We start from the raw sequence: 45,730 nt of genomic DNA, 5'->3' as shown, positions 1-45,730 counted from the left end.
GATATATCTAAACCAATTGTTGTAATCTTCATATTCGGACCCGCCCTTTGTTGATAAAGTGTACAAACTTATCATGGCTCACTATGAAGCCGATTAGAAGGGTGGGTCCATCTCATTATTCCGGCAACGCTGTTGAGCCGGAATCCAGGTGTTGGTTTTAAATATCCAAGATGAAAGTCAAAAGAAACACCTGGATCCCTGATACGAGCACTCAGGGATGACGTACGAGTGGAGCAGCCAGAACAGCCACTATTATATCGTTTGCTCATTCTTATTCAGTTGACGCCCACCACTCCGTCGTTTGCTCATTTGAATACGAAATGACGCCAGCTACGTCGTTCCGGCAATGCTGTTGAGCCGGAATCCAGGTATTAGCTTTTACGCACTTACACAAGCGGTAAAGTCAAAAGAAACACCTGGATCCCTGATACAAGATCTCAGGGATGACGAATAAAAAGATGACGGCTAAAGGCCAAAAGAAACACCACCTACTCCGTCGTTCCGGCAATGCTGTTGAGCCGGAATCCAGGTGTTAGCTTTTACGCACTTACACAAGGTCAAAAGCAACACCTGGATCCCTGATACGAGCGCTCAGGGATGACGTACGAGTGGGGCCAAGCTTACCTAGAACCTAGAAGGACGAAGTCCGCGCTTGGCGAGCTTGCGAGCTCCTAGAACCTTAAATCTAAGAAACACCTGGATCCCTGATACAAGCACTCAGGGATGACGGGCGAGTGGGGCCAAGCTTAACCTAGAACCTAGAGCGCTTGACGAGCTTGCGAGCTCCTGGAACCTTAAATCTAAGAAACACCTGGATCCCTGATACGAGCATTCCGGCAACGCTGTTGAGCCGGAATCCAGGTGTTGGTTTTAAATATCCAAGATGAAAGTCAAAAGAAACACCTGGATCCCTGATACGAGCACTCAGGGATGACGTACGAGTGGAGCAGCCAGAACAGCCACTATTATATCGTTTGCTCATTCTTATTCAGTTGACGCCCACCACTCCGTCGTTTGCTCATTTGAATACGAAATGACGCCAGCTACGTCGTTCCGGCAATGCTGTTGAGCCGGAATCCAGGTATTAGCTTTTACGCACTTACACAAGCGGTAAAGTCAAAAGAAACACCTGGATCCCTGATACAAGATCTCAGGGATGACGAATAAAAAGATGACGGCTAAAGGCCAAAAGAAACACCACCTACTCCGTCGTTCCGGCAATGCTGTTGAGCCGGAATCCAGGTGTTAGCTTTTACGCACTTACACAAGGTCAAAAGCAACACCTGGATCCCTGATACGAGCGCTCAGGGATGACGTACGAGTGGGGCCAAGCTTACCTAGAACCTAGAAGGACGAAGTCCGCGCTTGGCGAGCTTGCGAGCTCCTAGAACCTTAAATCTAAGAAACACCTGGATCCCTGATACAAGCACTCAGGGATGACGGGCGAGTGGGGCCAAGCTTAACCTAGAACCTAGAGCGCTTGACGAGCTTGCGAGCTCCTGGAACCTTAAATCTAAGAAACACCTGGATCCCTGATACGAGCACTCAGGGATGACGTACGGGTGGCGCCAAGCTTTACCTAGAAGGACGAAGTCCGCGCTTGGCGAGCTTGCGAGCTCCTAGAATCTTAAATCTAAGAAACACCTGGATCCCTGATACAAGCACTCAGGGATGACGGGCGGGTGGAGAAACACTGGATCCCCGATACAAGCACTAGAGGATGACATAAGCACTTATTTTAAATAAAAAAAACGGCGCAGATAACTGCGCCGTTTAATCAATTGAACCTCAACACGTTAATGGCTAACGAAAACCTTTAAGTAAGTTTGCCGCTTCTGCTTGTTGGCGATCGTTGCCGTCTATTTGGACTTCTTTCAACAATGCTTTGGCGCTGTCTTGATCTTCAATTTCGATATAAGCCCGGGCTAGGTCTAATTTTGCATTAACCGAGTTTTCTTCATCATCAACATCAATCATATCGGCATTACCAATTAACGAGTTAACTTCGCCCATATCAACATCAACGTCTTTGTATTGATCGGTTTTATCGTCGTCTTCGTCAGCATCGTTTAATAGTTTATCGATATCGATATAACCATTCTCGCGCTCAAAACTCATTAGGTCATCATCACTGACACTAAACTGAGGTGTTCTACTGCGCTCTTTTTCATCAAGTGCAGCCAATGCCTCATCAACCGTTAAATTATCGTCGCTCAGAATATATTCATCTTCTGAGGTGTAATCGTCACCGTCGTCATCGTTTAATGACTGTGAAAATGCAGCCAGTAAGTCATCATCACTCACATTCGGTTCAGCTTCTTGCTCATCCACAGCGGTTTCTGCCGCTTTAAGCAAGTCGCTTTCCCAATCGAGCATGGCAGGCTTTGGCTTATTGGCTTTTAAATCATTAAAAAAGCCAGAGTCTTTGTTTGCTTTTGCTGCGCCTTGAGTGTGTTCTTCTTTAAGCTGGTCACTGGCATTTTTTACATCATCGTTTGTGCTGAGTGCATCGATAGATACATCATCATCGCCCATTGTTGCGAGAGGCGCATTCAATTCATCTTCTGATGTGTCATCGTTTTCATCATCAGAGTTGTCTGAATCGTCATCGAGGGTAAACGTTAATCCGTCATCGTCATTGTTGCTTTCAAGGTCAGACCCAAGCTCAGTTTCAACATTACGTTCAATAGCATCGATGGTCTCTTCGCGACTGTCATCGTCGTCACTCTGCGCCAATAACGCATCAAGCTCTGCATCAAAAAACGCCTTGTCGCTATCGTCAACTAACGCGGCAGGCTTACTGTTGTCAGTGCCGTTGTCTGTGCTGTCATCGATTGTGTTTTCTGCTCTGTTTAAATCGAGATCATTTAAGTATTCATCAAGCTCATTAAACAAATCTTCGTCGTCAATATCGGCAGAGTCTTCGGCATCAAGTTGCACATCAGGGTCATTTACTGGCGTGGCATATTCATCTTCAATGTCTTGCTCAAAACTGGCGAGCAACGCATCAGTATCATCGTCAAGCGGCGGCGTGCTCTCTAATGAACGGTCTAACGCTTCATCAGTTTCTTCTCGTTCTGGCTCTTCTAACTCTAGCTCAGTCTCTTCTAGTTCAGCCTCTTCTAGTTCTAGATCTGGTTCTTCAAGCTCTGGTTCAGGTGCAACACCTTGAGCATTCTCAAGGCTGTTAGCATCAAAAACGGACTCTTCTTCACTAAGCGGCTCGAGCGGTGATGCCATTTCTGGCTCATTAAAGCTCGCTAACAAAGCGTCAATATCATCGTCGCTGCTGTTCATCAGGTTTGCGGCGGTGTTACTTTCATCATCTTCTAGTTCTGCGGCTAATTGCGCTGCAACGTCATCTTCGTCGCTGTCTGTATCATTGTCAGAATCGGTCTCAGTATCAGTATCAGTATCGGTCTCAGAATCGAGGCTCGTTAACTTATCGGTATGTTCAACAACCGGCTCATTTAAGCTGGCCAAAAGCGCATCAATGTCGTCATCAGTCTCAACGTCATTGCTGTGGTTATTTGAACCGTCTTCTGAATCATCTTCAAGCTCTGCTGCTATTTGCGCGGCTAAATCTTGCTCTTCAGACAAAGCAGAATCATCTGCTTCAGGGTTAATATCCGCAACAGTGGATTCAATAACAGGCTCATTTAAACTCGCCAATAATGCATCAATATCCTCGTCAGACTCAGCTTGTTGCGTGTCTTCATCACCCTGTTCATCTTGAAGCTCTGCGGCGATTAATGCAGCCAAATCATCGTCAGCATTAACAGTTTCGCTATTTAGCGGCGATATAGGGGCATCTTCATCGCTATCATTAGTTGCCGTAACGGCTAAACCGGCTAATAACGCATCAATGTCTTCATCGCTTGACGGCTGATCATCGTTATTTTCTAGCTCAAGCTCAGCTAATAATTCATCGGCATCCGATGTTAAAGTTTCATCGTTTTCAGCAATATCATCAACCGACGCTACCGCATCTAACGCTTCTGACTCAGTGCTGTCAGATTCTGTTTCTGCTGGTATATCAAATTCAGCGAGTAGAGAATCAATATCATCGTCGTTTGAGACGCTTTCTTCAGATTCGACGGCTTCAGGCTCAGCGATTTCTGACTTAGGCTCTGCTGGCATATCAAATTCAGCTAATAGCGAATCAATGTCATCGTCATTTGATACGCTTTCTTCAGGTTCGACGGTTTCAGGCTCAGTAATTTCAGACTTAGGCTCTGCAGGCATATCAAATTCAGCTAATAGCGAATCGATATCATCGTCGCTTGATACGCTTTCTTCAGGCTCAACTGTTTCAGACTTAGGCTCTGCTGGCATATCAAATTCAGCGAGTAGCGAATCAATGTCATCGTCATTTGATACACTTTCTTGAGCTTTTGCTTCAGGTTCGACGGTTTCAGGCTCAGTGATTTCAGACTTAGGCTCTGCTGGCATATCAAATTCAGCGAGTAGCGAATCAATATCATCGTCGTTTGATACCGTTTCTTGAGCTTCAGGTTCGACGATTTCAGGCTCAGCAATTTCAGGCTTAGGCTCTGCTGGCATATCAAATTCAGCCAACAACGAATCGATATCATCGTCGTTTGATATCGACTCTTGAGTTTCAGGTTCGACGGCTTCTGGCTCAGTAATTTCAGACTTAGGTTCTGCTGGCATATCAAATTCAGCCAACAGCGAATCGATATCATTTTCAGCGGAGGCATCAAGTAGATCATTATCTGTGCTGTCGCTATCAAAGTCGGCGAGTAAACTGTCTAAATCATCTTCCGGTGCAGGAGAGGTAATCGTTGCAGCAGGTGCTGCATCTAAGCCCGCTAATAAACTGTCGAGATCGTCATCATCTTCAAGAGGTTCAAGTTCAGAATCTTGATCTTCCATCGCCTCAGCCCAAAGATCATCAAGAGATGAGCCTTCGTCATCTTCTGCTTCATCATCTTCACCAATAAACATGTCTGATGCCATGTCCATTTCGCCATCATTGTCCAGTGACACTTCAGGTTGTAAATCAACGCTGTCTAAATCTAATAAATCATCAATTGATTCATCGTCATCTGAGTCGAGGTGAATAACCATCTCGTCAGCATTATCGTCTTCATCGACCACTGGAGCACTAGATTGCTTAGCAACGGTTTCGGTTTGTGGCGTGTCTTCTGCAGTAGCTTGTTTATTATTTTTACGGCGAGTCAATAACCAAAATAATAAGCCAAATAACAATAACAAAGGCACAGATGCAGCCACTATCAGCATTAATGTGTTGTCCATTAAGCTGCGCCAAAAGTCTGCTGGCTCTTCAACCACAGGTTCAACATTACCCACTTGCTGCAATAGCTTTTCGTATTCTATGGTGAGTTTGTCGTGTTTTTCGTTTAACAGTTGTAAATCTTCTTCAAGCGATGAAATATTTAACGACATCTGGCCGATTTTATTCTTCAGCACTTGATTGTCATTGTTACTGATCATCAAATCGTCTTGAGCGCGTGCAAGCTCATCGGTCAGCATTAGCGCTTTGGCATTGGCTTTATCAAGTACCGAATTTAGATCGTTTACTTCAGTGGCATTGGCTGGCTTTATTGCTTGAGTTGGTGCTTCAACGGTAGGTGTTTGTTGTACTATTTGCAGCGGTTTATCAGCATTAGGCTTTTTAACCACTTCAATAATTGCTGGCGGCTTGGTCACAACGGGTTTAGGTGTCACAACTCTAGGCGGTGGGGTTTGGCGAGTCACGCGGCGATCATCTTGCTCTGCACGGCGGCGAGCGACATTATCAGGAATGGCGGCCATAACATCGGCAGACGGGATTAATAAAATCATCCCACGTTCTAAGGTATTGTAATTATTACCACTAAAGGCATGTGGGTTGGCGTCAAACAATGCTGCCATGACCTGATAAACACTCACACGGTCATTAGGACGAACTTTTTGGGCAATACTCCAGAAAGTGTCTCTAGAGGTAGTAGGACCGTATTGACGTTTAGCTTGCTGTTTAACCTCGCCATTAGGGCCGGTTATTTTTAGTGTTTCTGCCTGAGCAGAATCAATAAGCTGTAAACTGGTTAAGCCAACGGTCGTACAGGCAATTAAACCCAAAATATAAGAAGTACGCAAAGTCATCCAATCCTTCCCTTTAAGCGCTATTGAGTTACCATCATGGCAACAGGCTGTAGGCAATTTTTATCATTAATTATGGTGTTTACTATATCAAATCACATCGGTTTGGCGCTAACTTTTGCACTTAAAAAAGCAGTATAGATGTTAAAAATGATACGTTTACGACTATAAACTAGATCCGCCACCCCTGCTACTACTGGCGCAAGTAAAACGAAAAAAGCCTGCTAGCTGCAGGCTTTTTAAACTAAATCACTTAATGATTAATAGATTAGCATTGAGCAACGCTCAATTAATAGTAATCTCTAATCAAAATTTCAGCGATTTGAACACTGTTTAATGCCGCACCCTTACGAATGTTATCGGCAGTAACCCATAAATTTATACCATGAGAATGAGAAATATCTTTACGGATACGCCCTACGTACACAGGATCATTGCCGGCAGCTTCAGTAACCGCTGTTGGGTACTCGTCATCGCTTTCAAATAATTCAACACCTGGAGCATCACGTAAAACTGCTTTAACATCTTCTGCATCAACAGGTTGGCGTGTTTCAATATGGATTGCTTCAGAGTGGCCATAAAAAACAGGTACGCGAACGGCTGTTGGATTAACCACGATTTCGTCGTCACCAAAAATCTTCTGCGTTTCCCACACCATTTTCATTTCTTCTTTGGTGTAGCCATTTTCCATAAACATATCGATTTGCGGTAATACGTTAAACGCAATTTGTTTTGGATAAACAGTCGGTTCAATAGGCAAACCTTGAAGTAACTTAGCGCATTGACCCGCTAATTCTTCAATGGCTTTTTTACCCGTGCCAGACACAGACTGATACGTTGCCACGTTAATACGTGAAATGCCAAACGCATCATAAATGGGTTTGAGTGCGACCAACATCTGAATCGTTGAACAATTTGGGTTAGCAATAATATTGCGATTACGGAAATCAGCAATGGCTTCTGGATTCACTTCTGGGATCACTAAAGGCACATCGATGTCGTAACGAAAATGTGAAGTGTTATCGATAACAACACAACCCGCTTCACCCGCAATTGGCGCCCATTTAGCAGACACATCGCCACCAGCTGAAAAGAAACCAATTTGAGCCTGGCTCCAATCAAACGTTTCTACGTCAAGAATTTCAACTTGTTTACCGTGAAAACTGACCGTTTCGCCAGCACTGCGACTGCTCGCTAATGGAAACAACTTAGCAACCGGAAAATTACGCTGCTCGAGGATCTCAATCATAGTTTGACCCACTGCGCCCGATGCACCTAAAACGACTACATTAAATTCCTGAGACATAATTAACGCTCGACTCCTATTATCCAGTTTGAACAATCAATCTACCCTAGTTTAGTGATGCTTTGCTAGGGTTAATGTATTAAAAAGACCTGCTTTGTAGTGATTTTTTCTCAACTGGGTAAATATCGTTACTTTTAAGCCTTAAATGGCTATTTACAGGCGTATTCACTCATAAAATTAGTCTTGGCTAAATCAATTAAAGCCTAACGCAGTCAGCATAGTTTGATTAATAGCGCCACGTTGCTCAGCTAATTGCATTTGAATTAATGAAATCGCACTGTATTCACGACGATAAGTATGTTGTTTACGCATTAAATCAAAGCCAGATGGGGTGTTAAAACAACCACGAAATTTTCGGTCATCGTCACGTAAGTCATACACCAAACGCGACAAAGACAATAACTGTGCTTCACTCAACGCTGTTTGAATGGCTATTTGGTTAAACTGAAAAGTCGGCAACAAACTGGTTAACGATTTAGTCGCTTCAATGCCCAGCACAGCGCATAGTTTTTGATACAACATAAAGGTGCCGCGCGCCTTTCCTTCTAAACTGTAGCCAGCAATGTGCGGTGTAGCAAATTCCGCTAACGCCACTAACTCAGGCATTGGATTTGGCTCATCTTCCCACACATCTAATACCAGTTTTACATCGTCGCGTTGTTGTTTAAACTTAATCAATGCACGATTATCAATGACTTCACCGCGACAACAGTTAAGTAACCAGGTATTGGGTTTTAATTGGTTTAAGCGTGCTTCATCAAATAAGTACCAGGTTTTATGCTCGCCGTCTTTAGTGATAGGTACATGAAGGCTAATGATGTCTGACTGGGAAATTAGCGTATCAAGCGAGACAAATTCTCGGCTATCGCCTTGCTCAGCTTTTACAGGATCGCAAAGCAACACTTTAAGTCCATACGCTTGCAAGCACTTAGCCGCCGCAGTACCGGTATTGCCCGCACCAACAATCCCCACAACTTTACCTTGTAAAGATTCACCAAAGCGTTGCGCAAGTTCTAACATGGCAATGAACGCGTACTCACCCACAGCAGTGGCATTACAGCCCGGTGCGTTGGTAAATGGAATACCGCGCTGAGCAAGATAATCTACCGCCACATGATCGGTACCAATCGTCGCACTACCGACAAACTTAAGCTTGTGAGCATTTGTGAGTAATGCCGCATTCACTTTAGTCACCGAGCGCACTAACAACACATCAGCATCACGAACTTGCTCAGGCGTTAATGTGCGGCCATTAACATATTCAATCTCACCTAAGTCGCCAAACAAGGCATCGACATAAGGCATGTTTTCATCAGCAATTATTTTCATCGGGTATCTTATTGTCAGCGAATTTAACGACTTCACATCGCATTTTTATGGCCAACATCTTATACCAAAGCCATAAATTGGACGAGAAAAAACGTCAGGCTTGAACGCTTCGCTTAAAGGCTAGAGGGATTAGGTATTAGGAACGAGGTTCTAGGAGCTCGCAAGCTCGCCAAGCGCGGACTTCGTCCTTCTAGGTTCTAGGTAAAGCTTGGCCTCACCCGCACGTCATCCCTGAGTATTGTATCAGGGATCCTGGTGTTGCTGTTGACCTTGTGTAGAAGCGTAAAAGCAACACCTGGATTCCGGCTAAACAGCATTGCCGGAACGACGTAGGAAAAACCAATGCTTTACCCTCTTAGCCCGTCATTTTTTCGCCCGCCATCCCTGAGTGCTTGTATCAGAGATCCAGGTGTTTCTTAGATTTAAGGTTCTAGGAGCTCGCAAGCTCGCCAAGTGCGGACGTCGTCCTTCTAGGTTCTAGGTAAAGCTTGGCCTCACCCGTTCGTCATCCCTGAGATCTCTTATCAGGGATCCAGGTGTTGCTGTTGACCTTGTGTAGAAGCGTAAAAGCAACACCTGGATTCCCGCTAAACAGCGTTGCCGGAACGACGTAGTAGTGGACATCATCTGAATACGAATGAGCAAATGACGTAGTAGTGGCCGCTATTTGAATGCACAACCCGCTCGTCATCCATGAGTGCTTGTATCAGGCAGGTGTTTCTGTTGACCTTGTGTAGAAGCGTAAAACCAACACCTGGATTCCGGCTTAAAATCGTTGCCGGAACGACGTCGTAGTAGACGTCGTAGTAGACGTCAACTGGAGACGAATGAGTAAATGACATAGTAGTGGATATTAAAGGAACGACGTAAACAAAAACAAAACCAAAACCAAAACCAAAAACAAAAAAGCCAGCGTTGTTTCCAATGCTGGCTTTCTTAAATGCTTAGCAGGCGAGGCTGCTAGTGCATATTATGCTTTGTACTTACGCATCACTAATGTTGCGTTAGTGCCACCAAAACCGAAGCTGTTGCTCATGATGGTGTTTAACTCTGCCTTACGCATTTCTTGTACCACTGGCATGCCGGCGGCTTTTTCATCAAGGTTATCGATGTTAATGCTTGGGGCAATAAAGCTGTCTTCCATCATGATCATGCTATAAATCGCTTCATGAACACCAGCTGCACCTAAGGCGTGACCGGTTAATGACTTGGTAGACGCAATAGCAGGCATGTTGTCGCCAAACACTTCACGTAATGCTTCAAGCTCACGCATGTCACCCACAGGCGTTGAGGTACCATGAGTGTTAATATAATCAATTGGCGCATCAACATCGGCAAGTGCCATTTGCATACAACGTACAGCACCTTCGCCAGACGGAGCAACCATGTCGTAACCATCAGATGTCGCACCGTAACCTATGATTTCTGCATAAATTTTCGCACCACGTGCAAGTGCATGCTCTAATTCTTCGACAACAACGATTCCGCCGCCACCCGAAATAACAAAACCATCACGGTCTGCATCATAGGTACGAGACGCTTTTTCTGGTGTGTCATTGTACTTAGTCGACAACGCACCCATTGCATCAAAGCCCATGGTTAACGTCCAATCAACTTCTTCAGCACCGCCAGCAAAAACCATATCTTGCTTACCCATTTGGATAAGTTCAACAGCGTGGCCAATACAATGTGCTGATGTTGCACAAGCTGAACTAATTGAATAGTTCACGCCTTTAATTTTGAATGGTGTAGCCAAACAAGCACTCGCAGTACTGGCCATAATACGTGGCACTATATACGGCCCAACACGTTTAACGCCTTTTTCACGTAACGTATCAGCTGCTTGAACCTGGTTTTTAGACGATGCACCACCCGTACCGGCAACTAAGCCAACACGGAAATTAGAATATTGTTCTTCAGTCAAATTAGCATCAGCAATCGCTTCTTGCATGGCAATATAAGCATAAGCAGCTGCATCGCCCATAAAGCGCAATGCTTTACGATCAATATGGTCAGCAGGGTTCATTTTAATATCACCCCAAACTGTGCTGCGTAGTTGCATTTCTTCAAACTGTGCAGAGTGGGTAATACCGCTACGACCTGCTTTAAGTGACTCGGTCACTTCTTGCTTGTTATTACCGATACTTGAAACAACACCCATTCCGGTGATCACGACTCTTTTCATTTTTTTGCTATCCATTTGGTACATGTCGGTACTTAATTGCGGCAATCATAGCTGCTTTGAAGCAATTAAGTGGTCAGCTTTCCATAAACGCAGGTAAAATAATGCCAAGTTATGTGGCCTGAGTAAAATATTTTGAGTAAAAGCACTTTTTTATCTGCATCTGACACCCAACAACCTCAGCATAAAAGCCCATTGTTGGGTAATAATAGCGACGCTGATAATCAATATTATCAATCTGTACAGCAGTATATCGATACAGTATTGCAAACCAGTGACGCTCAACACAGTGCAAATAAACACACTCATTTACTCACCCTCGGACAATTTGGCTTTGCCGATGGCCATGAAATCCTCTTGCTACAAGCTGCAATCGAGCATAAAAATCAGTACCAGCAAAACAATACCACAAATCGAGTGCATCTTATTGTATTTGCACAACAACCTATCAATCGTCAGCAGCTTGAACAAATATGGTCACAGCAAGGGTTACTCAGCCCAGGCAATCCATTAGCGGTTCATGCTCAGGCACTGCTAAATACACAACTTGCAGCGATTAATGGTTGCCAGCGTTTCACACTTAATCATACACGCCTTACTGTCGATGTATATTATGGCGACCCACTCAAGCAATTAAAAACCATTGCAACGCCAGAGTCACAAAAAATTCAGCATTGGTTTGCGCTACCCGATACGAGTCAAACTTACCTTAAGGATCACTATTTCAACTCAGCCGTTTTATGGCAATGTGGTCGCCTAAGTCATGATGATGCGAGTTTTTATGTTGCGGAAAATGTTGCGCCAAAAACGCCACTCACAGACACAGCGATACAAGCGATAAGCAAACAACTCAGCCAATGTGGATTTAATACTCGTTCAGCTCATGCGCAAATAGCACAAAACTCGATTGATGACATCGCCATTGCAGAGCGCCAGGCATTAAGCCACCAACTTAATCAACAATTTGCCTATAACCCAACACCCAAGCACTTTAACGACAACCACCCTATTGCCATCATCGGCGGTGGTATAGCCGCCGCCAGCCTTGCTTTGTCACTCGCACAGCGCGGTAAAAACAGTATTATTTACTGTAAAGACGACGAATTGGGTCAAGGCGCATCGGGAAATAAGCAAGGCGCGATTTACCCATTACTCACACCCGAGAATGGGCCATTAAGTCAGTTTTTCCAACAAGCGTTTTTATTCAGTCGCCGCCAAATTGAGTCGTTAGTGAGTGACGGATTTACTATTGGCCATCAATGGTGCGGTGTATTACACACAGGTTTTGATGAACGCAGTGAAGCCAGATTAACCAAAATCATCAACGGTCAAGACTGGCCAGCCGAAATCGCGTTCGCGGTCGATAGCAAACACGCGAGCAAGCTTGCCAATCTCGATATCGACAAATCAGGCTTTTATTATCCACTTGGCGGTTGGGCGTGCCCGTTTGAATTTGCACAAGCAGCAATCGCCAAAGCGCAAACATTAGCTAACGTAACGGTTGTCTATAATAGACATATAAAGAAGATTGCAACGGGCCCGCAAGGTTGGCAACTGTTTACCGATGACGCCGAATTACCCATCGCCACACATCAACAATTAGTCGTCGCTTCTGGTGCACAACTTACCGATTACCCACAAACCAAACAGCTTCAAATCAGCGGATTTAGAGGCCAGGTGAGCCATGTGCCCGCAAAAGGAGAATTGGCACAACTCTCTACCGTCATTTGTGCCAATGGATACTTAACCCCGCAACATCATCAATTACACTGTGTCGGCGCCAGTTATGTTAAAGACCCTAAACACTTAACATTTTGCCCACAAGAACAGCACGAAAATAGCTTGAAGATGAAGCAAAGCTTCCCCAATTCAAACTGGCCTAACGATATTGATGTTTCAAACAATAATGCCAGAGTCGGCGTAAGGATGGTCAGTCGCGACCACTTCCCAGTAATGGGATGCGCAACTGATGTTGAAGAGTTATTTAAACTATATGCTCTGCAGCAGCAATCAAAAGACAAACCAAGCCAATGGCAACGTTACTGGCAAACCACACCAGCACCTATTTATGACGGCTTATATGTTTTAGGCGGCCTAGGCTCACGCGGCCTAAGCTCAGGCCCACTGGTAGCAGAATGCCTCGCCGCAAATCTCTGCGGCGAACTGTCACCACTCAACCTGGAATTACAAGCATTGCTCAGCCCCAATAGAATGTGGCTGCGAAAATTGCTTAAAGGCAAAGCATTGATGTGAGTTTTAGGACAGAGATTCTAGGAACTCGCAAGCTCGCCTGAGAGCGGACTACGTCCTTCTAGTGACTAGATAACGGTATACAGAACGCTGCGCTTACGGTTTTTCGTACGTCGTTCCGGCAATGCTGTTCAGCCGAAACGCAGGTGTACAGTCCGTCATTCCGGCAATGCTGTTAAGCCGGAATCCAGGTGTTGGCTTTTAGTGTTTTAGGTCCTAGGCCCTAGGTTCTAGGAACTCGCAAACTCGCCAGAGAGCGGACTTCGTCCTTCTAGAATCTAAGAAACACCTGGGTCCTCAATAAAGGCTCTCGAGGATGACGGCATAGAGCAACATCAAACACCGTCAACGACTCCGTCATTTGCTTGTTCGTACTCAGATGACGCCCACTATTACGTCGTTCCGGCAATGCTTTTAAGCCGGAATCCAGGTGTTGGCTCTTACTCTGTTACGTAAGGTCACAAGCAACACCTGGATCCCTGATAACAGATCTCAGGGATGACGAGCGGGTTGAGGCCAAGCTACATCATTTACTCATTTGTATTCACGAGACGCCCACTAATCTGTAATTTCTCATTCGTACTCACATGACGCTCACTACCCCGTCGTTCCGGCAATGCTTTTTAGCCTGAATCCAGGTGTTGGCTTTTACTCTGTTACGTAAGGTCACAAGCAACACCTGGATCCCTGATACAAGCACTCAGGGATGACGTGCGGGTTGAGGCCAAGCTACATCATTTACTCATTCATATTCAAATGACGCCAACTAATCCGTAATTTCTCATTCGTATTCAGATGACGCTCACTACCCCGTCGTTCCGGCAATGCTTTTGAGCCGGAATCCAGGTGTTAGCTTTTACGCACTTACACAAAGTCAAAAGAAACACCTGGATCCCTGATAACAGATCTCAGGGATGACGCGCGGGTTGAGGCCAAGCTACATCATTTACTCATTCATATTCAGACGACGTTCACTACTCCGTAATTGCTCATTCGTATTAACATGACGTCCACTACCCCGTCGTTCCGGCAATGTTGTTGAGCCGGAACCCAGGTGTTAGATCTTACTCTGTGACATAAGGTCACAAGCAACACCTGGATCCCTGATAAAAGATCTCAGGGATGACGTGCTGATGAACCAGAACCTAGAACTCTCAGGCGAGATTACGAGCTCCTAGAACCTAGAACCTTAAATCTAAGAAACACCTGTTTCACTGATAACTGATCTCAAGGGTGACGGGCGGGTGAGGCCAAGCTACCTCATTTGCTCATTCATATTCAGTGCAGGTGGGACCAAATCTAGGGCCTCGAACCTAAGAAATATTGAGTAGGAATGACGATAAAGACAAAATCAAAGCTCGTGATTTCAAATTTATGAGCCTCTGACTGAGAAAAACAACAATAAATGTACAAAAAAACGGCTGTTGAGAACAGTTTTAACCATACTAAAATCACTAATAAGTATTACTATAATTCATACAAAAACCGCAAAGTATGATCATACTTTATTGAAAAAATATAGATTACGCCATACTTCACTCAACAATCGTGATGAGAAAAAAAATATACGAATAGGCTAATTATTTACAAAAAAGACAAACCTAAAACACTAAAGCATTGATTACAAGACGTTTACATCAATATCACTAAATCTAAATCACTTTTAACATAACTTAACCACATTATAAAAAAGCCTACGACTTCCTATCATTAATAATGCACTATCAAACCAAGCTATATTCACAACAATTTTAGGGGAAAATCCTTTATCAAACCAGCCAGCTTTAAAATTCATACCTGAAATCAACCTTTTTAATAAAAATTTTAAATTAATCTCTTCCCTGTCGAAAGTTATTCACAGTTAAAACTCAGTGATAAGTCACAAAAAAACAAAACTAAAATAACACTTGAGTCATGGAGGATAGAATGTGGCAATTTTTTAAGCTCAAATTGTCCTCAACATTTATATATATAACACTCGGCCTGATATTAAGCGTTCAAGCAAACGACTCGCTGACACTTTATTTAACTGGGGAAATAAAAGACAAATGTATTATAGAAGCCCTAGCAGCGACATCATTTGACTTTAGTCATGTAAAAACACATTCAGCAAATTTACAAGTCGATTGTAACCAAAAGATGTCTTTAGCAATTAGGTCAGACTCTGGTGGGTTAAAGTTAAAAGAGCATCGAGATAGTAGCATATTAGTCGATTACAGTATTGAAATAGCATTCCAATCACTCAACTTTGTAATTAACAAAAATGCATCAGAAATGATTACAGAGCAAAGATTCAATACAAGTAACAACATTCCTTTTAATACAGTAGGAACATTAACCTTAAGCTTAAAAGATACTTTTACATATTCAGGAGAATACAGAGATACATTACATATCGATGTATATCCAAATTTCGTGAATAACGAAAATTAAGAATTCTTGTTTTACAAGAAGAAAACCACCGTTAATTAATAACAATGAACCGGTGTCATTATGCAGTAATAATCTAGAATAAAATGGAGTTTTATCATGAAAAAATTTACTTTAGCAGCAATGTCTATCGCAACACTATTTGTTGGTTCAGCTAGCGCTGTGGATATCGACCTTAGCGGTAATGTCGCAACTGTTTGCTCTATAAGCTCTTCGACAACAGCAATCAATTCATTAGCAGGGGGCGCTAGTGGAAATATTAGCGGTATTAATCTTAGCTGTAATGACTTCGATGGTGCAACAGTTACAATGATCAGTAGCGAAGGTGGTTTACAAGGTATTGACTCAGAAGATTTAGTCATTCCGTATATAGCAACCTTAACCCCTGGAGGTCTGGCACCACTTGTGCTCGATTTATCAAACAATCACCAAAATGGTAATAACGATGCTAGAGTATCACAAGATTATTCAGGCACTGCTTTACTTAATGGCACAACAGCAACATTAAATGTAACAACAAGTACAGCAACACAGTCAGGTGCCTGGGCTGGTGGATATTATGACAAACTAACTATTCAAATTTCTGCACTATAATTTGAAATAAAATGCGAGGGCACTCTCCCCCTCGCATTTTATCTAAGGAAAATCGGACTTATGGATAAGTTAATGTTAAACATCATAATCAAAATAAGACAATTGGTTGCTTTAGGTATATTATTTTTAAGTTTTACAATTCAGGCTTACCAGGTTGAGCCAATGTCTGCAGAAATTGAGCCTACAGGAAAGAACTCACAATATGCATTGAGAGTTGAAAACACAGATTCATTTCCTCTTACCTTAGAGTTTTTACCAAAAAAGGTATCACAAGATAAATTTGGTAATAATACACTCACTCCTGCTGATGATGACTTATTAGTCATTCCCATGACCGCTGTTATACAACCAGGTAAAACGCAAACTATTATGGTTCGCTATTTAGGTGAGCCACAGCTTACCCAGTCTCAAATTTATTCGATTGAAGTCAATCAAGTATCAGTAGAGTTAGCAGACCAAAGTAATTCTGAAGTCTCACTCGCGTTTAACTTCAACACATTACTCAATGTTGTCCCCTTAAATGCTCAGGCTAAATTACAAACAACAACATTGCAAAAACAGGGTGATGAATGGACATTAGAAGTCATCAACAGTGGTAACCGATTTGCTAAAGTCACAGAAACAGAATGGCTCCTATCAGATGGGGTAAACTCGACTAGACTAAATCGTAAAAATATTAGTCAATTTGTTGATGGAAAACTAATCTTACCCAATGCATCCAGGGTATTTAAGATAAAACAAATTGAGGGACTGGATATGAGCAAAACCAAAGTAGAAATACAATGGAATAAAAGATAAATACGATTAATTTGGAAAGGTTATGGACAACATAAGCATTGAAGGCGGCATAAATAAAGTCAATACATTAGCTGCTTTTTCAGTTGCTAAATCAGTGACTATTATAGTCACGATAATAGTCACTTTTTGTGTTTTTTCCGTCAGCTTTATTGCATCTGCATTAGAAATATCACCGTTAACCGTTGAATTAAAAACAGACGCCAAACCGAGCTATCAACAGATATTAGTCAGAAACACATCGAACACTCGTGTCCCTGTAGAAATAAGTATTAATGAACTTATATTTAACCCCAAAAATAGTAAACCACTTTTTAGCTTAACGCCTATAGAAAATGATAGGGACTTATTGGTTTTTCCACCAGCATTGATGCTAGAGGCCGGAGAAGCCAAAGCAATCAGAGTGCAATGGAATGGTGATAAAAAAATTTCATTATCTAAAAGTTATTTTATTCGTTTCAGCCAGCCACACATTACGCAACCATTAGAATCGTTCTCTGATGAAAGCGGCGTTAAAATTTTTGTGCATTTTAATGCTGTGGTGCACGTCAGCTCTGTTGAATTAAAAGCAAACTTATCCATTTTACCCGACACACTAACAAAAAATCAGCAACAGAATACAATAAGCGTTGATGTTAAAAACAATGGCAATAGCTATCATTATTTAAAGCCAAATCAAATAGTAAAAATAAACGAGTCTAAGAATATTCTTTCTAAACTACCTGATTCAACATACAGCAGTATGAGCGACACCTTTCTCCCACCACACTCAATACGAAAAATCACTATACCAATGGGCAGTGATTGGCATGAGGGAGACTCATTCATTATTAACGCCGAGAAAAAGTAATGAAAGAAAAGCTGGTTTTCTTTTTTTTCATTATATCCATGGTTATCGGCAATACCGTGCAATGCGAAGAATTAATAAATCCCTATGGTAGAGATTTTACTATTATGAGTTTGTTAAGGCTCAACGATAGCATTATCGGTGATGTAGAAATAACAATCACTAAAGAACAGACAATTAAGATGTCAGCAGAACCCACGATAGAGTTGTTAAAAAACACGTTAAGTGATGATATTTTAGCCAGATTAACGGCACTAAAAAAAGACGGATTCATAAGTGACACTGATTTTGCTCAACTCGGTGTCACATTAACATTCGACATGGCGAGCCTAGAACTGGTACTCACACCAGATAAAAACAGCTTAAAAATGGGCACAATTGATTTTGATAGAGAAAAAAACAATCGAACTTATATAGAGCCAAATAAAGTTAATGGATACATGAATTTATCAGGGGCAGTATCAAGAAGTGAGAGCAATTCACCACAAAATGATATTTTTTATGATAAAAACTATACGTTAAATTCAGCACTTAATTATAACAATATTGTTTTCGAATATGAATCCATCTATAGCGACAATCAAAATCAAGCAAATTTTTATGCTCGCCAGGGTTCACGAGTTAACATCGATCTGCCAGAGCAAGGAACACGTATTACCTTAGGTGACTATTATTATAATGGCGCGACCTTTCAAGATGGTGGAGATATTTTAGGATTACAAATTAGCAGAGATTTCGCCGTTATCCCAACTAAAAATGTAAGGCCTACGGCTTCAAGACAATTTACATTACAGCGGTCTTCAACGGTAGATGTCATGGTTGATGGCGTTGTGGTCCAAAGACTCACACTAGGCGCTGGATCATATGATTTACAAGATATCCCTTTGTCTGACGGTCTAAGTGATCTTGAGCTAATTATTACCGATTCTAATGGACAAGAAGAACGAGTAAATTTTTCAATAGCCACAGGTATGGATTTACTAAAAGAAAATGAATTTGAGTATAATATTAATGGTGGATTTAAAAGTAATGTAACAGATAATGAGCCTGAATATGATTTTGATGAATATGTTGTCAACGCAAAATTTGAGTACGGCATAAATACTTCTTATACTCTAGGTGTTAACTTTCAGTTTAGTCAATCAAGTTATCAAGTTGGTTTACGAAACTTATTTGCCACTGGCATAGGGTTATTTGATGTTAAATCCAACTACAGTAATAGCAATATCCTAGGTAAAGGAACCGCTTTTAGTCTTGGCTACGACTTAATGGGATTAGTTGAAAAAAATAGCCCATTGGAATTCAATGTTTATTACGATTATTATTCTCGGTTTTTTATTGGCGCAAGAAATGACACACTCATTACTATGAATGAACCAATTAATGTCAATCAACATTTTATCTCTACACGATTAAGTTATAACTTTGATTCCAACTTCAGAGCATCACTAAGTACAAGTTATGTACATAGTTATGATTACGATAAGCGTTATTGGATCGTCAGTCCTTCTGTATCAGGCCAACTTTTCGACACCAAGGCTAATTGGAGTTTTAGATTAGGACATAAACAATTTTTGAATAATAAATCAGACTTATCAGGTCTATTCACGTTAAGTTGGCCACTTGGCTTAGACTCTAGAGTGATATCAAGTTACCAAAGCGATAAAAAAGCAATAAGCTCTGAATACAATTATAGAAAAAATATAGGCAACAGCGGGGGAATATCTATGTTTGCAGGCGCAAGCCATGCAGAAGATTCAGATATGGATATTGATGCTGGTATAGATTACGACGCCAATCGCTTTGTATTAAATGCTCAACATACAACTAGGTATACAGATTTTTCAAATGACACTAATAATCATTATAGTCAGATAAGGGCATCATCAGGTATTGCTTTTTCTGGTAATAGTTTTGCAATAGGAAGACCCATTAGAGAAAGCTTCGCTATTATTAAACAGCATGCCAGTATTAATGATAACTATGCTGAAATATCACCGACTATTTCTAGTGCCAGAGTTTATAGTGACAATCTTGGTCCAATGCTCATTCCAGATTTGGCAGCCTATAACGAACAAGTATTAAACTACGAAGTTGATAATCTTCCCATTGGCTATGATTTAGGTGCCGGCGTCTTCATGCTCTCACCAGGCTACGCCCAAGGTTACAATTTACAAATAGGTTCGAATGCGTCCATTACTGTAATAGGCACGCTGGTCGATAAACACTCTAAAGAGCCTATCTCATTAATTTCTGGTAAAGCGGTGCTCAATGATGCGAAGCAATTTGAACCTCTGCTATTCTTTACTAATCGCACGGGTAGATTCGCCATATCAGGAATAAAACCAGGCACTTATACAATTGAATTAAATACTGAAACAGTAAGAAAATTTACGATAACCGTCCAGGATGATAGCGATACATTATTACGCTTAGGGGCTATATATGTTGAATAAAAAACTAAATAAATGCGTTTTACTGGGTGTTGGTGCAATGATGTTGTCATTTTTAACCTCTACGGTGTACTCATGCGAAGCAAAACTGCAATCAATCAATCTCATCAATAGTAATGCTAGAGCCTATGACGTCTTCTCCACTGAGGCTTTTGCATTGACGCAGCAATATGAGGTTAAGACCACGTTTAGTCTCGAATCGAATCCACAAGAATGTGCATTCTATGTGGCGGTATCGACATTTGACACAACACGTCAAATGGTTTCATTACATAACCAGGCATTGGTCTTTGAACCATACCCACAATCTACCATTAGCGGGGTACAACATAACAATTGGTATGGACAAGTTACGCCTAATAAGGACACTTTTAGATTTCAGTTACGTTTCCCTGGCAAGCAATTTGCTCCTCAAGGCCAATATGATGCTTTACTCGAAGCAAAATTATTACCTAGTTTATCAGCGACCAATGTCATAGATGAAATAACACAAGCTGTCTCAAGCAATATAGACAGTGCCGTAAAAATCAGTTTTTATGGTCTTGCAGACAATAATTATCATCTTGATCTAGGAGAATTAACAACGGGTAAAGTCGTTGATCTATCGCCCAACTTACTCGTTAAAAGCACCTCGGGCTACTCATTGTCATTCGACTCGGTCAACAAAGGACACTTGCGTCATAACAATCAATCGCCCCAATGGGATATTGCATATCAGTTAACGCTTAACAGCAATGAAATCGATCTAAACAATCATTCAACACAATATTACTCAGGTCATTCAACGGGGATAAATGGCGATAGAATGCCATTAAAAATAGTCGTGGGAAATACAGAGAAGAAACCTGGAGGGAAGTATACCGATGAGGTGCACATTTACATTACCCCCAATGGGATAAGTAATGAGTGATGAGGATGGATAATACTAGGTTATAGAGGCGCCAATGACCGGTTAAAGATTTTCTTTAATCCAGGTCATCGCTTGTAGCCTATTTTTAACATTGATTTTTTTAAATATCTTATACAGATGAGACTTAATAGTATGCTCACTAACAAAAAGCGCATCTGCTATTTCGATGTTGGATTTGCAAGTAGGTAACAAGGCTAATACATCATGCTCTCTTGATGTGAGTAACATCTTAGAATCATCAGTAGGTTTAACATCGGCTCGGTAATGTTGTAACAACTCAGCCATCAGCGTTCTTGGGAGCCAATATTCACCTTTAAGCACTTTTTTCATCCCCAAGATGAACTCATCTAAAGACGTTTCGGCTGCAAAAATCCCAACACAATTAGGCCAAAGTAAAATATTGTCCTTGTCATGGATATCATCTACATTGAGTAGAATTATAGATGTATCGCCTGGCAAAGAGTGTAATATTCTTTGCCAGTCTTCAACCTCAGTAACGCTAACGCTTGAAATATCCAATATTATTAAGTAGTTATCAGTATTATTGAGGTTCTGCAATACCGAGCCATTGCTAATGATTACACGCTGGCTTAACGTTTGTTCTATATAACTACTAAATATACGATTCTGTATATTATTTTTTCCTAGTAATACTAAAGTATCCATAACCATAATCGATGTCTCATTTTTTATTATTATGAGTAATTCATTTAATCAAATACAGAACATTTCTCAAACTAAATCATGGTGCATCAGAATAAGAGCGCAATAAAATAAGTTTCAATAAAGCATAAATCTAACTTAATCCATATTGCAGCATGTGTTCAAAAATTAGCACACCACACCAACAATGTTGTTTCCTGAAACAAAAGCCTTTAAAACGAATTCAGGAAAGAACATTAATAACAGGTTTAAAGCTATTCAACAATACCAACTAGCACTTCAACACAGAAACGCCCTACTTCATTTTTCAAGCAATCACTACGTCGTTCCGGCAAAGCCGTTAAGCCAGAATCCAGGTGTTGCTTTAAGGCTTTTAAGCAAGGTCAACAGAAACACCTGGATCCCTGATACAAGATCTCAGGGATGACGGGCAGATAGAGCAAAACGACATCATTTACACATTCATATTCAGACGACGCCCACTACGTCGTCGTTCCGTCAATGCTTTTGAGCCGGAATCCAGGTGTTGGCTCTTACTCACTTACACAAGCGGAAAGCTCAACAGAAACACCTGGATCCCTGATAAAAACACTCAAGGATGACGAAATGACTAGCAACACCTGGATCCCTGATAACAGATCTCAGGGATGACGGGCAGATAGAGCAAAACGACATCATTTACACATTCATATTCAGACGACGCCCACTACTACGTCGTTCCGGCAATGCTGTTTAGCCGGAATCCAGGTGTTGATTTTTAAGCTTTTACACTTTCACACATGGTCACAAGCAACACCTGGCTCCCTGATACAAGCACTCAGGGATGACGTGCGGGTCGAGCGAAACGACATCATTTACTCATTCGTATTCACGTGACGCCCACTAATCCGTAATTTCTCATTAGTATTCAGATGACACTCACTACTACGTCGTTCCGGCAACGCTGTTGAGCCGGAATCCAGGTGTTGGTTTTTACGCACTTACACAAGGTCAAAAGCAACACCTGGATCCCTGATACGAGCACTCAGGGATGACGAGCGGGTGGAGCGACAACTTTGCCTAGAACCTAGAAGGACGAAGTCCGCTCTCAGGCGAGCTTGCGAGCTCCTAGAACCTTAAATCTAAGCAACACCTAGATCCCAGATACAAGCACTCAGGGATGACGTGCAGGTGGAGCAAAGCTTATCACTCAATGAATTACAGACTTGGTTATCTGTATTCTTCTAATAAGCCTGCTAACTCTTTCTTAAAATCACTGCCTAACTTGGGATCGCGCAAACCGTATTCAACAAAGGCTTTCATGTAACCCAACTTGTCACCACAGTCGTGTGACTTACCGGTCATGTTAAATGCTTCTACCGTGTCTGACTCAATTAGCATATCAATAGCGTCTGTGAGTTGAATTTCATCACCAGCACCAGGAAGTGTACGCGCTAATAAGTCCCAAATTTTTGAAGATAGTACATAACGGCCTACAACGGCTAAATTCGAAGGCGCTTTACCAGTCTCAGGTTTCTCAACCATATTAAAAATCTTAGTAGAGTCACCAGGGTTAATCGTTTCACCACCACAGTCAGCAATACCATACTTGTGAACCTGATCATCTGGCACTGGCGCAACCATAATTTGACTTGCTTGAGACTCGCGAAAACGAATTAGCATTGATGCTAGGTTTTCAGTGCGCTGATCAGCAGAGTATGAATCTAAAATCACATCAGGTAATACCACTGCAAATGGGTTATCACCGATACAAGGTTTGGCACATAAAATCGCATGGCCTAGCCCTTTAGCTTCACCCTGGCGCACATGCATAATCGTGACATTTTTAGGACAAATGGCTTGTACTTCATGTAATAACTGACGCTTAACACGCTTCTCTAGCGTTGATTCAAGCTCATAAGATTTATCAAAGTGGTTTTCAATCGCGTTTTTACTGGCATGGGTCACCAAAACAATCTCTTTAATCCCAGCACTCACACACTCGTCAACAATGTATTGAATGAGTGGTTTATCGACCAAAGGCAGCATCTCTTTCGGGATAGCCTTAGTTGCAGGCAACATACGAGTGCCCAAACCGGCAACGGGTATAACAACTTTCATAAATATCCTTATTTAGCGTGAGCTAATATCAAAAATAAAAAGGTAAAAGGTAAAAAATATAAGTGACAAGAACCACCCTGTACTACGTCGTTCCGGCAATGCTCTTGAGCCGGAATCTAGGTGTTAGCTTTTTATGCTGTTAAACAAGGTCAAAGAAACACCTGGATCCCTGATACAAGCACTCAGGGATGACGTACTGATGAACCAGAACCTAGAAGGACGAAGTCCGCGCTGGGCGAGCTTGCGAGCTCCTAGAACCTAGAACCTTAAATCTAAGAAACACCTGGATCCCCGATTAAAGCACTCGAGGATGACGAGCAAATTAGATAAAGAAACACCTGGATCCCTGATACAAGCACCCAGGGATGACGAGTAAATGAGATAAAGAAACAATAGTGGATCGACAACTTTGCCTAGAACCTAGAAGGACGAAGTCCGCTCTCATGCGAGCTTGCGAGCTCCTAGAACCTTAAATCGAAGAAACACCTGGATCCCCGATTAAATACTCGAGGATGACGAGCAAATGAGATAAAGAAACACCTGGATCCCTGATAACAGATCTCAGGGATGACGTGCGGGTGGAGCGACAGCTTTACCTAGAACCTAGAAGGACGAAGTCCGCTCTCAGGCGAGCTTGCGAGCTCCTAGAACCTTAAATCGAAACACCTGGATCCTGATAACAGATCTCAGGGATGAAGTGCGGGTGGAACTAAACCTATTGCCGATTATCTTGCGATTTTGTGGTTGTCTGATGGTAAATAACGAACTAACCAGCATAAGGTTAAAATAGTTAAAAATAACATGGTGTTGGCAGGTGATTGCAAGTTAAAGTCAACCGTGCAGTGGATCAGCATGTGCACTATGGCCATCGCACAGCCAAAGGCGATGCCTTTATAGAGTTTGTTATTACGTAAATACATGGTTCGGCACGCTAACCATAAACAGTACAATACCCACAAACCTAATAATCCAGTCACCACCAACCCGTATTCAACGGCAAACTGAATATAATCATTATGGGCATGGTCATAAAAACCAGAATAAAACTGAGGCTGATACTGTGGGAATACCGTATAGAAACTGCCACCACCGGTACCTGTAAACAAATGATCCTGAATAATAGGAATGCTATCAATGACCACTTCATCGCGGGTTTCAGATGCAAATGAGGTATCGTCTAAACGTTGTTTCAACTTATCAACACCGAAAATTGAGCCCACTATCAACAGGTCCAAAATAAAAATACTCACCACTAAAGGCTTAAATAATGTCGGTGGACGACGATAAATAAACATCGACAATAACGACACAGCACCGAGTGCAGTAAAGAAACCAGCATTACCCATTCGCGAACGGCTTAAAATTAGGCCGATAACCATAATAACAATGGCTAAACGCAAAATGAGTTTCCGACTAAATAAGGTTGATAACAGATCAACCAATCGTTGCCTTAAATCATACTCATATTTTGTGGTTTTTAATTCTGATAACAGCCAACCAAAAGCAATACTCAAACAAAGCGCTAAATAATTAGCAAAGTGGTTTTGGTAAACGAATGACCCTTTTGCTCTGTCGCCATCGTGATAGCCAAAAATAGGTGATGATTCTAACTGTAGTAAATTCAAAAGCGTGCCGTAAAATGCTTGCAAACAACCTGACAGAATAATAGCGATTAACAACCATCGTAAAGCTTGTGGATGCTGGCAATACTGGCTTAATAGGAAAATAAACAAGATAAAGCAAAAGGTTTTTAACAGTTGTTGTGCAGTTTGGTAAGCATCTACTGTATCGATACTGGGGAACCAATTTAACAACTGTAAACACAGATAAACTAATAATAAGCCTGGAGCAATGAGTAAATGCTTTTGCCATCGATAATGTAACAACAGGCTATTATGTTTAAAACAATATGCTACATGCGCAATCGCTAAGCTGACAATAGCAAACTCTAATATCGCTAATGCCCAAATACGATTGCTGCCCAATGGTATTGGCATCCATATCACCAATGCACAGATAATCAATATCATGGTTTTATCAAATAAGCGCATATTTATGGTTTGAGAGTGTTGGGCGTTCATTACCGGCACATATCCTTATTAACCCACTGCTCATCAACGGCATTTAAGGTTGGAGTTGAATATTTCAAATAAGTGCAAATCACCGAAGTTAATTGGTACTGCGTTGCAAGTTGCTTTAAGTCATTGCGCATGCGCCAATTTGCCACAACAGATTTTCGGGCAACAGCAAATACCAGCTGTTTCTGCTCAACAGACAAATATCCCCATGAAGAGAATCCTATTGCCAACCCTTGATGCAACACTTCTGGGGTATAAGGGCCATATACTAATGCTTGCTCTAAATACAGCCAGGCTTGATCTACATCATGCTGAATAAAAGCTAGATTATAAGCGTAATCGCTGTAGGCATTTGGCCAATGTTGACGCTGTTCAATTGCATCCAAATACAAACGATTAAAAGCAGGGATATTTGTTTGAGCTAAATCAGCAAAAGCGCCCCACTCCATTACTTTCGCTAACGTTAATAAATAATGTGGGTTTTGACTGTCAATGCTATAAGCATAATCTGCAGCTAATAAAGCATTGGAATATTGTAATTTTGTGGGCGCTGCGTTTTGCTGCCATTGGTCAATATAAAATCGAGATTTGAAATGATAAGCATTAGCTAGGCCTTTTTGCAGTAATATAGGTAATAAACCTACTAACACTATTATGATCAGTAAATACCCTGCACGTCTCATTGACCAAATCACTTTACTCATCAATTATCTCGACTGTTCAAATAGTGAATTAGAAATATTATATGGGGTAGCTGTCGTCATTAAGTAGGCATAATCTTCATCAACCAAAGCACTAATTGCATCATAGGCTAACTTCAGTTTTGGTGGTCGACGATTGATAGAATGACAATCCGAGGCCACAATGGTGTACAGTTTTTGTTTTAAAAAATGCTCACTGGTTTGTTTCGGTAATAACCCCATATCACCTAATAATGATGCTGCCGTCAGCTGTAATAAACAACCGGCCTGTACAAAGGGCTTTATTCTATCAGGGTGGCTTTGCAACTCTCGATTTCGCTCGGGATGAGCAATCATGGGTAATATGTCTTTTGTTAACAACCAGCTAATTAATTTATCTGTGCCTGGCGGAACATGGCTGCTGGGTAACTCAAGTAATAATACATTTTTTTGCTGATATCGGCCTAAAAAAGGCAATTGCTGTTGTTCAATAAACAACATAATTTCAGGTGAAATTCTTACCTCTGCAGCAGCACGAATATCAATGTTAATATCCGTTAATGCTAATTTCGACGTTAACAACTCAAAAGCAGTATTAATGGTGTGCAAAGTATTATCAAAAATACCTAAATGAATATGGGGTGTCGCGACCATACGCGACACCCCTTGCTCTGCTGCCAATTTAACTAAACTGATCGCCTCGTCAATAGACTTAGCGCCATCATCAATATTAGGCAAAATATGGCAGTGAAGATCTATCATGTATTAGTCTTTTCCTTACCACTATTAGTAGAAGGTTTATTTGCATACTCAGCACCGTAGGCTTGATAGTAGCCATAATCATCTTGGTAACGTGCAGCATCTTTAGTGTTAAATTGGTTCAATACCACACCAAACACCTTACTACGGGCTTGATTTAACTTGGCTAAGGTTAGCTTAATCGCTTCACTGCGAGTATGACCAGCTTTTACTACCAATACTGTCGCATCACACAATGAAGTAATAATTAATGCATCACTCACGGCATGCACCGGCGGCGTATCAATAATAATTTTACTGTATTGTGTTTTTAACTCTGTGAGTAGTTCAGCAAACTGAGATGAGGCCAATAACTCTTGTGGGTTTAACGGCACAGCACCTGCTGGCATAACATCAACATTTGGTTTCACGTCCTTAACAATACAATGTTGAATACTTTCAGTACCCGATAACACATTGGCAAGGCCAGGCTGGTAAGTCGGTAGACCAAAACGCAGACCTAAACTCGATTTGCGTAAATCAGCATCAATAATAAGCACCTTCTCCATAGTGGCATAGGCAAAGGCTAGGTTCATCGATGTGGTGGTCTTACCTTCATTGGGGTTTGATGAAGTCACTTCGATGGTCGATAGTTCACTACCCATCGCCATTAACGACATAGAAGTTCGAATGGTTCTTACTGCTTCAGCATGCAATGGGACAGTAGAATCATAAAAAGAAAAGTTAATATCATCGTAACTTGTACCTTTTTTAGCTTTAGGGATATACCCAAGTGCACGCTGCGATAAAACCTTTTCTACATCATCACTGGTTTTTACCGTGTCATTTAGTGCATCAAGCACTAATACCAACACAATGGCAAAACCTAAACTGGCCATAAAGGCTAAAATAATAATGACTTTCTTTTTAGGCTTTTCAGGTAATAATGGCACCACTGCACGGTCGGTAAAACGTGCCACAGGAGAGTCAAAATCACCAGTCACTTCAGTTTCTTTTTGGCGAGATAAAAAACTGTCAAATAACTGTCTGTTGGTATCAACTTCACGCAATAATCGCTGAAACTCGGTATCTTTAGTACTGAGATTTTGGAATGAACCTTTTGATTGGCTAAATTGCGCTTCAAGAGCCTGTAGCGTTTGTGCAGCGGTTTGCGCTTCGTCTTCAATACCCTGAACTAAACGACTGATTTGTTTGCGTAAACTCTGTTGCACCGTCTGAAGTTCTGCTTGAGCAGCAATCATCTTAGGGTGTTTAGGGCCATACACCTGCTGCAATTCAGATACTTTACGTTCAACCATTACCACTTCGCGCTTCACGTTTTGAATTGACATATGAGCTGTCACTTCGGGTAAACTTTCCAATCGGCTAATGTCTGTCGCGCCATAACGTTTCACTACCGCCATAAAGCTATCTGCTTGTGCTTTTCGTGAACGCGCAACGGTAATTTCGTCACTTAAACGTTCAAGTTCTTTAGCATCAAGCGCGGTGACGCCTTCCACGTCAATTAAGCCATTCTCAACTTTAAACTGTTCGAGCTTATGTTCAGACTGATCTAGCTTTAAGCGTAAATCTTCTAAACGACCACCAAGCCAGGTATTGGCTTTTTGGGTCATACCTAATTTAGCTTCTAACTGGCTTAAAATATAAATGTCACCTACAGTATTGGCTACTTGAGCTGCTAATACTGGATCTGCACTTTCATAACTAATATTAACTAGTTGAGTTTTACGAACAGGTGACACTGTAATATTTGCGGAAAAAGCATCTATCAACCTATGTTTAGCGATAGCTTGACTAGCCTGACTATCACTTACAATTTCCTGTGGAATAAAGTTTAATTGCGATTTTAACTCGCTAAACCAACTCGGAGGTTGATTAAATACCGGATGGTTAATCAACTCCAAATCATTAAACACACGCTCAGCGATAGAACGTGATTTAATGATTTCAAACTGGGTTAAATAGTATTCTTGCTGCCCAGAATTAATACCATAGACTTCATCTATTTTAATCGCTTTAGCTTGTTCAGACTCAATAAGTAAAGTCGATTTAGCATTAAAAATTGGTGTCATACTCAACACAACAAATATTGTTAGTGCTGTGACTAATAAAGCAAAAGTCAAAATACGCCATTTAAAACGTAATATGGGCTGTATCAACTTCTTAATGTCGATAAGTTGTTCCATTTGTAATGCTGATGGATTAGAAACAGGATTAGGAGAGGCACTTTGTCGTCTTTCTTGGAAGATCATTTAAAAAAATCTCTGTTCAATGGTAATGGTATCGCCAGCTTGAATAGCACTATTTATCGTGCCTCGTTCAGAATCGACTTTACTGCCTTCACGAGAAATGGCAATTTTATCTTGTGAGGCGCGTTCAGTTAACCCTCCGGCTAAAGCAATTGCTTGATTCACAGTCATGCCAGGTTGATAAGGGTAACCACCAGGTTGCTTAACCTCTCCATGGATATAAAACGGTCGATATTCAACCATCCCAACATATACATTTGGCTCAACAAAATAATCGCCCTTTAAGCCTTTATACACAATTTGCTCTACTTGTTTTATGGTAAGGCCAATTAATGTTAATGAACCTAAAAAAGGATAATTAATGGTACCGCTATTGGTAACTTGAGTTTCTAAGGTTAATGCCTCTTCACCATAGACTTTAATCACTATGGTATCACCTGCACCTAAACGATAACTCTGTGGTTCAGCATTGGCTGTTATTGGCATAAATGCCAATAACAGCATAAATACTACTGTAATAAATGTTGCTAAATACTTCATGGATTTCCTATAAGGTCATTTCTGCTTTAATAAAGTACACGTTCCTATCGTAAGTAAATTGACTGTCGGTAGAGTCAATCTCAAAGATATCCACACCGGTGTTTAAGGTTAACCAACGAGTCACATAGTAATTCACACCCACTTGATACACTTTACTTTTATCCTCACGATCCAAACCGGTATAATCGTCGTTAACTTGTTTGAAACCCAGCGATGAAGTAAACAGTTCACTCCATTCATGATGCCATTTAACGGCGTAACTTGTCCCACGAATAAAGTCACCGACACCGTTAGGGTCACGACTGGCTCTACCGGTAGAAAAATCAAAAGCAGAATATGTTAATGGTTTCCAGGTCACTTTAGCATCCCAGGAGAGACCATTAAAATCATCACGTTCAGTATTATCAAAACTTTTTTGTTGGTAACCGACTTTTATACTGCCCTCTGTGGCAGCTGTGGCGGCCCATTCAACACCAAGCAATGCGGTATTAGTTTTATTGTCACGGTCCCCCGTTGGATCAACCATATCATAAGCAGTATCTACACTTTGAAAATCTAGTAACATACTGGTTGATGCCTGAGTGTCGTAATAAAATGTCGCGCCGACCTTTGTATCATCGTAATTACGAAATTGGGTAATCGATTCAAAATTACTGTATTCTTTAGTTAAATAACTCGCATTTGCACGTATTCTAGCAGGCGTTGTTTTAGCGCCGTATTCATAATAACCACCAACACTTGCAATATCATAAGCATTAGGCTCGTTTTGATCTGCACCACTAGTACCTTCAAAGATTCCACTACCTCGGTCTTCATGACCAACAATATATGCAACATCGAAACCAAATCGTCTTGATTGATTGACATCGACTTCTGCTTTTGCTTTTAGCAGGCCATCTAAATAATTATCATCACTGCTAGAGAAGTAATCACCATACTCAAGCGCGGCATCGACTGTAAATACGGTTTGACCATCAATTAACTCAGCTTGCAACGCAGGCGTAACAGTTATAGCCCAGCTATCAAACTTTTCAGACGCTGCATTGGCACTGGTAATGTTGTCATCATACTTTAATCCAGAGTTTAAGCCCGGCGTAAAATCGATACCAGACTCAGTACGTATCACACCCGCTTTTTCATCTGCCGCCAATATAGGGTTAGCGATCATCATAGAAGCTACAGCAATAGACATGCAACTCAATTTAAATGGTACATTCATGACTTATATCCTTATAAAATATATACATGCAATTAACACAGCCGAAGTACGGCAGTGAGTAAACTTAAAACAATAGAATAGAATAGACAGATAACGATTTATGGAACGCTTCGCTTATAGGTAATAAATAGATTTTAGGTACGAGATTCTAGGTACTAGGTTCTAGGCTTTTGTCCTACTGCCGTCATCCCTGAGATCTCTTATCAGGGATCCAGGTGTTTCTGTTGACCTTGCTTAAAAGCGTAAAACCAACACCTGGATTCCGGCTAAAAATCATTGCCGGAATGACGTAATGAAAACCAACACCTGGATTCCGGCTCAAATCATTACCGGAATGACGTAGAAAAAGCCAATGCTTTACCTTCTACGCCCTTCATCTTTTAGCCCGTCATCCCTGAGATCTGTTATCAGGGATCCAGGTGTTGCTTTTGACCTTTCTTAAAAGCGTAAAGCCAACACCTGGATTCCGGCTTAAAATCATTGCCGGAATGACGTAATGAAAAATCAACACCTGGATTCCGGCTCAAAATCATTGCCGGAATAACGTAGAAAAAGCCAATGCTTTACCTTCTATGTCCTTCATCTTTTCGTTCGTCATCCCTGAGATCTCTTATCAGGGATCCAGGTGTTGCTTTGACGTTGCTTAAAAGCGTAAAGCCAACACCTGGATTCCGGCTCAAAATCATTACCGGAATGACGTAATGAAAATCAACACCTGGATTCCGACTCAAACACGTTGCCGGAATGACGTAGAAACAAACCAGAAACCGTAAGCGTAGCGTCATGTATACCGTCATCTAGCAACTAGAAGGACGAAGTCCGCTCTCAGGCGAGCTTGCGAGCTCCTAGAACCTCGTACCTATGACCTAAGATCAATATACGTTCTTGCCCACAAAGCCTTTAAAAAACGTCATAAACACAATTTTTACATCCCACCAGAGTGACCAGTTGCGGATGTAGGCTAAATCGTACTCCACACGCTTTTCCATCTTATCAAGGGTATCTGTTTCGCCGCGCCAGCCGTTGACTTGTGCCCAGCCGGTAATGCCGGGAAGTACTTTGTGGCGCAGCATATAATAAGTTACTAATTTACGATATTCTTCGTTATGTGCCACAGCATGTGGGCGTGGGCCAACCACTGACATATCGCCTTTTAATACATTAAAGAACTGCGGTAACTCATCCAATGATGTACGGCGAATAAAGGCGCCTACTTTAGTAATACGCGCATCGCCTTTACTAGCTTGCACTACTTTGTTGGCATTCTCAGTGACCGTCATTGAGCGAAACTTCCACACCTTAATTTTGCGTCCGTCTAACCCATATCGGTCTTGTTTAAACAAAATAGCCCCAGGAGAAGACATATATACCGCAATCGATACAGCTAACAAAACCGGCGAAATAGCCACTATGGCACAAAAACTAAATACAATGTCAAAGCTACGTTTATAAAAGCGTTTCATGCCATTGACTGGTGATTCGAACACGCTAATCGTATCCATATCGCCGACACTGCCAATACGACCATTCATAAGATTCTTAAGGAGGAAATCTGGGGTAATGAGCACATCAACCGTACTATCGCCTAATGCCTGAATAATATCTGCTATACGTTGCTCAGCCAATAGGGGTAAACAAATATACAACTTTTGAATGTCGCCACTTTTAGCTAATTCTATGGCCTGATTTATATTACCTTCAATTAACTTAGGTTCCAAATCGACTATTCTGCTCGGTTCTCTATCATCAAAAAAGCCAACACAGTCAAATCCAAGTTCGTCGTGTTTCCATATTTCATTATACAGATTCATTCCTGTTTCGGTTAAGCCAACAATCGCCACTTTCTCAACACTTAAGCCTTTACTGCGGCGTATGCGCTTAATTTGACGTACACACAAGCGCCAACTCAGTAACAACACTACCGTAAACGAGTACCAGCCGACCATTACCACGCGCGAATATAACTCGGTATATTTAAATAAAAACAGCAAAGCAAATATTAATAAAAAACAAATGGTGATAACGCCGATTAATAAGCGGCACATGTGAGCAAACTTACCTAAACGCCAAGAGCGGTATAACCCTATAGATTCACCAATATAACTAAACAGCAATAATACGCCGGCTAAGGTTAATAAGTAGTCTTTATTAAATGCCACATTATAGCCGCGCATAACGGCTAATAATGCAAAGACCATTAACGAGATATCAATAATGCGCAATAAAAAGCTCGAAGAAGAGTCAACAAATTGGAATTTAGAAGGGCGATCCATGTGATTTACCTAAGTATCAATAAATTAAGCATCATTGCTTGGAAGGAGTTTTTCTTTAATGAGTAAATAGAGAAAAAGAGAATTAGTCACAAAATAACGCTTCCACATACGCCTTGGCTCTTGTATTACGCGGTAAAGCCATTCTAGACCTGCATTTTGCATCCATAGAGGAGCACGTTTAACCTTACCCGCCACAACATCGAAAGTGCCACCCACGCCCATTACGAAATCAACGCCAAGCTTGTCTTGCCATTTATTGATAAAGTTCTCTTTTTTAGGCGAAGTAATAGCAACAAACAATAATTTTGCACCTGACAGACGAATTTTATTCACAACGGCTTCTTCATCATCCCAGAAGTAACCATCGTGAAAGCCTGCAATTGTTAAATTAGGATATAGTTGTTTGACTTTTTCAGCCGTTGTTGCCACTACCTCCGAAGTTGCGCCTAATAGAAAAACAGGAAAATCATGCATAGCACTCATTTTTAAAAGTTCATGAAATAAGTCAACGCCAGCTACGCGTTCTGGAATAAAATGACCTAAAAATCGAGCACCAAAAACAACACCCATCCCATCGATATTGACGACATCACATGCTTTAATAGAGTCAGCTAACTGAGTATCTTTTTGCATATTAACTATCTTTGCAACATTAACAACAACATGTTGGGTAAAAATATTTTGAGAAATTCTTTGAAAAATAAGATGAACAGTATCATTCATACTTCCAGAATCCATGGGGCAACCAAGAAACTTTATTCTATTAAGCTTCATATTCTTGACTCCAGAGAGAAAACATAAATAAAGAAAAAATTTGCTTACCTAAATCTTCCTTACCAGATTGATGCCGTTGCCAAATATCTAAAACTGCTTCTCTATTTACATAATCAAATTGAGGAGAGTTTTCCGTGAGAAGACGCTCTTCAATAAATCCCTTCCAGATCCCTTTAGACCAAGTAGAAAATGGTACATTAAAACCTAATTTTTTACGGTGGACTATACTGGAAGGTAAGTATTTTTCAGCCATTTTTTTGTGAACCAATTTACCTTCTCGAAATTTAACCTTATAATCCAATGGTAATGATTCAACAAATTCAACTAATTCTACATCTAACATTGGAACTCTAGTTTCGAGAGAAACATGCATAGAAAGCTTATCAGCATAGAGTAATAAATCATCGGCTAAACTCATTCTAGAATCAACTTGCATCATTAACTCAGCTTGGGTCAGCTTTCCATCCTTTGCCCAATTACACCAAAAAGCTAAAGTTTCATTTAAGTGACCACTACTAATTGTGCCACATAGTTTAAATCTATCTCGTTCAGAGAAAAGAGAAGACGCATGGATCACTTGCGCGGCAACATCATTTGCAGCCAAAGAATATATAGCTCTTCGAAAACTTTCATGTCTAAAAAGTAATGATGGTGAAATCGCTTTCATAACCGTCCAAAAACCAGTTGAATTGAGGTATTTCCTTACAATTTCGACTTGATACTTATTATACCCTCCCCACGGTTCATCAGTTCCTTGTCCCGTTAAAACAACCGAAACATCTTTTTTGGCTGCATGTACTAAACTCCACATAGGTAAGATTGAAGTTGTTCCTAAAGGTTCTTCTATTGTTCTGGCGATACTGACAAATGAATTAAGTAGATCATCAGGGGAAACCAATACTGCATTAAAGTCTAAACCTAAAACATTAGCAGTATGATTAGCATTACTTAATTCGCATTCAGCGAATCCTTCTCCGAAACCGACAGAGTAACAAGGTAGTAAGTGTCCAGCATTAGCAGCCATTGCCGCAACAAGAGCAGAATCCACTCCACCAGATAGTAACATTCCAACAGGTACATCAGACAATAATTGACGTTTTACTGCAGCTTGGAGTTTCGATTGATATTCAGAAACTGCCTCATGAATTGAGCCTTCAAATTTCTCTTTATTTAGAGATATAAATTGCTTTTCTCCAAGTAAAACACATTTATCAAGATCATATTTTAAAATTGAACCTGGTTTAACTCTTTTTATACTAGACAAGAGCGTATTAGGTGATGCCACAAACCTAGTAGATAAAAATTCTTCTATTCCTTTAGATGAAACATTCGATTTTATTCCTAATTCTTTTGTTAAAAACCTTATTTCAGAAGAAAATGCAAAATCCCTACCGTATGAATAATAATAAACAGGTTTTATGCCAAAGTGATCTCTTACAAGATAAAGTTCTTTCCTGACTAAATCTATCGCACAAAAACTAAACATACCATTTAATTTTAGGCAAGTATCTTCTACTCCAAAATGTGATATTAATTCAATCAAAGTTTGGGTGTCAGATGAACTTGTAAAATCAGCACTCAGCAACTTCCGAAGCTCGAGATGGTTATATATTTCACCATTAAAAGAAATTAACCAACGTTTATTATCACTATACATGGGCTGAGAACCTCCCGAAGAAGTATCCAGAATAGATAAACGGGTATGACCAAGATATACATTTGACCGTTCAAAATTAATTTGTTCAAACCCACTTGAATCGGGACCTCTATGTGAAATAACTTGAAGTTGTTTTTTTACAAAAGGAATATTAACAGTACCAGCTATGCCACACAAATCGACCTCCTAAATGAATTTAATCTACTAACCTGGTAAAGGTAAGGTATTACTCCCCATCTCATATACTCTTTGCCTACTAGACGGCCAAATATATCAATTTGAGAATAATATACATTGCCAACTTTAAAATTAGCTTCGACTTTATCCATCGTCGAAATTGCAAGTTCAGCACGTCCGCTATCTAAAAGCAATCCTATGAATTCAGCTTGGTCGTATAAAATATATTTATATGGATCTTTAATATCACGAACTGAAAACCGTTTGACTAGACCAACATCTTCTTGATAAAAGTTATTGATAATATAATCAATACCACTCTCTATAGCCTCATTTAACTCGGCTAATTCTAAAGAAAGTAACGTTCTAGTCTTAATTAGATTTTTAACTACAAAACAACTGTGAAAACAATCAATAAAGTTTCCAGGTTGATTATCTGCATAATACATCCACCCTCCATCAAGCCTTTGATTATAAATAATCCAATTAATTATATTCAAAGCCTTAAGGTACGCTACATCTTTGTCACAACCATGATTATTAATAAAGTGAAGTGCATATGAAAATGCTGCATAACTATTTGCATTAATAACAATTCGTGGTTCATTAGTCGGAGAATAAGACAATGCTAACCTATCATCATCATTAAACATAACAATTAAAGATTCAAGGAAGCCCCAAGTCTTGTTAAATAAGTTTAGCGAATCTAAATTATTGGGTTCTATACTGCTTAACTTTAGTAAAGCTTCCATTGCGTAAGGTGTGTGAGTTATAAAAGGTTCTTGGCTAGTATAGGTACCATTCTTAGATACCCAAGTAAATCCAAGTCCAAAAGAAAAAGTTTCACCATCATCTATAGCGGCTTGCTCTCTTAATAAAGCAAGGTAATCAAGTGATTCTCCAATATTAATCCAGGAGTTCTCACAAGCCATTAATATATATTGTGAAACTGAAATAGGATGCAATGACTTTTTAGTTCTAGCGAATTTTCTAATTAAATTAGGGAAAAACAATTCACAAAAAGCAATGCCAACCGCCATAACTTTGCTGTTTAAATGTCCTTTATAAAAACCCTTTCTCACATTCTGTCCAAATGAAGTTGCCCACAAATCATAAGGATCGCAATAAGGATTAAGATCAAACTTTTTCATTAATTAATAATTCCGTTTTTCAAAGCCTAATAAATACAACTCATGTTCAACTTGTAACATTTTTTGTATCCAAGTATGGTTATAAACTCGATTCCTCATAAGATTAACGGTATCTGAATCGAGAGAATTTGTTACATGTTTTTCAATCAAATATGAAAATTCATACTTATCCGCGGCTACATGAACTAGGTCATCGTAATAGTCTAACTCAGGAAAATAAGTTGTTACAATAGGCTTCCCAATAGCTAGATACTCTTTCAGCTTAATAGGGTTACATGCCTTTATCCACTCATTATCATTCCAAGGCATTAATAAAATGTCGCAAAAAGCCATATACTTTGGAACTTCAGAATAATCTACTTGACCAGTTAAAATTATATTATCTAAAGAAAAAACATTTTTATCAAAAGTTGACTTTCCAACCAAAAGGAATGTGATATCAGGATTATCCTTAGCTGCTTGTATAATTAATTCCGGGTCTACTACATCCGATTCTAATGCACCAATAAAACCTGCAATAGGACGCTTAATGTGCGATAGAACATCAATCGATTCAACAAGATTTCCAGCATTCTTAAATAATTCATAATCAACACCATGATCGATAAATCGACACTTTTTTTCATACACTGAATTTTTTGCTTCGTTGAGAATATAATGAGAACAATAAAGTATAATATCGGCTTTATCTTTCATTCCGAGATCAAAAAATATTATTTTTTCTTTATCAACCTCAGGAAAGTGTTCATAAAAGTCTGTTCTCTGATAAACGACAGGTGACTGAGCGAAAAGCCCACACCATTGATAAGCCATTGGAGTAGCAACCCAAATAAGAGGTTTCTTGATGCCAATTCGCTTAGTCCAAGCTTTTATCATTAATGGTACTAACCAAGCCGTAAACATATAACCAACTTTACCTGGTATAGCAAATGGCGTGGCAACATAGAAATTAGTTTCAAACTGGACACATCCTTTAAAAAGACTTTTCAACTTGCGAATAATACGCTTGAATGTACCATCTCCAGTCAACAACGAAGGCATTCGCATACCTGTACTATTCACATAAAGCACTGGTATAGTTGCACTAAATTTCTTGGAAAATTGCATATCGTAATGTCCACGATTATGAACCCACCAATCTCCGGCACCGAAAACAATTAAACCATCATATTCATTTTTGGATTCAATCATATATACCATCCATAATAGAAAAAACATCGATATCTATTGTTTTAATTATTTTTGCAGGAATACCTCCAACAATTGAATTCGAAGGAATATCATCAATAACAACACTATTTGCAGCAATTATTACATTGTTACCAATTTTTATATTACCAAGGACTTTTGCTCCTGTAGCGATGTAAACATTATTACCAATTGTAGGAGCTTCATCTTTTTTAACTTTCCGCCCTAATGTTACCCCCTGACCAATACAAACCTTATCTCCTATAATTGTATTTTTATGAACAACTACACAAATACCTTTATAAGCAACTGTAACATTCCGACCGATCTTAGCTTGTGGTGGTATTACAGAACTAAAAACCAATAAGTTGATGAATTTCAAAATCCAAACAACAGGATATAATTTATATTTATAGAAAAACCTTGTAAGTCTATATACTTTAATCGCACACATTTTACCCTCCTAAAATCCAAGTACGCTTATAACCTAAGAGCACAAAAATAATTTTATGTACTATTAGGCAAGCAAATACAACAAATGAAAATACTAATATAGTATTTAGCAATATTCCAAAATAAGACTCACCAAGCAACATTAATCCTGTCACATTAAGCATAGACAATAAAATAGGATGGATAAGATAAATAACAAATGACATGTTAGCAATTTTTTTGACAGACGAATAATTCACAGTAAAATATTTTTCAAATATACAATAAAAAAAAGGAGTAACAATCAAAAATTTAAAAAATGTGAAGTCGAAACCATCGTTAATAAAAAAATCCTTATGGTAATTACCTGAATGCGCTAAATAATACACTTGATAATAGTTAATTATCATAAAAAGTGAGAAAATAAAAAAACCAATTCGATTATTATAAATAGCTATTATCCTAACTCTATCTATATAGAAAGACATACCGAGAATAAAAAATGAAGTAAAATATAAAATTGAATGTAAAACATTGAAATTTTCGATAGGACGATGAATATACAAAGATAACAAACAAAAACCAAACACGAGTATGTATCTTAAAATAATAGATAATTTAGAAAAAAAAATTAATAAATCGAATGAAATAATATAAAATAAAAATATAGCAGGAATGTACCAATATCCAGCCATATGTATACCCGTAAGAAAGCTCAATATTGGATAGTAAATAGATGAAATCCCAAAATCTATATTGTATAAATAACTATCAGATTCAATATACCTGTATAAAACAAGAGGGACAGAGAAAATTATATAGGGTACAACTAGACGTTTAAACTTACTAAAAATAAAAGGCAAGTAACCTTTTGTTTTTGGTAAAAGCAAACAAAACAAATAGCCACTAATAAAAACAAAAAACAATGATCCTCCGCCTTTGATAACGTTTGATAAAAATGGATAGTCAGATTGAAAGCTTTTACTGAGAGTATGACCTAGCACTATAACTAAGATAGAAAAAACTCTAAAATAATCAAAAGAAACAACATAATTAGTTTTCAACTTCCATCCTTATATCTAGACTCATAGTACATTCTAATAGAAACCAAAAAAAACAAAAAAAATAAAAATGTAAGCTTATTAGGTACTGGACCCGCTGCTCCTGACTCAAGAAGACCATTTATAAGAATAAGAAAAAACACATAGTTCAATAACACATTTTTTAATATTCGGCATAGTTTATAAAAGATATACAAAGCAATATAAAATAAAAAAACGCCTACCATTCCAGTTGTAAAGAACAATTGAAAAAACATACTGTGTGCTGTAACAGTTGACCATCCCCAATCTGTTTCAAAAATTTGTGGTAATAATAGTTTAGTCGAAGCATAGCCATAACCCCAGATAGGGCTTAATATTGCTTCATTCCAAACTGCTAACCAAATATCGGTACGACCAGTAAAAGTTAATATTTCCTCTATAGATCCATTTCTTGAAAACTTTAGTAGTAAATCATCAATGTTAAAAACTGAAAAATATGTAATAGCAATGAAACACAACATCGCTATACTATAACTAAAATATTTTTTAACTAACTCTTTTTCTATCAAAGAGAGTCCTATAATTGTTATAAAAATTGATGTTCTACTCCATGAAACAATAATGCAAATTACAAACAAAAACATAGTTAAAAGATAAATTGGTTGCCTTATCACCATTTTATTTTTTAGGTATTGTGTAATAACTATTGCTAAACCAGCCATTTGACCATAAGCATTTGCTGAACCGGAAAGCCCTGTTATTCGTTGACCTCCAATTTCGCCTTGCCCCCAATACTCCATAATGGTTAACTCTGGTAAGATAGGCACAAGAATTAGCGAGATAACGTGAAAAAAAATACTCATATAAAAAATTGCTAAACATATTTGTTTCAAGTTTAAATTTACAGCTAGAGCAGCAGCAATAATTAAGAAGCTGAACTGAATGAGAGAATTAACACCGGTATATATTGGAATTGGTGAGTAGATAGTTGTGATTAAGCAGAAAAAACAATAGAAGGTCAAATATTTCACATTTGAATCTAATAGCAAGTTAAATATTTTTCTATAACAAACAAGAGAATATAAAGTAATAACAAACCAGACACTTAAACGAAGTATTACCTGGAAATCAATAGAAGAATCATCTAACTCTCGGTTACGAAAACTCGCTTCAGTTATGAACAAAAAAACACTTAAAAACAACATAAAAACTGCTGATGGATTTTTACTCATCCCCTTCGATATAAAAATTGACAAGAAAATAAACAAGAAAATCAAGATTATTATTGTAAAGTTGATAATCATTGTCTATTACGCCTAATACTAGGGATAATAGACAACAAATATAAAAATGATTTTTTATTTGGAATAATATTAATGGACATATATTTATACAACAGGAAAATATTTACACTATTAAAAACAATCACACTCAAAGCGCTAGTTATACCTGCGCCCCAAACACCATAATAAAGAGTCAATACAGGGCCAACAAAAATAATAAAAAACAACGTTATCATTATACTTTTCTCTACTAGTTTAGCTTGTCCTCCCATAGTTAAGATATAAGCAGCAGAACCTGTAACAGCATTAAAAAGCTGTGCTATAGCCATTACAATAAATATATCCTCTAAAACTTTAAATTCTTCTCCATATAAGCCAATTAATTCATCGCCAAATATAATCAAAATAAATAATAATGGAAGTGATACGAAAAACATCACTAACGATATAGCGCGTGCAAGCTTCCCTACATCATTCAATTTTTTTTTAAGAAAATAACTTGCATATATAGGATTAGTAACGAGATTAAACACACCTAAAAGAAAAGCAATAAGCATTGACGTTCTTTGAATAGCTACGAAATAACCTGCATTCTCAGGAGATGATAATAAAGACAAAAATATTAATGGGCACCACTGTAGCGCGACATGACCAACGATAGCACTGAAGTATGGTAATGTTTCTTTAGCATAGAATTCTAATTCATTACAATTACCTAATTTAAGTTTTAAGTGATATTTATAAACCAAGATGCTACACGAAATACATAATGAAATTACCAGACCCAACAAGTATAAAGACCAAGCTTGATATAATTTAATTGAATCAAATGCAATTAAAAATACAAACAAAGACAACCAAATAAATACCTCTTGGGTTAGTATTGTTAAATCTGCACGATTAAACCCTTGAAATACATTACCTAATAAATAAACAATGGAAAAAATAAAGCATGAAAAAGAAATAATCGCAGCGACAAAATGCGAGGTGTGTTGAAAGTAAATTGCAAGAGTATATAGAATAGGGAGCGTAATTATGCCGCTAAAAAAGCAAAGTGATAATGCTTTACCTAAGACAATATCTAATTCATTACCCGTAGACTGCGTAATTTCTTTCACTATTTTGTGATCTAAACCAAATCGAATAACAGAAGAAGCAAGTAGAAGGTAAGCTAACCAAGAAAAAAACTCACCAGCAAGTTCCGCTCCGCCTTGTCTTACCAGCAGAATTGATACTAGATATGAACATACCGAAGCAAATACTTTTATAATAAAAGTCGATATAACCTTCTTAGCCAACATTTACTATATAATTCCACGAGTATCTATTACAACTTTGGAAGCAAATTGGCTTTTATCAGCCGCTTTAAATTGCTTATGGTCAACGAGTAAAACAATCACATTGGCTTTCTCAATGGCGGTTTCTAGTGTTACTAGCTCAACTTTTTTCTCAACCAACTTATTTGGTAAGCTTTTTATATTTGGCTCTACAGCAAGCACATCTGCTATCTCTAAACCCGCTAAATGCTCAACGATTTGCAACGCTGGGCTTTCACGTAAATCATCAATATCAGCTTTAAACGCTAAGCCAAAACAGGCAATAACTGGTTTTTTAAATTGATCTGCTGCTTGTATGATTTGATCTATGACGTAAAACGGCTTTGCGTCGTTAGTTAACCGCGCTTGACGGATAATATTGGCTTCATCTGGGCAACTGTCGACAATAAACCAAGGGTCAACCGCGATACAATGGCCACCAACACCAGGGCCTGGGCTTAAGATGTTTACCCGCGGGTGACGATTAGCTAACTTTATTAGCTCCCAAACATTAATTTTTAATTTGTCACAAATCACCGATAATTCATTGGCAAAGGCAATATTGACATCTCGGAATGAGTTTTCTGTTAATTTTGCCATTTCCGCAGTCCGGGCGTTAGTGATAATGCACTCGCCACGGACAAAGGTTTCATACAACTCAACGGCTCTTAAACTACAGGCTTTACTCATGCCGCCAATGACGCGGTCATTAGACACTAGCTCTTGCAATACATAACCGGGTAATACGCGCTCAGGGCAATGTGCCACTTTAATATCAGCGCTGTCGCCTAAATCTTGCGGAAAGGTTAAATCAGGGCGGGCTTCTTTTAACCAAGCAGATAACTTTTCAGTTGCACCTACAGGAGAGGTTGATTCAAGAATAACCAGGTTACCCTTTTCTAATACTGGCGCTATCGCTTTGGCTGCGGCTTCTATGTATTTAAGGTCTGGTGCATTGCCTTCTTTAAAGGGGGTTGGTACAGCAATCATAAAAGCTTCTGCTGCTTCTGGAATTGTAGTAGCACGTAAATTTCCGGTAGTAACCACACCACGAACCACTATGTCTAGGTCCGGTTCTACAATATGGATACGCCCTTCATTGATTGTATCTACAGCTTGTTGATTAACATCTACACCTACGACTTCTAACCCACGCGATGCTAGAACAGCTGCTGTAGGTAAACCAATGTAACCTAAGCCAATTACAGACACTTTTTTGAACGACATGATACTTCCTTAAAAACAAAATATTTAATCTTTGACTATGCAATTATTTAACATAGACATTGTTTATTCTTTAACTGAAAAATGGTGTTTAATTTTTTCAATAATTCGTTGGCAAGCCTGGCCGTCACCATAAGGGTTATGTGCTTTGCTCATTGCTGTATATTCTGCGTCATTCACTAATAGGCTCTCTACAGCATCAATAATGACTTGTTTATCAGTACCCACTAATTTAACTGTGCCAGCATTTACGGCTTCTGGTCGCTCAGTGGTATCGCGCATCACAAGCACTGGTTTACCCAATGACGGTGCCTCTTCTTGTATTCCACCTGAGTCAGTTAACAATATGTGAGCTTGATTCATAAAATACACAAAAGGTAAATAATCCAATGGCTCAATGAGGTGCACATTTTGTATGTTTTCGAGGATACGATTTACCGGCTCGCGCACATTAGGATTTAAATGCACAGGATAAATAATTTGGCACTCGGGGTGGTTAGTCGCTATTGTGACTAAAGCTTCGCAAATTCGCTCAAACCCACCACCAAAACTCTCACGGCGATGTCCTGTAACTAAAATCATTTTTTTGGTTTTATCGATAACGGGATACTTTGCCGCTAGCGTTTGATTTAAGTCTTTATCTGTGTCGAGTTTATTTTTAACAATAAGCAAAGCATCAATAACGGTATTACCCGTTGTAGATATTTGATTTGGGTTAATACCTTCATTAAGCAAATTGTCTAGCGATGCTTGTGTAGGAGCAAAGTGAAGCGTTGCAATGGCACCCGTTAACTTACGATTGCCTTCTTCTGGCCATGGCGAATAGATATTGCCTGTTCTTAAGCCTGCTTCTACGTGACCTACAGGTATTTGCTGATAATATGCTGCAAGACTGGTTGATAAGGTTGTTGCTGTATCGCCATGTACTAGCACGATGTCGGGCTTAAACTCTTCTAGAACAGGCTTTAAACCAAGTAAGATATTGGTGGTAACATCATAAAGTGATTGTCCTGGTTTCATGATGTTTAAATCGTAATCTGGTGTAATCTCAAATAAGTTAAGTACTTGATCTAGCATTTCACGATGTTGCGCAGTGACACATACTTTGGCTTCAATACCGTCGGCAACTTCTAACGCTTTAACGAGTGGTGCCATTTTGATGGCTTCTGGTCTTGTACCAAATACCGATAATACCTTGATCATGTTAAATCCTTATTAACGTTAATCATTACTTATTTTTAATTAGAGCGTTGAGTGAGAACGGTGTACGTAACGCTTCGCTTACAGATTCAGGTGCTAGGTGCTAGGAACTCGCAAGCTCGCCTGAGAACGGACTTCGTCCTTCTAGTGGCTAGATAACGGTGTACGGAACGCTTCGCTTACTGATTCAGGTTCTAGGTTCTAGGTAAAAGCATAAAGGTCATAAAGATAAAGCAACACCTGGATCCCCGATAAAAGCATTCGAGGATGACGTGCGGGTGGAGCCAAGCTTTTAGAGCAACACTTAGCCCCTACTTCGTCTTTCCGGCAATGCTTCTGAGCCGGAATCCAGCTTCTAAGGTGTAAATCTGAGTATGATGTGGTCAAGTAAATCTGTACACAAACAAGAGTTGTGCTTTAAGCAGCATTTTCAGCTGCTGTTGGGGTCATATAATTATTATAACTATGCCCACGTTTTGTATTGTAGTGCTTCAATATATAC

Annotated in this window: 30 protein-coding genes; 7 read left to right on the top strand and 23 right to left on the bottom strand. The window is 39.6% G+C overall.

Going from position 1 to position 45,730, the window contains the following annotated elements:
- Positions 1 to 1,803 precede the first annotated feature (1,803 nt).
- The 4 genes from AC19MV_RS21590 to fabB form a co-directional block, all read right to left on the bottom strand.
- Positions 1,804 to 6,129 carry a FimV/HubP family polar landmark protein gene (locus AC19MV_RS21590; protein ID WP_498309906.1) on the bottom strand — a complete coding sequence of 1,442 codons (4,326 nt, stop codon included), beginning with the start codon at positions 6,127 to 6,129 and terminating at the stop codon, positions 1,804 to 1,806.
- Between the two features lie 286 nt (positions 6,130 to 6,415).
- Positions 6,416 to 7,432 carry an aspartate-semialdehyde dehydrogenase gene (locus AC19MV_RS21585; RefSeq protein ID WP_432401259.1) on the bottom strand — a complete coding sequence of 339 codons (1,017 nt, stop codon included), beginning with the start codon at positions 7,430 to 7,432 and terminating at the stop codon, positions 6,416 to 6,418.
- Between the two features lie 192 nt (positions 7,433 to 7,624).
- Positions 7,625 to 8,761, bottom strand: coding sequence for a 4-phosphoerythronate dehydrogenase PdxB (pdxB, locus tag AC19MV_RS21580; protein ID WP_498309905.1), 1,137 nt, complete (start codon positions 8,759 to 8,761; stop codon positions 7,625 to 7,627).
- A 970-nt stretch (positions 8,762 to 9,731) separates the two neighbouring features.
- A complete protein-coding gene (fabB, locus tag AC19MV_RS21575) occupies positions 9,732 to 10,946 on the bottom strand; it encodes a beta-ketoacyl-ACP synthase I (protein ID WP_498309907.1) in 1,215 nt (404 codons plus the stop codon).
- Positions 10,947 to 11,078: 132 nt separating this feature from the next.
- On the opposite strand from fabB, the gene mnmC1 reads away from it, so the two are divergent.
- From mnmC1 to AC19MV_RS21540, 7 genes are all read left to right on the top strand, one after another.
- Entirely contained in the window at positions 11,079 to 13,196 is a 2,118-nt protein-coding gene (gene mnmC1 / locus AC19MV_RS21570) for an FAD-dependent 5-carboxymethylaminomethyl-2-thiouridine(34) oxidoreductase MnmC1 (RefSeq protein ID WP_498309904.1), read from the top strand.
- A gap of 1,923 nt (positions 13,197 to 15,119) precedes the next feature.
- Positions 15,120 to 15,626: a hypothetical protein gene (locus tag AC19MV_RS21565; protein ID WP_498309903.1), complete on the top strand. Its 507-nt coding sequence runs from the start codon at positions 15,120 to 15,122 to the stop codon at positions 15,624 to 15,626.
- A 96-nt stretch (positions 15,627 to 15,722) separates the two neighbouring features.
- Complete coding sequence (locus AC19MV_RS21560; protein WP_498309902.1) at positions 15,723 to 16,217, top strand: hypothetical protein; 495 nt, start codon at positions 15,723 to 15,725, stop codon at positions 16,215 to 16,217.
- A 60-nt stretch (positions 16,218 to 16,277) separates the two neighbouring features.
- A complete protein-coding gene (locus AC19MV_RS21555; protein WP_498309901.1) occupies positions 16,278 to 17,015 on the top strand; it encodes a fimbrial biogenesis chaperone in 738 nt (245 codons plus the stop codon).
- Between the two features lie 22 nt (positions 17,016 to 17,037).
- A complete protein-coding gene (locus AC19MV_RS21550; protein ID WP_498309900.1) occupies positions 17,038 to 17,862 on the top strand; it encodes a fimbrial biogenesis chaperone in 825 nt (274 codons plus the stop codon).
- Positions 17,862 to 20,315 (top strand): fimbria/pilus outer membrane usher protein, encoded by a 2,454-nt coding sequence (locus AC19MV_RS21545; RefSeq protein ID WP_498309899.1) that lies wholly within the window; start codon positions 17,862 to 17,864, stop codon positions 20,313 to 20,315. The genes AC19MV_RS21550 and AC19MV_RS21545 overlap by 1 nt, the downstream gene beginning before the upstream one ends.
- Positions 20,305 to 21,222 (top strand): hypothetical protein, encoded by a 918-nt coding sequence (locus tag AC19MV_RS21540; RefSeq protein WP_498309898.1) that lies wholly within the window; start codon positions 20,305 to 20,307, stop codon positions 21,220 to 21,222. The genes AC19MV_RS21545 and AC19MV_RS21540 overlap by 11 nt, the downstream gene beginning before the upstream one ends.
- Positions 21,223 to 21,264: 42 nt before the next feature.
- Here AC19MV_RS21540 and AC19MV_RS21535 read toward each other — a convergent pair whose 3' ends face one another.
- From AC19MV_RS21535 to wecB, 19 genes are all read right to left on the bottom strand, one after another.
- Positions 21,265 to 21,888 (bottom strand): LuxR C-terminal-related transcriptional regulator, encoded by a 624-nt coding sequence (locus AC19MV_RS21535; RefSeq protein ID WP_498309897.1) that lies wholly within the window; start codon positions 21,886 to 21,888, stop codon positions 21,265 to 21,267.
- 1,206 nt (positions 21,889 to 23,094) lie between these two features.
- On the bottom strand, positions 23,095 to 23,985 hold the full coding sequence (gene galU, locus AC19MV_RS21530) for a UTP--glucose-1-phosphate uridylyltransferase GalU (RefSeq protein ID WP_498309896.1): 891 nt from the start codon (positions 23,983 to 23,985) through the stop codon (positions 23,095 to 23,097).
- Positions 23,986 to 24,710: 725 nt separating this feature from the next.
- Positions 24,711 to 26,066: an O-antigen ligase family protein gene (locus tag AC19MV_RS21525; protein WP_498309895.1), complete on the bottom strand. Its 1,356-nt coding sequence runs from the start codon at positions 26,064 to 26,066 to the stop codon at positions 24,711 to 24,713.
- Positions 26,066 to 26,767: a hypothetical protein gene (locus AC19MV_RS21520; RefSeq protein WP_498309894.1), complete on the bottom strand. Its 702-nt coding sequence runs from the start codon at positions 26,765 to 26,767 to the stop codon at positions 26,066 to 26,068. The genes AC19MV_RS21525 and AC19MV_RS21520 overlap by 1 nt, the downstream gene beginning before the upstream one ends.
- A gap of 3 nt (positions 26,768 to 26,770) precedes the next feature.
- Positions 26,771 to 27,505, bottom strand: coding sequence for a tyrosine-protein phosphatase (locus tag AC19MV_RS21515; RefSeq protein WP_498309893.1), 735 nt, complete (start codon positions 27,503 to 27,505; stop codon positions 26,771 to 26,773).
- A complete protein-coding gene (locus tag AC19MV_RS21510; protein ID WP_498309892.1) occupies positions 27,502 to 29,754 on the bottom strand; it encodes a GumC family protein in 2,253 nt (750 codons plus the stop codon). Before AC19MV_RS21510 ends, AC19MV_RS21515 begins: the two co-directional genes overlap by 4 nt.
- The gene (locus AC19MV_RS21505) at positions 29,755 to 30,291 is read right to left on the bottom strand and encodes a polysaccharide biosynthesis/export family protein (protein ID WP_498309891.1); all 537 of its coding nucleotides are present in this window, start codon (positions 30,289 to 30,291) and stop codon (positions 29,755 to 29,757) included. It abuts the gene before it with no gap.
- A gap of 7 nt (positions 30,292 to 30,298) precedes the next feature.
- Complete coding sequence (locus AC19MV_RS21500) at positions 30,299 to 31,510, bottom strand: outer membrane beta-barrel protein (protein WP_498309890.1); 1,212 nt, start codon at positions 31,508 to 31,510, stop codon at positions 30,299 to 30,301.
- Positions 31,511 to 32,382: 872 nt separating this feature from the next.
- Positions 32,383 to 33,783 (bottom strand): undecaprenyl-phosphate glucose phosphotransferase, encoded by a 1,401-nt coding sequence (locus AC19MV_RS21495; RefSeq protein WP_498309889.1) that lies wholly within the window; start codon positions 33,781 to 33,783, stop codon positions 32,383 to 32,385.
- Between the two features lie 24 nt (positions 33,784 to 33,807).
- Positions 33,808 to 34,557: a WecB/TagA/CpsF family glycosyltransferase gene (locus tag AC19MV_RS21490; protein ID WP_498309888.1), complete on the bottom strand. Its 750-nt coding sequence runs from the start codon at positions 34,555 to 34,557 to the stop codon at positions 33,808 to 33,810.
- On the bottom strand, positions 34,547 to 36,391 hold the full coding sequence (asnB, locus tag AC19MV_RS21485; protein ID WP_498309887.1) for an asparagine synthase (glutamine-hydrolyzing): 1,845 nt from the start codon (positions 36,389 to 36,391) through the stop codon (positions 34,547 to 34,549). Before asnB ends, AC19MV_RS21490 begins: the two co-directional genes overlap by 11 nt.
- Positions 36,379 to 37,542 (bottom strand): hypothetical protein, encoded by a 1,164-nt coding sequence (locus AC19MV_RS21480; protein WP_498309886.1) that lies wholly within the window; start codon positions 37,540 to 37,542, stop codon positions 36,379 to 36,381. Before AC19MV_RS21480 ends, asnB begins: the two co-directional genes overlap by 13 nt.
- A gap of 3 nt (positions 37,543 to 37,545) precedes the next feature.
- Positions 37,546 to 38,733 (bottom strand): glycosyltransferase, encoded by a 1,188-nt coding sequence (locus tag AC19MV_RS21475; protein ID WP_498309885.1) that lies wholly within the window; start codon positions 38,731 to 38,733, stop codon positions 37,546 to 37,548.
- The gene (locus AC19MV_RS21470; RefSeq protein ID WP_498309884.1) at positions 38,726 to 39,184 is read right to left on the bottom strand and encodes a serine O-acetyltransferase; all 459 of its coding nucleotides are present in this window, start codon (positions 39,182 to 39,184) and stop codon (positions 38,726 to 38,728) included. The genes AC19MV_RS21475 and AC19MV_RS21470 overlap by 8 nt, the downstream gene beginning before the upstream one ends.
- A gap of 1 nt (position 39,185) precedes the next feature.
- Positions 39,186 to 40,226: an acyltransferase family protein gene (locus AC19MV_RS21465; RefSeq protein WP_498309883.1), complete on the bottom strand. Its 1,041-nt coding sequence runs from the start codon at positions 40,224 to 40,226 to the stop codon at positions 39,186 to 39,188.
- Complete coding sequence (locus tag AC19MV_RS21460) at positions 40,223 to 41,437, bottom strand: O-antigen ligase family protein (RefSeq protein ID WP_498309882.1); 1,215 nt, start codon at positions 41,435 to 41,437, stop codon at positions 40,223 to 40,225. The genes AC19MV_RS21465 and AC19MV_RS21460 overlap by 4 nt, the downstream gene beginning before the upstream one ends.
- 68 nt (positions 41,438 to 41,505) lie before the next feature.
- Entirely contained in the window at positions 41,506 to 42,789 is a 1,284-nt protein-coding gene (locus tag AC19MV_RS21455) for an oligosaccharide flippase family protein (protein ID WP_498309881.1), read from the bottom strand.
- 3 nt (positions 42,790 to 42,792) lie between these two features.
- A complete protein-coding gene (wecC, locus tag AC19MV_RS21450; RefSeq protein ID WP_498309880.1) occupies positions 42,793 to 44,031 on the bottom strand; it encodes a UDP-N-acetyl-D-mannosamine dehydrogenase in 1,239 nt (412 codons plus the stop codon).
- 63 nt (positions 44,032 to 44,094) lie between these two features.
- Positions 44,095 to 45,228: a non-hydrolyzing UDP-N-acetylglucosamine 2-epimerase gene (gene wecB / locus AC19MV_RS21445; protein ID WP_498296423.1), complete on the bottom strand. Its 1,134-nt coding sequence runs from the start codon at positions 45,226 to 45,228 to the stop codon at positions 44,095 to 44,097.
- Between the last annotated feature and the right edge of the window lie 502 nt (positions 45,229 to 45,730).

The sequence above is a fragment of the Shewanella sp. MF05913 genome (assembly GCF_059758095.1).
The sequence above is the reverse complement of the archived record's forward strand: the minus strand, read 5'-3'. Positions and strand labels throughout refer to the sequence as shown.

Bases quoted from the DNA above. Each gene is read 5' to 3' on its own strand.
- AC19MV_RS21590 (WP_498309906.1), bottom strand. From the start codon at position 6,129: ATGACTTTGCGTACTTCTTATATTTTGGGTTTAATTGCCTGTACGACC.
- AC19MV_RS21585 (WP_432401259.1), bottom strand. From the start codon at position 7,432: ATGTCTCAGGAATTTAATGTAGTCGTTTTAGGTGCATCGGGCGCAGTG.
- pdxB (WP_498309905.1), bottom strand. From the start codon at position 8,761: ATGAAAATAATTGCTGATGAAAACATGCCTTATGTCGATGCCTTGTTT.
- fabB (WP_498309907.1), bottom strand. From the start codon at position 10,946: ATGAAAAGAGTCGTGATCACCGGAATGGGTGTTGTTTCAAGTATCGGT.
- AC19MV_RS21565 (WP_498309903.1), top strand. From the start codon at position 15,120: ATGTGGCAATTTTTTAAGCTCAAATTGTCCTCAACATTTATATATATA.
- AC19MV_RS21560 (WP_498309902.1), top strand. From the start codon at position 15,723: ATGAAAAAATTTACTTTAGCAGCAATGTCTATCGCAACACTATTTGTT.
- AC19MV_RS21555 (WP_498309901.1), top strand. From the start codon at position 16,278: ATGGATAAGTTAATGTTAAACATCATAATCAAAATAAGACAATTGGTT.
- AC19MV_RS21550 (WP_498309900.1), top strand. From the start codon at position 17,038: ATGGACAACATAAGCATTGAAGGCGGCATAAATAAAGTCAATACATTA.
- AC19MV_RS21545 (WP_498309899.1), top strand. From the start codon at position 17,862: ATGAAAGAAAAGCTGGTTTTCTTTTTTTTCATTATATCCATGGTTATC.
- AC19MV_RS21540 (WP_498309898.1), top strand. From the start codon at position 20,305: ATGTTGAATAAAAAACTAAATAAATGCGTTTTACTGGGTGTTGGTGCA.
- AC19MV_RS21535 (WP_498309897.1), bottom strand. From the start codon at position 21,888: ATGGATACTTTAGTATTACTAGGAAAAAATAATATACAGAATCGTATA.
- galU (WP_498309896.1), bottom strand. From the start codon at position 23,985: ATGAAAGTTGTTATACCCGTTGCCGGTTTGGGCACTCGTATGTTGCCT.
- AC19MV_RS21525 (WP_498309895.1), bottom strand. From the start codon at position 26,066: ATGAACGCCCAACACTCTCAAACCATAAATATGCGCTTATTTGATAAA.
- AC19MV_RS21520 (WP_498309894.1), bottom strand. From the start codon at position 26,767: ATGAGTAAAGTGATTTGGTCAATGAGACGTGCAGGGTATTTACTGATC.
- AC19MV_RS21515 (WP_498309893.1), bottom strand. From the start codon at position 27,505: ATGATAGATCTTCACTGCCATATTTTGCCTAATATTGATGATGGCGCT.
- AC19MV_RS21510 (WP_498309892.1), bottom strand. From the start codon at position 29,754: ATGATCTTCCAAGAAAGACGACAAAGTGCCTCTCCTAATCCTGTTTCT.
- AC19MV_RS21505 (WP_498309891.1), bottom strand. From the start codon at position 30,291: ATGAAGTATTTAGCAACATTTATTACAGTAGTATTTATGCTGTTATTG.
- AC19MV_RS21500 (WP_498309890.1), bottom strand. From the start codon at position 31,510: ATGAATGTACCATTTAAATTGAGTTGCATGTCTATTGCTGTAGCTTCT.
- AC19MV_RS21495 (WP_498309889.1), bottom strand. From the start codon at position 33,783: ATGGATCGCCCTTCTAAATTCCAATTTGTTGACTCTTCTTCGAGCTTT.
- AC19MV_RS21490 (WP_498309888.1), bottom strand. From the start codon at position 34,557: ATGAAGCTTAATAGAATAAAGTTTCTTGGTTGCCCCATGGATTCTGGA.
- AC19MV_RS21480 (WP_498309886.1), bottom strand. From the start codon at position 37,542: ATGAAAAAGTTTGATCTTAATCCTTATTGCGATCCTTATGATTTGTGG.
- AC19MV_RS21475 (WP_498309885.1), bottom strand. From the start codon at position 38,733: ATGATTGAATCCAAAAATGAATATGATGGTTTAATTGTTTTCGGTGCC.
- AC19MV_RS21470 (WP_498309884.1), bottom strand. From the start codon at position 39,184: ATGTGTGCGATTAAAGTATATAGACTTACAAGGTTTTTCTATAAATAT.
- AC19MV_RS21460 (WP_498309882.1), bottom strand. From the start codon at position 41,437: ATGAGTAAAAATCCATCAGCAGTTTTTATGTTGTTTTTAAGTGTTTTT.
- AC19MV_RS21455 (WP_498309881.1), bottom strand. From the start codon at position 42,789: ATGTTGGCTAAGAAGGTTATATCGACTTTTATTATAAAAGTATTTGCT.
- wecC (WP_498309880.1), bottom strand. From the start codon at position 44,031: ATGTCGTTCAAAAAAGTGTCTGTAATTGGCTTAGGTTACATTGGTTTA.